Source organism: Collinsella aerofaciens, assembly GCF_039758965.1.
GTDB lineage: Bacteria > Actinomycetota > Coriobacteriia > Coriobacteriales > Coriobacteriaceae > Collinsella > Collinsella aerofaciens_BR.
This window is the reverse complement of the sequence record NZ_JBDMSL010000016.1, coordinates 1-57,671: the sequence shown is the minus strand read 5'-3', so window position 1 is coordinate 57,671 and position 57,671 is coordinate 1. Positions and strand designations below refer to the sequence as shown.

Below are 57,671 nucleotides of genomic sequence, written 5' to 3'. Positions count from 1 at the left end.
TTTAACCCCTCTAAGCTTAAAGAGAGAATAGGCGTGCAGTGACCGTCTCGGGTATACCCTGGCTGTTGCGTACCGTGGCGTACGTAAGAAATGAGTCCGACTTTCCCGCCGTAGCTGGATAATCGCCATACTCTAAAGCGCGGTCGGGCGACAGCAGCGAGCCATAGGTCTTGGCAGAGGTGTCGATCAGGAAATGCGACGCCTGTACCTTAACAAGGTATTTATTCTTCTTGCCAGCCGCACATGCGAGCGGCTCGCGGGACAGGAAGAGATACGGCCCTCCCTCATTACCGATATACGTGCCCATGTTGCCCAGGCTGCCCACGCCACTATAGGTCGCCTCGATAGAAAACACGAAGGTATCGCCCATGTATACGGCCTCGAAAGGCGAGACTGACGAGGGAAGAACTAGCTGGGCACGTTTGGTGTTGTTGCCGTCGGTCAGATCGATTGCCGTTATGCCGTAGTAGACGCCTTCGTCGTTGCGGACACGCGGCGAGATGGTCAAAATGCCGTCGCACGCGCGCGGGGCCGATGCAAAGCGGCCCGTCGATTTCCAAATTACCCCGGCCTTGGATTCATCAAGCGAGCGACGATAGCAAAACGAATCGCTACTCGTTTTATTGCCGCCTGCCGAAGGCATTTTATACCAGATGACCGATGACCCGAACGCCGTAAACAGGGGCGGATCATAGTCCTTGCCACCTCGATCGAGCTCAACCACGTCGCCAGAGAGCGAAGCGCCCGACAGATTTTGAGCGTAGAGCTTCCACGATGAATTGGCAAAGTTCATCTCAACCCACGCGAATACGCCGTCACCGGCACGGACATCGTAGAATGCATATCCCGTGCCCTCGATAGGATCCTCGATTAATGTGGTAAGCGAGCCATCGCCCAGGTTGAGCACACCGAGTGTGTTGGCGTGCAGTGCCGATGCGGGCGCCATCATCGCCGCGGCGTAATCGCCGTCGCAGTAGTACAGCAGCGTACCCAGAGGCAGCGTCCATGACGCCGCCGGCTCAAGATCGATGTCGACTGCCTCGTACTCATCCGTAATCGAGATGATTTTGGAATCATCCTTGATAACCTGCGGCTCGCCGGCGGCATCATCGCTGGTGCCCGTTTTTTTCGAGCATCCGGCAAGCACCGTGGCAGCGCCCGCGGCAGCCCCACCGAGTACAAAGCCGCGACGCGATATTCCGTTCTTGATGTGATCGGCGATACCCATTAGGCGATCTCGGTGCGAGCGGCCTCGATAGCGCGTGTAAGCTGGTCGGCGCAGGAGGTCTTTTTCATACCGCAGGTATTACCGGCGAGAACCTCGATTACGCGATCGGCAGGAGCGCCCTCGACCAGCTTGGAGATAGCCTTGAGATTGCCGTCGCAGCCGCCGGTAAACTCAACGCCCATCACCTTGTTGCCGTCATCGGAAAGATCAAGGTGAATATTGCGAGCACACACGCCCTGAGGCTTGTAATCAAACGAAATCATGCGATCCCCTCTCAGAATGTTATTCGAGACGACTATTATCCCCGTCTTTCCCTAAATGCAACGAGGCGCTTTGCCGGCAACACACATTACCAGCAAAGCGCCCTAAAAAGCTAACGTTATGCCCGAACCTACTCGAAGCTCAGCTGCTCCAGGCGATCGAAGACCGTGTCGATACGGGTGAGGAAGTCCCACGGATCAAAGATCTCGTCGAGTTTCTCCTGGCTGACGGTGCAGCGCGGATCGGCCTCGAGACGCTCCTTAAAGGTAGGGCCGGAGACACAATCCTGTACCTCGTGCCAGGTTGCCATGGCGTTCTCCTGCACAATGGCGTACGCGTCCTCGCGGGTGATGCCCGTGTCGACGAGGGCGAGCAGGACCTTGGAGGAGAAGATGAGGCCGCGTGTCTTGTTGAGGTTGGCCATCATGCGAGCGGGATACAGCTGCAGGCCGTCGATAACGCGGATGAGGCACTGGAACATGTGGTCGAGGGCGATGAAGCTGTCGGCCTGGGCGACGCGCTCGGCAGAGGAGTGCGAAATGTCACGCTCGTGCCACAGGGCGACGTTGTCGAAGGCAACCTGCGCGTTGGCCTTCACGACGCGCGACAGGCCGCAGACCTTCTCCATGGTGATGGGGTTGCGCTTGTGCGGCATGGCGGAGCTGCCCTTTTGACCCTTACGGAACGGTTCCTCGGCCTCGAGTGTATCGGTCTTCTGCAGATTGCGAACCTCGGTAGCGATGCGCTCACAGGTGGCCGCGGCGGTGGCGAGAACGCCGGCGAGGTAGGCGTGATGATCGCGGCTAATAACCTGCGTGGACAGCGGGTCGTGAACCAGGCCCAGGTGCTCGCAGACATATTCCTCGACAAACGGCTCGATGGAGCTGTACGTGCCGACAGCGCCCGAGATGGCACCAAAGGCAACGTTCTTGCGGGCATCCTCAAGACGGTCCAGATCGCGCTTGAGCTCCCAGGCCCAAGAGCCAAACTTCATGCCAAAGGTCATCGGCTCGGCATGGATGCCATGAGTGCGGCCGGCGCAGAGCGTGTTGCGCTCCTCGAAGGCGCGACGCTTGCAAATCTCGCCGAGCTTCTTGACGTCCTCGATGATCAGGTCGCAGGCCTGGGTGAGCTGGTAGCACAGGGCCGTGTCGCCCAGATCCGAGCTGGTCATGCCATAGTGAACCCAGCGGCTGGGCTTGGGGTCGCCCTCGGGAACATCGGCATCGATGTATTCCTTCATGTTGGTCAGGAAGGCAATGACGTCGTGGCGCGTGACTTCCTCGATCTCATCGACCTTCGCCTTCTCAAAGTTGGCATGGTCGCGGATCCACTGGGCCTCGTCTTTGGAAATACCGATCTTGCCGAGCTCCGCCTGGGCCTCGCAGGCCAGAACCTCGATTTCCTGCCAAATGGCGTACTTGTTCTCGAGGGAGAAGATGTGTCCCATCTCCGGGCGGGTATAGCGATCGATCATAGCGGCTCCTTTTTGGTTATTGGCACGTTGGTCGTAACCCAACCATTGTACCGTGCGCAGGTGCAAGTATGGGCAGCAGGCATTAACCTAACATTTTGGAATTGGAGCGAGCATGGGGACGTCCGCGCATTTGCTTCGCAAATACGCACCGGCTGCGGTCGGCAGACCCGGTCCGCGCACACGCACGGGCACAGCGGGTTGGACCCGACGTTCCCGAGGTCCCCCGTACTCGATGGAGCGGGCAACGGGACATCCGCGTATTTGCTTCGCAAATACGCACCGGCTTCAGGCGCCTGTCGGCGCCTTCGCCTGCTCGCTACAAACGCTTCGCGTTTGCTTAACGCTCGCACCCTGGCGGGTTCGAGTCCCGGCGCTTGGTAGTAAAAAGCACGGCAACGTAACGCTGCCGTGCTTGTGCTTTTTACTGGAGCGGGCAACGGGACTCGAACCCGCGAGTGTCAGCTTGGGAAGCTGATGCCTTACCACTTGGCGATGCCCGCTTGTGTGTTGGCTAGTATAACGCGGTTATCTTGTTCGATACAAGGGTGGTGATGCTTGTTTTAGCTGTGGAGATTCGTTTGAAAATCGCGTCAATTGTGGAGATGAGGACCTTTGTCTTTCTTTTCTTACCATCTTCTACCTGCACTTTTATCTGATTGTTGTATTTGAGCTCGATTTGTCAGAAATCGGGCAAGCTTTTGGTCAGGCTCCGGTACTTACCCGCATGAACCTCGGGGGTAGCCTCATCCTACGCGTCGCAACCTCCCCATGCGGCGCACGAGGGATAAGGAGCAGCCATGTCCAACGCACCCACGCACTCTGTCCACAGCGCAATCGCAACAGGTCCGCTGCTCCTGCTCCTCTTCCTGCTTTTCGGCTGCCTGACACCGGGAGCCGCATTTGCCGTCGATGGCTACGATCAGCTCGGCTTCCGCACTATTAGCGATGATTGTGGGCCCTTCTTTATCGGCAAGTATGAAGCTCAAGACGCCTCAATTGCCTACTGCATGAACCAGGAGCGCCCCGGCCCCACCAAACCGGGCGGCCCATGGCTCAACTTTGATCAAGGCTGGGTGTGGCTCGACGACGAGTTCGCGGCAATCGTTTGTCACGGATATCCCACCACCACGTCGTTTGGCGGTTACCATCTTTCACCCGATCGCGCCCGCGCCGCCACCCAGCTTGCCGTATGGATGCTCAACGGCACTACCCATGTCGACGGCACCTACTCCTACACGACCGCTCAGGGTAAAACCAAGAGCGGACACTTTACCGCCGACAATGAAGTCGTGGCGGCTGCGCGGTGGCTCCACGACAGCGCAAAATCAGGAAGCATCAAAGCCGCTCCGCACCGCGCGCGGCGCTATCTAGGAGCCGTATCGGGCGGCAGCAAACGTCAGGACATGCTCTATGTACTGCCGGCGGTCTCTGTTTCCTTCCAAAAGCAGTCTGCAAACGCTGCCATTACCAGCGGAAACAATACTTATCAGTTTGCCGGGGCAACATTCGATGTTTTTGAGAGCGCCAGCGACGCACGTGTTGGCACCATCCAGATGGACAGCAACGGTCGGGCGCAAGCAACACTTCTGCCCAACACAGCATACTACCTAGTTGAAACGAAGGCGCCGGCCGGCTATGTCCCCCGCCACGATCGCATCGCCTTTACCACGGGGAATGATGGTGGACAGGTCGCCATTGATGAACAGCCCGGCACCATCAACCTGCGTATCGTAAAACTCGATACCGCGACGAATGCCGGCCCCCAGGTAGGCTCTTCACTCGCAGGAGCAGAGTTCACGTGTGTGTCGCAATCAACCCCTGGATGGGCGCAAATCCTCACGACCGACGAAAGCGGTCAGGCCACCCTCGCCGATGTCCCCTTAGGAACCTTTACCATCTACGAATCAAAAGCCCCCGAGGGCTACCTGCCATCCAACGACAGCTGGACCTATACCGTTGGAGCCGACCAGCTCGGCGATTCAGGCGTGGTCGAGATCGAATCTCGCATTTCCGATATCTCCATTGCGTTTGACCTTGAGATTTCCAAATTCAAGGATTACGGCAATAGCGACCAATCCGGCCTGGAGCAACCGGCGGGTGGTGTTGTCTTTGAGGTTGTCAGCAACAGTTCTCAGCAGGTTGTTGGCACACTGACCACAAACATCTATGGCTTTGCCTCCACCAAAGATCAGCCCGAAGCATGGTTCGGCACAGGCAAGCGACCCGCCGGTGTCCACGGAGCTGTCCCATACGACCGTGCCGGCTACACGATTCGCGAGGTTCCGGAAACCGTCCCCGAGGGTTTTAAACGTGCAGGGGAATGGACCGTCGGGGCCAATCAGATTTCCAACGGCGCCGAGCTTCAATATATCGTGGACAACCACGCACTGTCGACGCATCTCCAGATTGTAAAACGCGATGCCCAAACAGGCGCTTCTGTTCCACTAGCCGGATTCACCTTCCAACTCCTAGACAGCAATCACGAACCTGTCTCACAAACTTGCTGGTATCCAGCACATAACGTAATGGACACCTTTACGACTGACGCGACCGGGACCGTCACACTGCCCGAATCGCTCGTGCCGGGCACCTATTATGTACGCGAAACCTCGGCCAAAGAGCCCTATCTTGTCGGCGAAGAGATCGAGGTAAACATACCCGCCGACATGAACCTAACGCCCGTTGCAGTCGCCTCGTATTATGACCACGCCGCGACCGGAAACATCAGGATCGTTAAAACCGATGCCATAGACGGCAGCAGCCTCGCGGGCGCCGTCTTTGAGATCCGCGCCTCGGGTGATATCGTGCGCCCCGACGGTAGCATTGCCGCGCTCGACGGTGAGACTGTCACGACCGTCACGACGGATGAAACTGGAGAAGCACGCGCGGACAACCTCCCACTGGGATCTGGCACCGCACGCTACGAGGTTGTCGAGACTCAAGCGCCGGCAGGCTTCTTGCTCGATCAGACAACCCATATTGTTGCCCTTACTTATGCCGACCAGAAAACACCCGTTGTAGAAGCACGGCTTAACGTATCCGACGATTACACCAAGGTTGATATCTCCAAGGTCGATGCAAGCGGTGAGCAAGAAGTGGAAGGCGCACAGCTCACCTTATATGGTCCCGATAAAACCGAAATAGACTCCTGGACCTCATCCGACAAGCCGCATCGCGTCGAACATCTTGCACCCGGCACCTACTCGTTGCGCGAAATGATGTCTCCGCGGACCTATGACCTTGCCGAGGAGATAACGTTTGAAATAAAGGATACGGGAGAAGTCCAAACCGTCGCGATGAAGGATGCGCCCATCGAGATCAAGGGGCAGGTCGACAAGCGTCAGGAACTTGTCCAACCTATCGAAAAGGGCCTGTTGGCTAACGGCGATGGTAAAAACCGCGCCACGACGCAAACCAATAGTGATGGGCTTTTCTCCTATACCATCGATGCTCGAAACGATTCCGCTACTTGGGTTGATGAGTTTACGATTACCGATGATCTTGAGTGCGCCAAAGACGGCACAGCGAGATTCATCTCAATCGAAACCCCCGTCGCCATCGGCGACCTCAACGGTCTGTGCAACGTATGGTATCGCACGACGCCGTTGGACTCGACAGACGTCGATGAGCCGGCAAACGCGACACTTGACGATGGGCACGAAAATCCTTGGCTTGAGTCCGACGAAGTAAAAGAGAGCCTTGGTGAGGACTGTCGCCTCGTCGATTACGACGGCTGGCGCCTCTGGAAGGCGGATGTCTCGACCACGGAATCCACCACACTCGAGGCGGAAGAGCTCGACCTTGCATCCAATACCGTCGTAACGGGCATTCGAATTGAATACGGTGCGGTAGCCGCCGACTTTACGACTCGAAGCGATGCGGATTCTTGGACCCGCGATGATCTCAAAGATGAACACGACGACCTTGACGATGCCAAAGCAATCCTTGGCACAGACGCTCGGGGCGCAGTCGTACATATGCAGGCAACGTCGGCTTATACGCCCCAAACCGCACTCACCAACAGCGCGCGCGTCGATCTTTGCCGCAACGGTGGCGGCGATAAACTTGAGTCACATGACGAGGACAGCGTCATTCAACGCTGTACCCTACCGCAGGACCTACCGGCAACAGGATCAGTTCCCATCGCCGCTTGCATCACCGCGCTCCTGACCTCGGGTGCCGCAGCCCTATGGTTCGCTCGCCTTAGGTCGATCCCAAAGAAGCGCTAGCGCGATGAAAAAGCGGGCGAGCCAGTCCCCTGGCTCACCCGCTTTCAATCATGTAAATCGCCGTATCTACTCTGCAGACGAAGATCCACCATCAACGATTGCCTGCTCGGACTCAGGAATCCCATCGGCACCCGTACTCTGTTCTTGCTCCACCTCTTCGCTGATTGCGGAGGCGGGGGTCGAGCCCTTCGCACCCACGATGTAGGCGGCCCCAAATCCTAACGCAATGGCAATCAAGGTCAAAATCACGTAGACAGGCCAATGGCGCTTAATATACGAAAACACGTTGACTCCTTAGAGCTCCGCCTACGAACGGCGGATAACCTCGGTAACGACCTCGGATACCGTGGCAATGTTCGTCGGGTTGACATTGTGGGGCAGGTCGTCCTCGGTACGAGCGCAAGCCAGACGTGTGCCGTCCACACCGGCGATGGTGAGGGCTCGGCGGCTCGCCTCGAGCGCGGCGTAGGCATCGGTCTTGGCATAGGGCATCTCGAGCGCGCCACAATCGACATGGAACGACTTGCAGACCTTGCTGACCAGGTTCATGATGCGGCGATCGCCCTTGAGCAGCTGCTGTTCGCCCTCGACCGTCACAACCGAAAGCCTACCGGCGCCGACGGATTCAAGATTGATAAAGAATACGCCGCGGAGCTTATCGCGATGCGAAGCCAAGAAGGCCTTCATGCCGGCGCCATCACAATCCGAGGCGCCCGTTGCCACAAACCAGATATCGTGACCGAGCAGCTCATCATCGCCCATAGAGGCGACAGCCGAGAGCATATCTTCGGAAGAAGCGCCATCGGAAGACGTAGCGCCACCCTTCCAGCCATCGTTATCGTCCTCGAAGTTATCCCACGAACCGATACCGCGACCGGACTTCTTGGCATCGTAATCGTCTTCGACGCCCAGCCAGTCACTCATGCTGTCCTGCTCGTTTTTCTTTTTACGACCGAACAGGCCACCCAGGCCGCGCTTACGAGACTTGGGTGCCGCCGGGGCGGGAGCCGAAATGGTCTCGATCGGCTGCGCGCCCGACGCAACGGGCACAGGAGGCGCAACGGGTGCCGATGTGGGTTCGGGACCTTGGGCGGTAGCAAAGGGGTCGTTGACCTGGGCAGAGGGATCGGGAAGGTCGAACAGCGACGTGCGAGACGCAACGTTTGCCTGCTTCATAGACGGCAGCGACGGATCGGGGACCGAAGCCAGCGGAGACGAGGAAGGTGCAGGCGACGGTGCCGACGCCGGATCGGGAACATTCATCTGCGGACGCGGCGATGCCTGGGAGGAAATCTGGGCCATAAGGGAATCGACCGTTTCGTCCTGGGTGGGAGCGACATTGGCAACCGTGGCACCGGAACCACTCGGGGTCGGCATGGTGAAAATCTGCGTGGAATAAGGCCTCGACTCATCTGTCTCGGGAGTCTCGGAAACCGCAGGCACTTCCTCCTGCTCGGCCTCGGTCGAATCACCTTGATCGGCTGCCACGTATTGCTCTTCGTCAGAGTTGGCCTCGACGGGCTCGTCCTCGGTGGCATCTTGGATTTCGGCAGCATCAATAGGCTCGTCATCGTCCACCGCGTCGCCCTGCTCATCGGAAACAGGAAGGGGCTCGGCAATCGCGGTGCCTTGCTTTTCAAACGTTATCGTGGAATCGAACTTCGCGGCATCAAACGACATGGTGCTATCGACGTGCTGCTGAGCCTCGAAAGACGTCGTCGCCTCAACAACATCCGCGGACGTCGGTTGCTGGGCCTCGAAAGACGTTGTAGCTTCGGCGGCGTCGACGGGCACGGACTGCATAGCCTCGTTCTGCTCGAACTCTTGCGCCGCGAGCTCACGTGCCGCCTCGGCTGCCTGCCGCTGAGCGATAGCCTCCTGCTCGGCAGCCTCGCGTGCGGCAGCGCGCTTCTCCTCGAAATCGTCGACAAATTTCTTGCCCTTTGCAAGTGCACCCTTAAAGAAGTTGGAAGCGCTGGCGCCAATCGACGAGAACGCGGATGCAATATCGGCATGGGGCGTTGCCGCGGGAATCTCGGCCGAGAAATCAGTATCGCTCTCGTAAGACACGCGCCTCGGCTGTTCAACGTAATCGTCGTCAGACTCGTCCGCAACGTCTTGCGCCGGCGCGGCGGGAGCCAAAATGTCCAGTCCTGCCGCAGGATCGATCGCGGACACCGCCTCGGACTCGGCAACGGCAGCGGTAACCGCGGCAGACTCATCATCCACGGTGACAACGGGGGCAGGCTCGGGCTCAAACGTCGGCTCCTCGCCCTCCTCGTAATCGAGCGTGCAGGACTCGGGAAGCATTCCGAGCGCACGGATGGCATCCGAACCAAAGCGGATGTTGCCGGCGGCGTTGCGATAGAGCTTGGGCTCGGCCGCGGCAGGCTCCTCCGCCGACTCGGCAGCGGAAACCTCGTCATTGAACTCTTCAGCCTGGACAGCCTGATTCTGATCCTCGGGCACGATGGCGCCAATCAGCGTCTCGTCGGCAGACGCACCCTCAAAGCCCTCGATCTGCTCGTCGAAAGCCTCACCCTGTTCGGGCTCGGTCTGAGTGTCGGGAGCAATCGGCTGACCGAACTCGTCCTCGGCGTAGGTAGGCTCTTCGTACTCGATGGTGTTGCCGTAGTCGTTTTGCTGCTGGGCCGCGGCATACTCCGCCGCTGCACGCGCCATTTCCTCGGCACGACGCTTTTGCTCCCCAAAATAGGTATCGAACGGAACATCGTCGGGAAACTCGTTTTCGCCCTGGAAGGGAGCAACGTTATCCATAACGCCGAGCATAGCGGCGACAGAAGACTTGTTGCACACCGCGCCGGACGTATAGGGAAGAATGTGGCGGTTAGAGATGATGTTTGCCGCGTTGGCAAGCGCAACGAGGGAAGCGAGGATCGCGACAATCCACAGCAGAACCTTAAGCGCGCCGGGGAGCGGCAGGATGCGCAGGATGGCAACGGCAGCGGGGGCAACCGTGGCAACGGGCAACAGCTTGGCGATGAGCGCACGATACGAAGCATAGGGCTCGCGGGCGAGCAGCTCAGCACGGGGAGAGTCGTAGTGTGCGACAACGACCACCGGGCGGTTGCGCGGAGACGCGAGCGGGCCCGAGGCCTTGTGGTAGGCGATGACATTTTGGCTCACGCCCGTCTTGCCCAGGCGCGAAACCACGGGATGCCCTGTGCGCTCGAGCACGTAGAGCACGGCACCGACAATGGCCAGCAAGGTGCCGACCAAGCCGATACCGCCGCCGATGCCCATCAGCAGGGCGCCGGCAAACGCAAGAATACCGGTAACGGCAAATGCCAACCTACTGGGCGCCGGGGCATTGAACTCCTGAACCTCGGGGTCAAAGCCGTGGTTGCGGAAGATCTGAGCGATATCCTCGGCAGCCAAGCGCTCTTCTTCGCTGCATGCCGGCGTAATGCCGGTGTTCTGCAGCAGGTGGTTAATATAGTTCTGGGTGTTCGCCATGTGCGCTCCACATCCATAATCCGACAAATAGGCCCAATGCATGCACATTAGAACCGTATATAGTCGAAAGTATACCCCGAGCGAGCGCAAACGACCGAATTCGGGCCATCTTAACGCCCCGAGCGGACAAGGATATAGCCTAATCTCCATATCGGACTAAAATCATGGCAGCAAACCACCTTCTCATGCGAGGACTCTATGACGGCAAGCGACACGACCGAGACAATTAAAAAGGGAAATTCGGAGCCCAGTTTCGATAAAACGGCTCAGCGCATCCTCAATCTTTTCTTTGTGCTCAATAGCTCCCCCGAACCGCTGACGACCGAGCAGATCGTCTTGGATTCTGACCTGGGATATGGCTCGCGCAATATCGACTCGGATAAGCGCAAGTTTCGACGCGATCGTGACAAGCTGCTCGAACGCGGCATCTTAATCAAGGAGGTTCGCCCCACCGGCGCGCAGGAGACCGAGGAAAGCTCGTGGACAATCGACCGCGAGCACACGTTTGCGGCAGGCGGCCTCATTACCGCAGACGACGCCGATATCCTGCTCAACGCCATCGACCAGACACTAGCGGCCGGCTCATCCACTTTTGCCGCACCGCTTGCCGATATTCGCTCCAAGATTGCCTATCTCACCGGCAGGACGACGGTAGACGAGGCGCCGATCAGCCGCTCTCCCACCGTCGATGCGGTTTGGAGCGCCTTTGCCGAGCGTTGTGCGCTGCGATTTTTATATCAGAACGGACGCGGCGAGCAGAAAGAGCGTACCGTCCGCGTCTACGGCATGTTCGAGCGCGAGGGCGTGGCGTATTTCTGCGGCCTCGACAATGCCACCGACGACATCAGGACATTCCGCTGTGACCGTATCGTTCGCGCTTGGCGTCCTTCGAAGGCCTACGCCATCCCTGCGGACTTCAATCTCAACGACTATCTGTTCTTTGAATTCGATTTTGCCGACCGACCGCCCGTTGCAGCTACGTTCTCGTTCGCCCCTCAGACGCAGATCGATATGATCAACGGCCTCACGCGTGGGCGAGGTGAGCTCGCACACACCGATGCAGGATGGACCTGGACCGTTGACGTGCGCGACCTTGAAGCCGCCGCCTCATTTTGCATGGCCCACGCCATGGACGGCATGAGGCCCATGGCCCCCAAATCGCTCAAGCAGGCGTGGAACCACCTCATCGAAAGGACGGTGCACGAGTATGCCCGTGCGTAAACTCACCAGCGAGCAGAGACTCTCGCGCGCCATCGACATCATGGAGGCCCTCTACGCCGCCGGCGAGAGCGGCATGACACGAACCGAGATTTGCAGTCGCTTTGGCATCACGGGGGTGTCGCTCGACGAGATTCTCGAGATCGTCTCGACGCTCGCGGACCGAGAATCGGGCGCGCGTATCATCTGCGAATGCCGCGGCGAGCGTGTGGTCCTCACCGGTGACGCCGGGCGTGTGCTACCGCTGCGCCTGAGTGCCGCCGAGGGCGCTGTGCTCAACCATGAACTTGAATCGTTGGGGATCGAGCCGCAGACGGCAGCTCGGATTCGACATGCCCTTCTACCCGAAGAGCTCGGCTATAACCAGCGCGTCCTTGACACCGTCAACCACGGGTCGCACTGGCAGCAGCTGAGCTGCGCCATTCAGGACGGCGTTCGCTGCCGCATCTCGTATCGCTCGATGGACGATGCACGGCCACGCGAGCGTCTGGTCGACCCCTTGCGCATTACGGCAAACGGCGACCAAACATACCTGATTGCCTGGGACATCGCGGTCAATGAGCAGCGCACCTATCGCATGGATAAAATCGAGGGACTCGCCTTGACGGAAGACTCCGTCGTGCCTCACGCACCGGACGTCGCATCCCTCCACGATTCCCTTGCCCGGACGCAGCGTAGTGCAAAGCTCTTGATGCCATTCGATATGGCGGAGCATCTGGACTGGGCCGGCATCACCCTAATCGAGCGCAGCGGAGCAGACATGGCAACGGTAACTGTGCATTACGGCTCCGAGCGTTGGCTACTGAGCCAGATAATTGCAGCGGGCGGAGCCATCCACATCTTGGATGACCCCGCCCTGTCAAAGCGTCTGTGCGATATGGCAAAAACCCTCGTCTGTCCGCTTTAGCGCCGCCGCTCGTGGCGTGCGCGCCACAGTTGCAGATAGTGCCCGATCTGCGCCGATTCGATGCGCTGGTAGGAGCTCGTGGGCAGCGACGTTAAGAACTTCTTTCCGTAGCCCTTCGTCACCAGGCGCGGGTCGGCCAGAATCAGCACGCCGCAATCGGTCGACGAGCGGATAAGGCGGCCGGCCGCCTGCTTGACCTCGAGCACCGCCTCGGGCAGCGAATAGCGCGCCCAAGCGCGGTCTTCGCGCAGGTTGCGCTCGCACGAGAGCGGGTCCGTAGGGCTCGAGAACGGCAGTTTGGGAATGATGACGCAGCGCAGCGTCTCGCCGCTGGCGTCGAATCCCTCCCAAAAGGCCTTAAGAGCAAAAAGCGACGAGGTCGGCTCGTTGATAAACCGGTCGCGCAGGCGACGAGGAGATGAGTTGCGCTGCTGGCAGTTGAGCTCCAGACCCGCACGGGCCAGCTTGGGCTCAACGCGGGCGTACAGGTCTTCCATGTCGCGCCGATTGGTAAACAGTGTGAGCACCGATCCGCCCATGGCAAGATGGGCGTCGACCAGCACGCGCTCGAGCGCCGTAAGATAGCTTTCACGATCGCGCGGATCGGGTATATCGCCCGCAACGACTACAGCCATGTTCGAATCAAAGTCGTAGCTCGAGTCCAAGTGCAGCGATGAGGATGTCGAAGCACCGATGCGATCGAGGCCGACCGCGTGGTTAAAGTGTTCAAAGCTTTTGGACACCGTCATGGTCGCCGAGGCAAAGATAGCCGTGTGAACCTCGGGCAGCCACTCGGTTGCCAAGGCCTCGCCAATGTCGATGCGCTCTGCGGTCATTGACTCTCCGCCGGCACGCAACCTGCGATTGACCTGCAGCGAATACACGTAGTGTTCATCGGTGCCGTCGATGATGAGTTTGAGGTTCTCGGCCAGCTCGTGCAGGCGGCGCGAGATATCACCCAGGTCGACAACAACCTCGGGCTTGTCGGCGGCGACGGCTTGCACCAGCGCGTCGACGCTCTTGTCAGCTTGTTCCAATGCGTCGATGGCAGCGTAGGCCGACTGTAAGAAATCATTCCAGTCGTCAGATTCGCGCAACTCGGGGCCAATCCATAGATTGGCATTGTCATAACCCCCACGGGCACGGCGGCCGAGCTCGCGAACGCCATCGAACACGTCGGCGATTGCCATGCTCGCGCGCGCAACCGTCGACGTCGCCTTGGCAGTAAGGCCCAGATAGAGCGTAGAGCCCTCGGAGGTTGCCAAATCACGGGAAACCTGGCTTAGCGCGCCGGTGCTCGAGCCACCCAGGCGCTCAAACAGAACGCGTGATTCGTCCGCCGACACCACGCGCGCCCACTGACGGCGCGCCTCGCGCTCGATGGAATGGGCCTCGTCGATTACCCAATGACGAATCGGAGGCAAAATCCTGCCCTCGGCCGCAACATTGCGGAACAGCAGGGAATGGTTGGTAACCACCACGTCGGCATGCGCCGCACGACGGCGAGCGCCGTGGACCAAGCATTTTTCAGGGAAAAACGGGCAGAGGCGACGAGCACACTCGCGCGAGGCCGTCGTAAAGTCGGGGCGGTTGACGCTGCGCCACCGAATGCCGAGCGAGTCGAGGTCGCCATCGGCTGATTGGCAGACGTACGCCATAATGACCGCGACCGCCGTGAGCGTGTCCGCCGGATCGCACTTGGTGGTAATCTCGACCTGGCCGCGGCTCATGCGCTCAAGCTTGCGCAGGCACGGATAGTGGTCATAGCCCTTGAGAGCGCAAAATGACAGGCCACCGTCCAGTTGCTCGGCAAGTTTTGGCAGCTCATGGTACATGAGCTGGTCGGCAAGATTGTTCGATTTGGTCGCAATACCAACCGTGATGTTGTTACGGCGTGCTGCCTCGGCAAAAGGCACCAGATAGGCCATCGATTTGCCGACGCCCGTGCCCGCCTCAATTACACGATGAGTGCCCGTGACCAGCGCATCGCGGACCTCGAGCGCCATCGCGATCTGCTCATCACGCGGCTCGTAGGTGGGATACATGCGATTGACCAGGCCACCTGGCGCATAGTCTGCCTCAATCTCCTCACGACTCGGCATCTTGAGTACCGGCAGTTCGTCGGCGTCCACCCGATCGTCGGCGCGATCGGCCTTGAGAACGTCAGCACGAGCGGCGCTGAGAGAGAAGATAGAACCAGGGTTCTGCCCCGCCAAGAATGAGAAGATTGGACGATAGGACCAAGGCACGTCCGGATGCATGTCGGCTAGGCGCGCCATGAGGCCCTGGGGCAAGTCGGTGAGTGCCACGAGCAACACGCGCCATACGCCACACAGGGCGTCGACGTCGGCATTGGCACGGTGTGATACCGAGTCACAGCCAAACAGATCGGCCATAAAAGACAGCTTGTGCGAGGCCAGGCGCGGAAGCGCGATGCGCGACAGCGCCAGCGAATCGATCCAAATATCGCTCACGTTGACGCCGCCTTTGACCGACTCGATAAACGAGCGGTCGAACGTGGCGTTATGTGCGATTACCGGGCAACCACCGACAAAATCGGCGAGAGCGGCGACGGCCTCAACGGCCGACGGGGCATCTGCCACATCGGCATTTGTAATGCTCGTGAGCTCGGTAATCTCGGCGGGAATCAGCTGCTTGGGATGCACGAAGGTATCGAAGCGGTCGACGATCTCGCGGCCCGAAAGACGGGCCGCCGAGATCTCGATCAGCTCGTTGTCCTGCACCGAAAGACCTGTGGTCTCGGTATCGAGGACAATTACATCTTCCTCGATAAGGCCGAAGGACTGCGTTTTGGCGCGTTCGGCAAGCGTGGCATAGGAGTCGATGACAAACTGCGGAGTTCCTGACGAAACCGCGTCCTCGATTAGCATGCAATGCCCGCTCGACGAAGGCCCATACGGATCAGGCTGTCACAGACCTGCGGGAACGTCATGTCGTCGGTGTGGCGAATCTCATCCGGATACAGCGACGTATCGGTCATGCCGGGAATGGTATTGGTCTCGAGGATGACGGGGCCGTCCTCACTCACAATAAAGTCGCTGCGCGAGATACCCAGGCAACCGAGGGCCTTGTGAGCAGCGCAGGCAAGCTCCTGAGCGCGAATGTAATTCTCGGGTGAAATCTGCGCCGGAATGCGATGGATGTCCGTAGGGTCGACATACTTCACGTCCAGATCGTAGAACTCGCAGTCCTTGGGCTTACGAATCTCGACAATCGGCAGAGCGCGCACGTCGTCCTCGCCGTACACGCCGACGGTGATCTCGGTACCCTCGATGCACTTCTCGACCAGCACTTTGTCGCCGTACTCAAACGCCTTGGCGATTGCCGCGGGCAGCTCGGAGGGCTCATGGACCAGGGAAATGCCATAGCTGGAACCGTTGACGGCCGGCTTCACAAAGCAGCGCTCGCCACAAACCTCGACGATATGATCGATATCGACTTCATCGCCCACCTCGAGCGCGAGGCCGGGGGCAATGGGGATGCCCGCCTTGGCGTACAAGAGCTTAGAGACCTCCTTGTCGGCACCGCAGGCGCTGGCAAGCACGCCCGAGGCCGTGTAGGGGACACCCAGGGTCTCCATGGCGCCCTGCATGGCACCATCCTCGCCGCCGGCACCGTGCATGGCGATAAACGCCACGTCAAAGCCGCCGGTCGCCATGGTTACCATAAAATCATCGGCAGCCGTGTCGAGCAGCTCCACCGAAGTGTAGCCGGCCTCCTTCAAGGCCACCACGACGTTCTTTCCCGAATTGAGCGAGATCTCGCGCTCGGCGGAATGACCGCCCGCCAAGACCGCTACGTGCATGTTCTCTAGGCTTTTACCCGGCATGGGCAGACTCCTCCTCTATAATTTCTGCAGCTGATACCATATTGTAGCGATACCCTCTACGTTTCCCCAAAATCGAAAGGCTTCCATGAATCCCAGGACTAAATCTCAGGACATTCGCGACTTGAGCCAAAACGATATTCGCGAGCTCGTGGCAGAACTCGGCCAGCCCGCTTTCCGCGCCAAGCAACTCATCGAATGGGTTTTTGAGAAGAACGTTTGTTCGTTTGATGATATGACTAACCTTCCCAAGGCCTTCCGAGAGCAGCTTAAAGAGGCCTTTGCCTTCGATACGCCGACTGAACTCACCAAGCAGGTTTCCAAAGATGGCTCTCGCAAGTATCTGCTCGAGTACCACGACGGCATTTCCGTTGAGACTGTCGGTATGCCCCGTCGTAACAAGCTTTCCGTCTGCGTTTCCACCCAGGCAGGCTGTGGCATGGGTTGTGCATTTTGCGCCACTGGCCTTAACGGCCTCAAGCGCTCGCTGACAGCCCAGGAGATCGTCGACCAGGTGTTGCACGTCTCGAATGATTTTGGCGAGCGTGCTACAAGCGTCGTTTTCATGGGCCAGGGCGAGCCCTTTGCTAACTACGACGAGGTTCTCAAGGCTCTGCGCATCCTTAACGATCCTGACGGTATCGGTATTGGAGCCCGTCACCTTACTGTCTCTACCAGCGGTGTTATTCCCGGTATTCGCAAGTTTGCCGACATTCCCGAGCAGTTTACGCTCGCTGTGTCGCTGCACTCCGCTATCCAGTCCACGCGCAACAAGCTTATGCCTGGCGTCAAGAAGTACACGCTTCTGCGCCTTCATGAGGCGCTGCAGCTCTACACCGAAAAGACGGGCCGCCGCCCAACTTATGAGTACGCCATGATCGAGGGCGTCAATGACACAAACCCCGAGATGCAGGCGCTCTGCGACTTCTGTGAGGGAACGCTGTGCCACGTTAACCTGATTCAGCTTAACGACATTGAGGGCAGCCCGCTCAAGCCGTCTCCGATTCATAAGGTTGAAGATCTTCAGCGCCGCCTTGAGTCTCGTGGCATCGAGACCACGATCCGTAATTCGCGCGGCAATGATATTGATGCTGCCTGCGGTCAGCTGAAGCAACGTTTCAAGGTCCAGAAGAACGCATAGGGGAGTCTGTGCCCCATAACGTTTCATGTGAAACATCCGACAGCCCTGGTTGCAAATAATGCAACCAGGGCTGTTTCATTTTCTTTTATACTATTGGATCGATTTACGAAATCTTAGTTTTATAGCCAAAATAAGGGGTCCTTGTCTTATGAATCAGACTAGGACCCCTTCAAAACAGGCAAGTAATTGTTAGGTACCTAATAACCAACATTTTCCCACTGATGGTTAACCCAGTCTTGGTTAATCTTGGGATTCTTAGTCACCTGAGCAGTGCGCATAGCGACATCTTCGGTCATCACATCCATTTTCTTCTTAGATGTATCGACGATATCCTGAGCTCCACGCAGAAGTCGACCGCGCAGTTCATCATCTGTCGCAAGCTTATAGCCTGCAAAAGCACCAGCAGCGACAGTGGTTGCCAACGCAATGGCCGCGAGAACCTTATTCTTCATCCTGATCCTCCTGCCCGAATTGAATCATTTCACCAAGGATACGGGAGAGCTCCTCTTCGTCTTTGAACTCGATTTCAATCTTGTTCTTGCCACGCGAGCTCTTCACGCGCACATTCGTGTTAAATACTTGACGAAGGACTCGAGCGGCCTTTTTGAATGACTGAGGTGTTGCTGGCCTCGGCGTCTTAGGTGTTTCTCCGGCAGAAAATAACGGAGCAAGATTTTCTGTCGCTCTGACGGAAAGGCCTTCTGCAACAACCTTCTCAGCAAGTCGAATCCTCGCATCTTCATATGGAACTGCAAGAATCGCTCTTGCATGGCCTGCAGTAAGCTTGCCCTCGAAAATCATCTGCTGTACGACTTCCGGAAGATCAAGCAAACGAAGTGAATTTGTAATTGCGGAACGAGACTTACTGACAGCCTTTGATAACGCCTCTTGCGTCATGCCGCTGGCATCAATGAGCTGACGATAACCCTTCGCCTCTTCGACGGGATTCAAATCAGAACGCTGAAGATTCTCGATAAGAGCAAGAGCGAGCATTTCCTCATCATTAACTTCTTTAATGATGACTGGCAGTTCCTCAAGACCAGCAAGCTTTGACGCCTGGTAACGACGCTCACCCGCAATAATCTCATAGCCATTTCCATGCTTGCGAACCAACAGCGGCTGCAAAACGCCATGTTCTTGTATTGACTCACTTAACTCGCGAAGTTCAGTTTCGTTAAAGTGAATTCGCGGCTGATTAGGGTTGGGAACAATATCCTCAATAGGCAGTTTTGTTTCAGATGCAGCATTTGAAGCCGATGCAGCCGAACCACCGGTCTCATACTCGGCCTCTGAGACCAAAGCATTGAGTCCACGTCCCAATCCGCCACGTTTCTTTGCACTAGGCACGCTTGATCACCTCTTTTGCCAGGTTCATATACGCTTTTGCACCCTTATTTTGAGGTGCATAGGTAATTACCGGCTCTCCAAAAGACGGAGCCTCAGATATTTTTACAGTACGGGGAATTAGGGTCTTAAAAGCCTTATCACCAAAGTACGACTGCACTTCCTCAACAACCTGATTCGATAGTGAAGTACGCGAGTCATACATGGTCATAAGCACACCATAGGTGTCTAAGCCCTTGTTCAGACGTGATTTGACCATCTTCATTGACTCAAGCAGCTTCGTAACGCCCTCGAGTGCGTAATACTCGCACTGGATCGGAATCAAAACGCTATCTGCTGCGGTCAAAGCATTGATGGTAAGCAGACCGAGCGAAGGAGGACAGTCAATGAATATAAAATCGAACTCATCCTGAATTGGCTCAAGCAGATCTTTGAGGCGGGTTTCACGAGCAATTGCGCTTACGAGCTCAATTTCGGCACCTGCAAGCTGAATTGTCGCCGGAATAACGAATACCTTTTTGCAATTTGTATCAAGAACAAGTGATTCTGCCGGCACATCATTCAGCAATGCATCATAGATACATTGATCAAGGTCTTCTTTTTCAATTCCAAATCCACTGGTGCTGTTTCCCTGCGGATCAAAATCGACAATCAGTGTCTTGCGTCCCTGTTCGCCCAGTGCTGCTGCAAGGTTTACAGCTGTCGTTGACTTACCAACGCCGCCTTTTTGATTGATAATTGCAATAATACGCGTGTCTTTTGCGCTCTTCGAACGCTTAACGTCGCGAAATCCCACGGTCCCTCCTGATGTGTATTAAAGCTGTCAAACGGAGGATGTTTCACGTGAAACATTCCGATTCGATATCAACCGCCATGTTTCACGTGAAACACGGCAAGTTGTTAGTATCCATTATGTTTCACGTGAAACATCTAGGCAAGCGGATTCTTCTTTGCCATGCCATTTGCACGAGGCAATGAGACGGATGCTGGATAACTCTTCTTAAGAACAATAAACTCCCTGTGGCCTAAGCCCTCAGGCAAATCAATTGCGTCATTCAGAAGCAAAGTGAAGCCACAGATCTTAGCTGCTGACATGCCAGAAGTAAGCTCCTCATCCGATGGATTGCCCTTCGTGATAACAAATAGCCCTCCGTCCTTGAGGTACGGAGCTGCATACTCAACAAGAATCGGTAGAGGGGCCAGTGCGCGGGCGGTTACGACAGAGAACTGCTTCTTATGGCTTCGAGCATATTCTTCAAGGCGATCATGGACTGCATGACCATATTTCAATCCGAGAGCATGAACAAAAGAATTGACAGCATCAACCTTTTTGCCAACAGAGTCAATATAAGTAGCTTTACGATGCGTGGTTATCGTTAATGGAACACCAGGGAAGCCTGCGCCTGTTCCCATATCGAGCAAAGCTCCATCAGGAGCCTTATTGACATAAGGAAGCAAAACAAGTGAGTCGAGGATATGAAGTACCGCAGCATCTTCAACGTTAAGAATACGAGTGAGATTGGTTGTCTTATTTGTTTCCAGAACCAAATCCAAATGCTGGATACATTTCCTCAGCTCAGCATCAGTTACGCTCAAGGAATACTCTTTGCAATAGGAAGTTAGACGGCTGAGCATCTCGTCAGTCTGCTGATCAGTAAGTACAAACAACAGAAGCTCCTTTCTGACAAAAATCAGTGTATCGAGAACTTTTGACAAAAAAAGGGGACGTGGAAACCACGCCCCCTTAGCATAAGCTCGAGTAGATTATCGAGCAACAATCACCACATGGCGATCAGGGTCAGAACCCTCAGAATGGGTATCGACAGCATCATTGCCACGAAGTGCGATATGAACCAGTCGGCGCTCATAGGCATTCATGGGCGGAAGCGAAACACTCTTATGGGTACGGATGGCACGCTCGGCGGCCGACTGGGCCATTGAGGCAACCTTGTCCTGACGACGGCTCTTGTAGCCCTCAACGTCAACCACAACCGGATACCTAAAACCGAGCTTGCGGCTTACCAGCAAAGAGAACATGACCTGAAGAGCATCAAGGGTACGACCATGACGGCCAATGAGAACAGCAAGATCAGGAGCGGTAACATCCAAAATCAGCTCGCCCTCGTCGCCCTCGTACTCATCAATAGGAGAGTTGGCGGCATCGAAGTGCGAAAGGATGGAACGCAGAATGGAAATCGCAACATCGGCAATGGTGTCGAGCTCCTCATCGGTCAGCTCTTCACCGGCCTTGTAGCGCTGTGCAATCTCGGGATAATCGCCCGCAATCTGCGGGGCAACCTCCTCAAGCATATCCTCGATGATCTCTTCAGACATAACGTACTCCAAAAGTTAGGTACCTAAATAAGATTGATATCCCGACTACTTCTTCTTATGCGGACGCGGCTTCTTCTCGCGACGGGTAACCTCGACCTGCAGCGGAGCGTTCTTGAGGCGCTCCTCCTCATCGGCCTTGGCCTTGTCGATAACCTTCTGCGTCACGAAGATCTGCTGGATAACCTGCCAGGCAGAAGACACATCGTAGTACAGCAGAACGCCGACGGGCAGGCTCCAGCCCATCCAAAGCATCATGACGGTCATGACGACAGCCATCATGCGCATGCTCTGGGCCTGCTGACCAGTCTGATTGCGGGACATATACAGCTGCGGAATCAGGGTCAAGACAGCAAACAGGATCAGGCAGATCAGCGCAGGCAGCGCAACCATAAAGCCATCGGCAAAGGAAGCGCTCGGCGTGGTGGTCAGATCGGGCAGGATGTTAAAGAACGAGAACGTGCCCTCGTTAAAGTACTGCGGCAGGTTGCGCAGAAGCGTGAACAGGGCGATAAGGATGGGCATCTGAATCAGAAGCGGCAGGCAGCCGGCCAGCGGATTGAACTTGTTCTCGCTGTAGAACTTCTGCATCTCCTCGGCCTGACGCTGGGGGTCGTCGGCATAGCGCTCCTGGATCTCGAGCATCTTGGGCTGCAGCACCTGCATGCGAGCCGTCGACTTGGTCGACTTGAGCATGAGCGGCGTCAGCAGCAGACGGATGATGACCACCAGGATGATGATGGACAGGCCCCAGTCGACCGCAAAGGTCTGGATGAGCTTGAGCAGCTCGAAAAGGATGTTAACAATCCAATCCCACATGTAAGTTTTCCTCCGATAGCGAGTGCCCGCTAGGGCACAGGGTCATAACCGCCGACGTGCAGGGGATTGCAGCGAGCGATGCGCCTCACGGCAAGCCAGCAGCCTCTCAAAACACCGTGCTTCTCAATCGCCTGGACGGCGTATTGCGAGCACGTTGGGTAATAAATGCAGGCGTCAGGCAATAAGGGCGAAATAACCTGTTGATATATGCGAATAGGAGCGATGGCAACACGTCGCAAAACGTGATTGCTCATCGCTCCTCCCCGGCAACGCCGGCGCGCTTCATAAGCGAACGCAACGCCTTGTCCATCTCCTGCGGCGAGGAAACCCTCGTCTTGGGAGTTGCAAACAAGATGATGTCATAACCCGCAACGGGAAATCCGCAGCTGCGGGCGGTCTCGCGCATCACACGCTTAGATCGGTTGCGCACGACGGCACAACCGAGTCGCTTAGCACCAACGAAGGCGACCCTTCCGGAGTCGCCTTCGCCAACCGATTCACATATGGTCATTCGAATCAGAGGGTGATTGAAACGACGCCCCTGACTGAACACATGCTCGAAATCTTGCCGAGACTTAATAGTCTTCATGCGAGATGTGTGTATCGCTGCTAGACAGTGAGACGCTTGCGGCCCTTGGCACGACGACGGGCGAGCACGGCACGACCACCCTTAGTGGCCATACGGGCACGGAAGCCATGGGTCTTGGCACGCTTACGCTTATTAGGCTGATACGTACGCTTCATCTTAAGTTCCTCCTGCTGCATTTCGAGTGTCCGCGGGGACGCGGACGCAGATATAGACACGTGAGCTTGAAGATTGTAGGGAAATCAATGTTCAAATGTCAAGAAATCAAAGGTAAAAGGTTGCGCAGTTCACACGGTTCCCCCATAAGCGCAACCGAAATTTGCGCCTCATGGCAACCTTTCACGATATTTCATCGAGTTTTCAACAGGTCATGTTGGCAATGTTGAGAACTTTTCGCCCGTTTTCCAAAGTTTTCAGCAAGTTTTGAAAAGTTGTCGAAAGATGAGAAACGTTGCACGGTGAGCTACTATTTGTTCGAAACCTTTTGAAAGATTGCGAGCGGCATGTCTGACGACTTTTACACCATGGTCGATTCCGGAGACCCGGCACCCGACAACGAGCACATCACCGGCGTGCGCGAAGAGCGTGCGGAAGGCGAGCAGGCGACCATGCAGGCGCCAAAAGCCATGTACGCCGCGCGCATCGCCGTCTATGACGACATGCTGTCGACACCGCGGGTGATCGTCATTGATCCGCAAGATGTCCGCACGTATTTGGAAGAGACGACCAACACCGTCTACCAGTGCATGAAAGAACAAGGTGGCCATATCTCGCTCATGGTCATCCGCGAGATTGTCGAAAACTTTATCCACGCACACTTTGCCGAGCCCATCATCTCGATTCTGGACGGCGGAGACACCATCCGCTTTGCTGACCAAGGACCCGGCATCGACGACAAGGAACGTGCTTTCGACTTTGGCGTTACCAGCGCAAACAGCAAGATGAAGCGCTATATCCGTGGAACCGGAGCAGGGTTTCCCATGGTGCAGGAGTATTTGGAAAACGCCGGCGGTGCCGTATCCATCGAGGACAACATGGGCAACGGCACCGTGGTTACGGTAAGCCTGAACCCTAAACGCGTGCAGGAAATCGAGCGTGCCGGCGGACGCGGCGCTGCCGTGCGGCCCGAGACGGAGCAGCCCACATATCCCCTGCCGGGAGCTTTTGCGCAGCAGCCCGTGGCAACGCAGCAGATGCAGCCCCCCGTGGGACAGATGCAGCAGCCCGGAATGCTTCCCACACAAGAACCCCAGGCGGCATCTATGTCGATGCCGCCAAACATGCCAGAGGCCATGCCGCTGGCTGATCAGGATGCAGCAGCAATGCAGCAGGCGACGGGGGCGCCGGGTGGCCAGCAAATGGGCTATCAGCCGTACCAACAGGGATATCCATATCAGCAGATGCCGCCACTGGGGTATGGCCAGCAGTTCCCGCAGCAGTACCAGCAGGGATATCAGCAGCCGTACCAGCAGATGCCGCAGCAGCAGTACAACCCCTGGGCCCAGCAGACGCCTCCGCAGCCTTACCAACAGTGGCCTCAAAGTTTTCAACAGCAAATGCCGCCGACGCAGAGTTCTCAACAACCAGCAGCTCAAATGATGTATCCTAATGCAGTAAATCAGTATGCACAGCCACAACCGGACGTGTTCGTAAGCGATCGCGGCAACGCCGCGCTGGGCTATCTGGCGCAAAATCAAGCGTGCGGCGCAACCGATCTTGCGAGGGCGTTTGGAAACTCGGCCCCCACTTGGTCACGCACGCTCAATGACTTGGCGCAGGCCGGCTTGGTCATCAAGCATGGCCAGAAATACCATCTGACCGAACTCGGCGCCGCTCGCGTGCGAGCTCAGAGCTAAAGAACGGGAGAGACAGTGGACGAGGAAGCAAGCATCATCCTGGGGGATGCCATCGCCTTTTGCCAGCGCGACGGCCAAGATGCACGCCTCATCAACATGCTGGGGCAATCGCGCGCCATAAGCCTGACCGAAGATACGCTCACGATCGAGGCCCCCTCGCGCTTTGCCATCGCGCAGCTCAAAAAGCATCAGCCGACTATTGAGGCCTATCTGGAAGAAATCGCCTTTGCACCGATTGCTCTCGACATCGTGGCACCGCAAGGAGCCGCGACGGAATCCGCTGCCGCCACGGCGCCCGCCACGGCTCCCGCTGCTTCCCCGGCGGTGCCGGCCTCCGCAGGCGATGTGCCGACAATCGAGCACCAGCACAGCGATGTTTCCCGTGAAACAATGGCACCGTTGACGAGCGCGGCGGCGACGTCAACGAACGCACCCGTCACGCACATGCCCATCGCTCACGACGCAGCGGCGGGCGCGGATTCGGGCATTGCAATCAAGAACACGCTCTCGGCCGACGATTTTCGTCGCATGATGAACCAGATGAAGGGCGGAGCGCCGACTAAATCCACGCAAGCTGCGGCCCCCGCTTCACCCATGCCAGCACCGACCGTGCCGGCCGAGCAGAATACGGATGGAGCCCCGCTCGCCGCGAACTCAAAATTTACCTTTGAGAACTTTGTCTACGGCCCCGAGAACAGCCATGCCTATCGCTCGGCACTCAAGTTTGCCGCCCTCGCGGACGAGCGCGGCACATGCACATCCCTGTTCATCTATGGCAAATCGGGGCTGGGCAAGACCCATCTGCTGCTCGCCATCAAAAACGAGCTCGCCGAGAAGTCGCCCGAGATCAAGGTCAAGTATGCCAACTCCCAGGCATATCTGGACGACCTGATGACCGAGTTCGACCGTCAAAAGAAGAGCAACGCCCCCATCATGCAGGCGTACCACGGCGTGGACGTGCTCATCATCGATGACATCCAAAACATCATCGGCAAGCGCGCGAGTGTGGACTACTTTTTCCAGCTCATGGACGAGTTCATCCGCAACAACAAGAAGGTCGTCATCGCGGCAGACCGCGCCCCCAAGGACCTGAGCATGGACGAGCGTCTGACCAGCCGCTTCAACGCCGGAATGCTCTGCCTGGTCGCAGAGCCCAGCTACGAGATGAAATACAAGATCTTGCAGCGCTATTACGAGAACACCATCGTCGCCGCTCCCGAGGCGGGCGACGACTCACTGCTGGCGGCCTATGGGGGCGACGGCGGACACCTGACCGACGAGCACTTTAAACACATGGCCGAGGTCTCGGGCACCAACATCCGCGAACTCGAGAGCTTTTGCGAGCGCTGCGCCGGCGAGGCGGGCGACCGTGAGCGCGAGGGCGGGGAGCTCACCTTTGACGATATCGACGCCATCGCCAGCCAGTACTTCGACACATCGGCCAAAAAGATCAACGTCCAGACGGTTCAGTCCGTCATCGAAGAGCAGTACGGCGTGACGCACGAGGAGCTCATCGGCCCGCGTCGCAACGCCAATATCGCCAAAGCACGCCATATCGCTATCTACCTGGCCATCGAGATGTGCGAAATGACGACCACGGCGGTGGGCGCCGAATTTGGCAACCGCAACCACTCGACCGTCAGCACGAGCTACAAAAAGGTCCAGAAGATGATCCAGGAAGACCGCACCGTCACCGAAGACCTCAAGTCGCTGCGCGATAAAATTACACTGCGCTCGTAGGGAAATAGAGACACCTGTTGAAAACTTGTCGAAACCACGGGCATAAGGTGTCTAAAACCCAACCCGCGGTGATGAAAAGTTTTGCGCAGGTTTTGAACGTGGAAAACCACCCCTGTTGCACACAGGCTGCTGTCGATTCTCTTTCTGGGTCTGACCTGCGTCTTTGGGAGTAATCAACAGTTTCGTCAGTGCTATTACTATTATTAAGATATTTATATCTATAGAAAGGTATTAAAAGATGAAGTTCACCGTCAGCCAGAGCTCGCTTACACAAGCCATCGGCGTCGTTATGAAGGGTGTCGCTTCGGCATCCACCCTTCCCATCCTGTCGGGCGTGCTCGTCAAGGCCCAAGACGGCATCTTGGAATTCCAGACCTCTAACTACACCATCTCGATCCGTCATCGCATCGCGGCGCATGTCGAAGAAGAGGGCGAGATGGTTATCCCCTGTAAGATGCTCTCCAATATCACCAAGACCCTCCCCGATGCCCCGGTCACCTTTGAGCTGTCCGAGCGCCAGGTGCTGATTGGTTGCGAGAAGAGCTCTTTCCGCCTGAACACGCTTGATGCTAATGACTTCCCCGAGTTTCCGGCCTATGCCATCGAGAGCGCCGTGGAACTGCCGACCGATATCTTGTCCGAGATGGTCGGCCGCGTGTGGCGCGTCACCTCGACCGACAAGGCCCGCCCCATCCTGGGTGGCGTGCACATGAAGGTCGAGAACAACACCGTGCGCCTGGTGGCGACCGATTCCTTCCGTTTGGCCGTGTGCGATACGCAGGTCGAGACCTCGACCCTCGAAGGCTCCTTTGAGCTCAACGTTCCGGCTGACGCCTTTAACGACGCACTGAACATCATGGACAGCCAGGCGACCATCATGATCGGGGCTACCGACACCCAAGTCGTCTTCGAGGCCGGCAACACCACCTACGTGTCGCGCCGCATCGAGGGCGTGTACCCCAACTACAAGCAGCTCATCCCCGATTCGTGCGTGACGAGCGTCAAGATCGACGTCGCCGCCTTTAACGCCGCCCTCAAGCGCGTGGCCGTTATCGCGAGCGCCAACCCCGCCGTCAAGTTCGAGATCGATGTCGAGAACGGGCAGATGGGCCTGTCCTCCATCTCCAATGACCAGGACCTTGCGCAGGAGACGATCGATGTCGAGGCCGAGGGCGAGTCGGGTACCATCGCCTTCAACTACCACTACATCTTCGGCTGCCTCAATGCCCTGTCCAAGGAGAAGGAGATCACGCTGGAGCTCAAGAGCTACTCGCAGGCGGGCATCTTCAAGTCCTACGACAAGATCAACTACCTGTACCTGGTCATGCCGGTTCGCATCTAGCGCTGCGCCATGACCATGTTCGCCCGCGATCTTTCCGTCGCGCACTACCGCAGTTTCGAGAGCTATCGTCTTGCCCTGGACGAGGGCGTGACGATACTTGCGGGACCCAACGCGGCGGGAAAGACCAATCTCATAGAGGCGCTGCAGCTGCTGACGAGCGGCGCCTCGTTTAGGCATCCGACCGCAGCCGAGCTCGTCCATGATGGCGTGGGCTCGTGCAAGATCGAGCTGAGGCTCGAGGGCGACGGCCGCGTACTTGATATGGGATTGAGCGCGGAGGACGGTAAACGCTCGTTTAGCCGCAACGGCAAGAGATGCTCTGCCGCCGGTGTGCGCGGGGTTCTGCCGAGCGTGCTGTTTTGCCCCGACCATCTGGACATGGTTAAGCGAGGCGCCAGTGTGCGCCGCGCCGCCCTCGACGACTTTGGCATGCAACTGAGCGCACGCTATGCCGATCTTGCGAGCACCTATGGTCGCTGCGTGACCCAGCGTAACGCCTTGCTCAAGGAGGCCTGGTGCTGCCGCGAGATGCTCGGCGCGTGGAACGATTCGATTGCCCGCGCGGGCGCGGCTCTGCTCGTGCACCGGTTGGCCCTGCTCGACCGGCTGGCGGGCCATGTGCGTACTGCCTACGGGCAAGTGGCGTCCGGTGAAGCCGCCAACGTGTCCTATGCGTCCACGCTGGGGGATTTGCCCCAGGTCGATGATCGCGAAGAGCTGAAGGGCTGGGCGTACGAGCGCATGCTGGCTGCCCTTGATGAGCACGCCGACGAGGAAATTCGCCGCGGCGTGACGTTGGTGGGACCGCATCGCGACGAGATTGAGTTTGCTGTGGCGGGTCGCTCCGCCCGTTCATTTGCCAGCCAAGGTCAGCAGCGAACGTTGGTTCTGGCCTGGAAGGTGGCGGAGGTGGCCGTGGCTCGCGATGTCCTGGGCACCGCCCCACTGCTGCTTTTGGACGACGTGATGAGCGAACTCGACGGCGAACGCCGCGGTGCTTTCCTGCGGCTGATCGGCGATGATATCCAGACGGTCATAACCACGACCAACCTGGGGTACTTTACCGATGACCTGCTTGATCGAGCCAAGGTGGTGAGCATGGGTGAGACGTGCTAATTACGAGCGCGAGAGCGAAACGGTCGCCTTCAGTGGCTTTTTGAACGCAGAGCGCCAGCGCATCCTGGCGGCTGCGACCCCTGAGCGCCGTGCGCAGATGGAGGCCGCCGAGGAGTCGCGCGCGGTCTATCGCGCGTGGAACGCGGTGTGCTCGGGCACGCGCGAGGGGCGGCGTGTGACGGGCCTGCGCTACCTGCCCGAGTCCAATGAGCTGCTGGTATATCTCGACTCGCCCTCGTGGACGCAGGAAATGACGTTGTTGCGCGAGATCATCCGCGCGCGCATGGAGCGCGCCGGTGCGCATGTGGATGGCCTGGTGTTCAAAACCACCGCGCCCGGTCACACGCCGCCCGCCGCCAAGGAGCGCCTTCGCCCAGCGGCGACCGAGCGCCCGCCGGCCCCACACGCCGACCTCAGCGATGCCGAGCGCACCGAGATTGAGCGCCAAGTGGCGCCCATCGAAGACCAAAAACTGCGCGAGGCCCTCGAGAACGCCATGAGAGCCAGTGCCGAGTGGGCCAAGGGCGTGCAAAGCAAAAAAGAGCCTTAAATCGCATCTGGTGGCCTTGTAGAGCCAAATACCCTCGTTCCCGAGGGTATTTTTTTACGATAAACTAGTAAGGCTGTACACATTTTCTTGACTGAAGGAGGACGTGTGGCAAACGAAAACGATTACGATGGCGGCGAGATTAAGATTCTCGAAGGTCTCGAGGCCGTTCGTAAGCGCCCGGGCATGTATATCGGCTCGACGAGCGCCAGCGGTCTGCATCACCTGGTGTGGGAGATCGTTGACAACTCCGTCGACGAGGCCATGGCCGGTTTCTGCACCGAGATCCAGGTGACGGTCCACGCCGACAACTCCATCACGGTCGTCGACAACGGGCGCGGTATCCCCGTCGACGAGCACCCTGTTAAAAAGATCCCGACGCTCGAGGTCGTCATGACGATTTTGCACGCCGGCGGTAAGTTCGATAATTCGGCCTATAAGGTCTCGGGCGGCCTGCACGGCGTTGGCATCTCCGTCGTCAACGCACTGTCCAAGCGCGTGGTCGTTCAGGTTCGTCGCGACGGCAACACCTACGAGATGGAGTTCTCGCGCGGCAAGACCGTCAAGAAGATGGAGGTCGTGGGCACCTCGGATTCGACGGGCACCACCGTCACCTTCTGGCCCGACGACGAGATCTTCGAGACCTGCATTTACGATTTCGATACGCTGCACAACCGTCTGCAGGAGACGGCGTTCCTCAATAAGAACCTCAAAATCGTGCTGACTGACGAGCGCGAGTCTACTCCCCACGTGGAGGAGTTTTGCTACGAGGGCGGCATCATCGACTTCGTCAAGTTCCTTAACGAGGGCAAGGACGTCCCCGAGGCCTTTAAGGAGCCTATCTACATCGAGGGCAAATCGGACCCGGACGCACCTGTGGCCAAGATGGGCGAGGTTGAGGTTTCCCTGCAGTGGAATAGCGGCTACGGCGAGAACGTCATGTCGTTTGCCAACGACATCTACACCCCCGAGGGCGGCATGCACCTTGAGGGCTTCCGCACCGCGCTCACCCGCGTGATCAACGACTATGCGCGCAAGCAGAACCTGCTCAAGGAAAAAGACGCCAACCTGACCGGCGACGATGTGCGCGAGGGCCTTTCGGCCGTTATCTCGGTCAAGCTGCCCGATCCGCAGTTTGAGGGCCAGACCAAGGCCAAGCTCGGCAGCTCCTATATGCGCGCGCTGACGCTCAAGATCGTGACCGACGGCCTCGCCGATTACTTGGAGGAGCATCCCAAGCCCGCCCGCGAGATCGTCAAGAAGGCGCAACAGGCCTGCAAGGCGCGCAACGCCGCCCGCAAGGCGCGCGAAGCGACCCGTCGCAAGAGCCTGCTCGAGACGGCGTCCCTGCCCGGTAAGCTCGCTGACTGCTCGGTGCGCGATGCCGAGCTGACCGAGCTCTTCATCGTAGAGGGCGACTCGGCAGGCGGTTCGGCCAAGGACGGCCGTCGCCGAGACATCCAGGCGATTCTGCCCCTGCGCGGCAAGATTTTGAACGTCGAGCGCGTTGGTGACCATCGCGCGTTCTCGAGTGACACCATCCAGTCGCTGATTACCGCGATCGGCTGCGGCGTCACGACGAGTGCCGGCGACGGCGGCGATTTCGATATCACCAAGGCGCGCTACCACAAGATCATCATCATGACCGATGCAGACGTCGACGGCGCGCATATCCGCATCCTGCTGCTGACGTTCTTCTACAAGTACATGCGTCCGCTGATCGATGCCGGCTACGTCTATGTTGCCTGCCCGCCCATCTTTGGCATTAAGGTGCGCAACAAGATCCACTACGTGTATCCCAACGGCCGTCAGCCCGAAGACGAGATCCTGCGCGATACCATCCAGAGTCTGGGCCTGAACCCCGATGATAACGACGAGGACGGCAAGGCCAAGGACGGCAAGATCACCAAAAAGCGCAAGGGCTATACCGTCCAGCGCTACAAGGGCCTGGGCGAGATGGACCCCAAACAGCTTGCCTCGACGACGATGGATCCCAAGACCCGCATCCTGCAGCGTGTGTCGATCGAGGACGCCGTGGTGGCGGACCGCGCCGTGCGCGAGCTGATGGGTTCCGAGGTCGGCTATCGCCGCGAGTACATTGAAAAACACGCACATGATGCACGATTCCTTGATGCTTAAGAGGAGGTAACGTGGCAGACGATATCAACAACAACGAGGGTATGGGCGAGGCCGGCGATGCCGGTATGCCCGACGATCTGAAGCGCCTGCTTGCCCGTGCTGAGCAGGGCGAGGACGGCGACCCGGACGCCTATAACCCCGATGCCGATGATGATGAGGAAGAAGACGACGACGCCGAGCTCGAGGAGAGCTTTGGCGAAGTCGATCGCGGCGCCTCGGCCGGCGAGGATATCAACGGCGGCCAGCTCCAGATTTCGGAGTTCGGTCGCGAGATGAAGCAGTCGTTCATCGAGTATTCGATGTCGGTCATCACGGCGCGCGCCCTGCCGGACGTGCGCGACGGCTTAAAGCCGGTGCACCGCCGCATCCTGTACGCGATGAACGAGAGCGGCATCTACCCCAACCGACCGCACAAGAAGTCGGCTTGGACGGTCGGCGAAGTTATCGGTAAGTACCACCCGCACGGCGATTCCGCGGTCTACGAGGCCATGGTCCGCCTGGCGCAGTGGTTCTCCATGCGCACGCCGCTCATCGACGGTCACGGCAACTTCGGCAACATCGATGGCGACGGCGCGGCGGCCATGCGTTACACCGAGAGCCGCCTGGCCAAGCCCGCCATGGAACTGCTGCGTGACTTGCAGAAGGATACCGTCGACTGGCAGCCCAACTACGACGAATCGCTCGCCGAGCCCGTGGCACTGCCTGCGCGCTTCCCCAACCTGCTGGTCAACGGCAGCCAGGGCATCGCCGTCGGCATGGCCACCAACATCGCCCCGCATAACCTCACCGAGGCGATCGAGGCCACCTGCTACCTGATCGACAACCCCGACGCCACCGTCGACGAGCTCATGCAGATCATGCCCGGTCCGGACTTCCCCACCGGCGCCATCATCATGGGCAGCGCCGGCATTAAGCAGAGCTACGAGACCGGCCGCGGCTCCATTACCGTGCGTGCCAAGGCACATGTGGAGTCCACCAAGACCGGCCGCAGCCGCCTGGTCTTTACCGAGATTCCCTACATGGTCAACAAGGGCACCCTGCAGGAGAAGATCGCCCAACTCGTCAACGACAAGCGCATTGAGGGCATCTCGGATATGCGCGATGAGTCCAACCAGAAGGGCATCCGTCTGGTCATCGAGCTCAAGAAGGGCGTCATTCCGCAGGTCGTGCTCAACAACCTGTATAAGTACACCTCGCTGCAGACGACCTTTGGCGCCAACAACCTGGCACTCGTCAACGGCGTTCCCAAATGCCTGAGCCTGCGCGAGATGCTGCAGCACTACATCGACCACCAGGTCGACGTCGTCACCCGCCGCACCCGCTTCGACCTTAAGAAGGCCCAGGCCCGCGCGCATATCCTCGGGGGCTACCTGATGGCCCTTGACCATATCGACGAGGTCATCAGCATCATCCGCTCCTCGCAGACCGACTCCGAGGCCAGCAGCCGACTGATCGAACGCTTTGGCTTCACGCCCGAGCAGACCACGGCCATCCTCGAGATGAAGCTGCGCCGCCTGACCGGCCTGGAGCGCGACAAGATCCAAGAAGAGTTGGACGGCCTGCGCCGCGCCATCGCCTACTACGAGGACCTGCTGGCGCACGAGGAGAAGATTCTGGGCGTCATCAAGGAAGAGATGCGCGAGATCTCCAAGAAGTTTGGCGACAAGCGCCGTACCGAAATCAGCCAGGTTGAGAAGGACCTGGATGTCGAGGACCTCATCGCCGACGAGGATATGGTCGTGACCATCACCCACACCGGCTACGTTAAGCGTATCCCAGTGGCTGCCTACCGTGCCCAGAAGCGCGGTGGCAAGGGCGTGTCGGGCGTCAACCTCAAAGAGGACGACGTTATCGATGAGATGTTCATCGCGTCCACGCACGAGTACGTGCTGTTCTTCTCGAGCAAGGGCAAGGTCTATCGCCTGAAGGTGCACGAGCTGCCGGTGGGTACGCGCCAGGCGCGCGGTACCGCGATCGTCAACCTGCTGCCCTTCGAGGAAGGCGAGAAGATCGCGAGCGTCATCAGCTGCCGCGAGTTCCCGGCCGACGAGTACCTGATGTTTGCCACCAAGAGCGGCATGGTCAAAAAGACCGTGATGAGCGCATATGACCGCAGCCGTCGCGATGGCCTGATCGCTATCAACCTGCGTGACGACGACGCGCTGCTGAACGTGCGCCGCGTGCGCGAGGGCGACAAGATTATCCTGGCCACCACCGCGGGCAAGGCGATCATATTCTCCGAGGAGCAGGTGCGCGCCACCGGCCGCGATACCAGCGGCGTTCGCGGTATCGGTCTGAAGGACGGCGTGAGCGTTCTGGGCATGGAAGTCACTAACGGCAACGGCGATCTATTCGTCATCACCGAGCGCGGCTACGGCAAGCGCACGCCGGTCGCGGACTACCCGGAGCAGAATCGCGGCGGTCAGGGCGTCTACACCATTCAAATGACCGAGCGTAAGGGTAACCTCGCGGCCATGAAGACGGTGGGCCCGCAGCACGAGCTGTTCATCGTGACGGAGGGCGCGACGGTCATTCGCGTCAAGACCGACGAGATCAGCCAGACCGGCCGCGCCACCCAGGGCGTCAAGATGATGACCGTCGACGACAACGACCGCGTATGCGCTGTCGCCCGCATGACGGCAGCCAAGGAAAAGCCCGAAGGCGAAGCCACAGAAAACGGCTCTGCTTCCGAAGAAACCCCTGTCGATCTAGGCGACGGCAACGACATGCCAGAAGATCTCCTCGACGAGTAAGAGGCCCTGGCTGGTAGAAAATATCAGACCCCATATATCGGCGGTCGGCGCACTGCGCGCCGACCGCTTTTTTGAAAACCTTGGGACTCGTGTTCGCCCCGGTCGCACGGCGACATGTGAAGTCGATCGCGAGTTCCGCACGAGCCAGAGAGCACTTAATGTGCTCTCTGTGCGAGTCAGGACTGTCCGAGTAGGCGACTTCACATGCCGCCGTGCGACCGGGGCGAACACCCTTCAAAGATTTTCAAAAAAAGTTGTTGACGCGCGCGTAACGACTCGTCTAATATATCCCTTGCGCGATGGACCTGTAGCTCAGTTGGTTAGAGCGTCCGGCTGATAACCGGGAGGTCACAAGTTCGAATCTTGTCAGGTCCACCACTTTCTTTCGCAATAAACACCCCAGCGAGAGCCGAGTCGCCGCTGGGGTGTTTATTACTGTCTCCGTGGGGGTTTAGCTCAGCTGGGAGAGCGCGGGCTTTGCAAGCCTGAGGTCAGGGGTTCGATCCCCCTAACCTCCACCATGATGGACCTGTAGCTCAGTTGGTTAGAGCGTCCGGCTGATAACCGGGAGGTCACAAGTTCGAATCTTGTCAGGTCCACCATCAAAACTGTGAAGAGCCCTGGGGCATTGCCTCGGGGCTTTTTTCTTGTCTGCGATAAATCTCATTTTGGTTTTGTGTGCTGTGCGAAAGTTTGGGTAGTATAGCTATTCAATGCGGCGGACTGCCGCGTGTTAACCGCTACGTACCGGAGGTGTTCCATGGTTCGTGTCGACATAGAGACCATCGTCATGGCCGCCGGTCCCGTGCCATCGCTTATCGTGCTTCGCGAGCGCTGCAGCAAATCGGACTCGCCCGCGCCACTGCGTTCCCTTTCCATTCAGACTGGTTCGTTTGAAGCTGCTGCCATCAGCCGCGGCATCGATAGCGGTCGCGCCGAGCGCCCGATTACCCATGACCTGTTGCTCGATACTGTTGGTGCCCTGGGTGCCAAGCTCGAACGCATCGAAATCGTTCGCGCCGAGCCGCCCGTGTTTTACGCGACGGTTGTCGTGTTGGCCGATGGCAACGAGCATAAGATCGATGCGCGTCCGAGCGACGCCATCGCCCTCGCCGTACGCAGTAATGCCCCCATGTTCGTTGAAGACGACATCATGAATCGCCTGGGCACCGTTTCTGCCCATGCCGAGGAAGTCGACGACGAGCAAGAGTTCGAGAAGTTCGACGAGTTCGTCCATACGCTCTCCCCCGATGACTTCTAAATGCGGGGCGTCCAGGCTGCGGAGCGTTCGCTGATGGCTGGCGGTATGTCGGCTGAGGCGGCTGCGATCGCCCGCGAGGCCCAGATGCGCTCGGAGGCTTCTGAGGCGGCTCGCATTGCCTATGTGACGCAGGCCCGCACGCTTCGCGAGCGCCGCGGCTCGTTTATCAAGATGGTTGTCGTCTCCGTCCTTGTCGCGGCAATCTGCTCGCGCCTTCGTGGTACAGTTGGTGCGCTTGGGTTTTCGATCTCTACGGGCCTTGTGATCTGGGGTGTGGTCGATGCGGTAATGCTGACCAGTCAGATCAAGGTGCTCGACAAGCGCGCAGCGGACATGATGCGCGCCCGCGACGCTGCTGCCAGGATCGCCGCCGAGGCACAAGAACTGTAACGACGCCAGACTCGATGGGAAGGTCTAAAGATGGCACAGGATATGCAGGACGCCGGTAACGTCTCCGCCGAGCTCGACGCCATGGTGTGCGATCTGATCGGCGCGTTCTTGGATGACCTTGCCGCCGGCGAAAACCCTGGCGTAGTTGTGGCGATCGAGGACGCTGCTTCCAACCGATATCTGGCGGCGCTCGACGAGGACGGCGAAGAGGCGTGCCTGGAGGCGGCCACCAACTTTATCTCCGAACACAAGATGGGCCTTAAGGACGAGGGTCTGGGCCGTATCGCCCGCTATGCCATCGGCTATACCGGCTGCGTCGAGATTGACGGCGGCTACCACGATGCCCTGCTCGTGAGCTTCTTTGAGACGACGCTCGAGAGCGGCTTTTCGGCATATGTGCTGTATGAGGGCATGGGCGCCGGCGATGGTTTTATGTGGAGCGACCCTGAACCTGCAGGTGAGGAAACCCCTCTCATCTAAAATCGCTAAAATAAACGAGTTTTCGGTAAAAGGCTCAATATTCCCGCTGAGCGTTGTATCGCTGGGCGGGCCGCATACGCGTGCCGTTTGTATATGGATAGAAGATAGGGGAACTACATGCGCGTAGACAATCTGAGGAACATCGCCATCATCGCTCACGTCGACCACGGCAAGACGACGATGGTCGACAAGCTCCTGCGTGCCACGGACGCCTTCCGTGCCAACCAGCAGGTCGAGGACCGCGTCCTGGATTCCAACGACCAGGAGCGCGAGCGCGGCATTACGATTCTCGCCAAGAACATCTCTATCGAGTACAAGGACGTCAAGATCAACGTCATCGACACTCCGGGCCACGCCGACTTTGGCGGCGAGGTCGAGCGCGTGCTGCGTATGGCCGACGGCGCCCTGCTGCTGGTCGACGCTTTTGAAGGCCCCATGCCCCAGACCCGCTTCGTACTGCGTCACGCTATCGACACCGGCCTTAAGATTATGATCGTCATCAACAAGATCGACCGTCCGGGCGCTAACCCCGAGAAGGCCTACAACGACTGCCTCGACCTTATGGCCGACCTGGGCGCCACCGACGACCAGCTTGAGTTCGCCATGGAGCACGTGGTCTACGCCAGCGCCATGAACGGCTTTGCCCGTCTTGACCCCAACGACGGCAACATGGACATGTATCCGCTGCTCGATATGATCATCGACGACATGCCCGCGCCCGAGGTTGACGAGAACGCCCCGCTGGCCATGCAGTGCGTGACCATCGACCACTCCAACTTCGTTGGCCGTATCGGCATCGGTCGCGTGTACTCCGGCACCATCCACCAGGGCGACCAGATCCAGGTTGTCAAGAATGACGGTTCCAGCGCCACCGCTACCGTCAAGCAGCTCTTTACCTTCGACTACCTGGGCCGCACCGAGTGCCAGGAAGTCGGCGCCGGTGACATCGCCGCCGTCGTGGGCATCGATCGCACCGATATCGGCGATGTCTACACCGACCCCGAGAACCCCGTTGAACTCGAGCCCATCGAGATCGACCCGCCGACCCTGTCCATCGTCTTTGAGGCTTCGACCTCTCCGCTCGTCGGCCGTGACGGCGACATCGTGGGTGCCCGTCAGCTCAAGGAGCGCCTGTTCAACGAGGCCGAGAACAACGTGACCATGAAGATCGAGGAGCTCGAGGACAAGAGCGGCGTCGAGGTCTCTGGCCGCGGCATCCTGCACCTGTCCGTCCTGATGGAGTCCATGCGCCGCGAGGGCTTTGAGTTCCAGGTCGGCCGTCCCCGCGTTCTGTTTAAGAAGGACGAGAACGGCAACAAGATGGAGCCTGTCGAGCAGGCCGTCGTCGAGTGCCCGGACGAGTACTCGGGCAAGGTCGTTGAGGTCTTCGGTACCTCCGGCGGCATCATGACGAGCATGGACACCTCGGGCATCGTGACGCACCTCGAGTTCAAAATCCCGACGCGCGGCATCATGGGTCTTAAGAACCGCATCATGAACGTCACCCACGGCGAGGGCGTGTTCTACCACACCTTCCTGGAGTATGGTCCCTATGCCGGCGAGATCGGCAACCGTCAGAACGGCGCCATGATTTCTATGACCACCGAGAAGGCCGTCGCCTACGCTCTGGGCACGCTGCAGGAGCGCGGCCAGCTGTTCGTTGAGCCGGGCACCGAGTGCTATGAGGGTATGATCGTGGGCGAGCGCAGCAAGGCTGGCGACATGGTCGTCAACATCGCCCGTACCAAGAACCTGGGCAACCAGCGTTCCTCGACCTCCGATATCTCCGTCCAGCTGGTGCCGCCTCGCACCTTCTCGCTGGAGGAGGCGCTGGAGTATATCGCCGACGACGAGCTGGTCGAGATCACTCCCAAGAACATCCGCCTGCGCAAGCGTCTGCTCAACGCCACCGACCGCAAGAAGGCTGCCGTCCGCGCCGGCCAGGTCAACAAATAAGCGCTGGGGCTTATAACCGCCAATAAGAAAGGGCGTCGACCGCAATGGTCGGCGCCCTTTTTGGTGCACAGGGATTGAGTTGGTCTGCACCCCCGCAAAGGTGCCTGTCCCCTTTGTGGGGGATCGACGGCTAAGCAGTGGGGAGTCCTGGCGTGTTAGCCGGCTGCTGCGGTTTGAGGTGGGCGTTGCGCCAGATGATTTGGATGATGTAGCCGAGTGTAAAGACGAAGGCCACGCCGCTGATGAAGTCGCCTACGAGGGGGATTGCCGTAAGCGCGCCCGCGGCGATGCCGCCTACGGCCGCCATGGCGAAACGGTTCTGGCTGTGTCCGACCATGCGGGCGATCGCACACCCCGCAAAGGCACTCGACACCAACGCGATGCCGATAACGCCGCACAAGAGGGCTCCGGCAAGCGACAGACCAGCGATAGAGATAATCAGCAGTAGGACGGCGGGGACGATAGCAATCGTGCTCAGAAGACCGCTCACCCACAGGGGCATGGGGCGCTGGTGGAGCATGCCGGCGGCGCTGGCGGTCGCGCGCGGAAAGACGAGCTCGAGCAGCAGAGCGACAAAGCAGGTCGAGAGTGCCGCGGCGACGATACCGCCGATGACATCGTTAACGGTGGAAGTACCCTCGTTCTCGGTGCGGTCGATCTTGAGCGCGCCGACCTCGGCTTCCGCGGCGCGCTCGGGGTCCTCGGAGACGTGAGCGTTCACGGTGCCGGTGATGTGGGCGTTCTTGCCCAAGATGAGCTTGTCGGCCCAAACCTCGACATCGCCCTCGACGGTGCCATCGATGGTCACCGTGTCGCCCGCAAGCGCTGCCGACTTGGTAGAGCCGCGCAGGGCAACCGTCTCGCCTATCGCGTAGAAGCAGTTGGCGGTGCTGTCGGAATTGAGTACGACGTGCTGACCGACGACCGTGACGCTGCCATCAACCGTAGTCTTGGCAATGTCGATGGTGCGCGCCGCCAAGCGGACGGCGCCGTCCACCGTGCAGTCGCGGATGGAGAGGCTCTCGCCTGCTGCAATTATGTCGCGGCCGATGGACGCATCGTCCAAGTTGAGGGCCTGACCTGCCCAGTACAGGTCACCTTCGATGCCGGACGGATTGGCATCATCGTCGGTCGTAAGTACGTTTCCTGCGGTGTCCGTGCCGGCGAACGACGCCGTGGGAAGTGCAGTAATCGCCAGTGCGATGAGCGCGAATGCCATAAGCAGGCAGCGACGCATTTTGTGTGACGGCGCCGCCGCGGTTTGATTGAGAGCCATGGTTGATCCTTTTGTTAGGTGTTCGGCATATACCTAACAGGGTACCCAACGCGTGGGCGCTCTAAAAGAACCTCTCGGTTGCATTTCGAAGGGTCGTGCCGTGCTGTCTACTTTTTACGGTGCAAGAAGCGTGCGATGTCTTCTTCGGTGGGGCTTTTGATGTCAAAGCGCAGCGAGAGCCAGCGCAGACCCATGGTCACGACAACGCATACGACCAGCGCGGCGACATTGCTCATGATGCCGCTCATAACGAGACACACATAGCTTGTCGATCCGGCGATGGCGGCGATGGCATAAAAGTTAGTACGTTGGAAAATGCCCGGAACCACGCCCATAAAGCCGTCGCGCAACATGCCGCCGCCCACCGCGGTGAAAAAGCCCATCATGATGCACACCGCCGGCGCAAAGCCGTAGACCAGTGCCTTGTCCGCGCCGGTTGCGGCATAGATGCCGACCGAGATGATGTCGAGCAGGGGAATGAGTTTTTCGGGCTTGTCGACGATTGCCGGGAAGATGTAGATGATGGCCGCGGTGGCGATGGAGAGCGGGAGCGCCATCGGTTGGTTGAGGATGTAGACGTTGCCCACCTGCAGCGTCATATCGCGCAAAAGACCGCCGCCCAGTCCACAGACCACGGCGAGCGCGACGGCGCCCACCAGGTCGAGTTTGTGCTCGCGCGCAACCAGCACACCCGAGATCGATGCAGCGACAACGGCGAACATCTCGAGCCAAAAGGGGATAGCGACCATGGCATCAGAGGCATGTGGGGTAACGGTCATAGCGGCGACGACGGGCAAGATGGGGTCCTTTGGGTTGCGGGTTTAGACAATGCCCGTACATAGTACATGTTCGGCGCCGATTGCGATCCTATTGCTCGGCAAACGGTCGGGACTGGATGCGGGCGTAGGCATCAAACGTGTACATCAGCCTCCAAAGATGTCAAAAAATGTCGGTTTTGGAGGGTGATGTACATGTTTTGGTTGGGGCGTGCTGGGATGACGCTACTCGGAAGGCGCGTCTTCGCCCTGCGCGCTCTTCCAGTTGCGGATAAGTGCCTTGCGCAGTTCGTTCTGCTTTCGCTGGTACTCGGCGTCCGTGCAGCGGGGCATACCGAGTGCTTCGCGAATGCTGTTAATGGCGCGATGAAAGGCAAGTTGACTTGCGAACTGTGCCGAGGTGAGCGCAACGATTCGATATCCCATTTGGGCGAGCACGGCCACTCGCTCCGCGTCCGCTCCCTTGCGCTCGGTCTCATCGTGAAAGCCGCCCTTATATTCGATGCCGAGTTCTCTGCGCTGATAAGTAACAAGAGCGTCGATTTTGAGCGTTCGGGCTTTTGCGCAATGCCAGAGACGCTGAGGGATTTCGAGCGGTTTGTTGAGTTCGATACCTCGGATACCAACGCCGCCTTCGCTTGTTGGGAGCGAGAGGGCGATGGAAGATGCGGTCTCCATGGGCGAGGCTGAGTGGTCGTAGATGTGTCTGAGCGCGAGTCTGGCGCGTGTGGCGCCGGGTTTGCCAGGGTGCCGATCGAGTAGCTCGACAATTTCGTCCTTGGAGGTGGTGGTTGGTTGCTCAGTGTAAGGGTCAGAGGGATTGAGCCCCATGCGATAGTCGCCGCAAACTTCGTAACCATACTCGAGGTATTCGATCCTATCCATCCACTCGGCAGCGAGCACGACGGTGAAGGCTTCGTCGGTGATAAAGATGCCGGGCGTAAGCTCGTCAATATGGTCGTAGGGTAGGTTTTGGCCGAGAACGTGGCAAGTGACACCGTTGGTGCGAATTCGCTCGAAAGCAAATACTACGGAGATGTCGATAGTCTTGAGCATGGTGGACGGAATGCCGCAGTCGGTAAGTGCCTGCCGAATGCGCGCGATGCGTTGCTGGGTAGAGAGGCCCCGCACGCCTATCTGGTAGTCGCGTTGTGCGACGGCTTGAACCAGGTTTCGCGGTGCATGATGGACGAGCCACGCCGTTTTATGCGAAATGAGAACAGGAGTATCCATTTGGGGACCTCTCGCTTCGAGCTGAAACCAAACTCTTATGTCCGTTGAGGTGGGGAAATATACCGGATGCGAACAAATCGACTCATGCTTGGTGCGCGTCATACGCAAACATGTACATCACACTCCAAAAACGACATTTTTTGACATCTTTGGAGGGTGGTGTACATGTTTGGTCGGGACGTGCGGTCAAGGGGGATCCGATAACAAAAAAAGCCCCATTGCTGGGGCTTATACCATCTAATGGCGGAGGAGGAGGGATTCGAACCCTCGTGACCTTATACAGGCCAAACGGTTTTCGAGACCGCCGCATTCAACCACTCTGCCACCCCTCCGCGTGGGGTAAAAACAAAGCAGGCTCGAAGGCCTGCTTTGGAATTAACTGGCGGAGAGTCAGGGATTTGAACCCTGGAGACGCTTTTGACGCCTACACGATTTCCAATCGTGCTCCTTCGGCCACTCGGACAACTCTCCGTTAAATGCGAAAGTCAGTATACACGAGGAATCGCAAAGTGCAAACAGAAAAGTTGGCATTTTTTGATCAACAGCGTCTCGCGCTGTGCCTAAAACGCGCGACACATGCAGTCTGACCAGCAAAATCATGCTAAGCGAATTGCTCAAAAAAGGACTTTATAGACCACGAGCAAACGAATTTAAAATCTTTTTGGCGATCAATTGGACCACTGGTATGCATTTTGCGACCACAGCCTTGTGCCCGTTGACCTGTGGCTTGGCTCAGCTTGTCCCCACGGCACCGTATCTTGTCCACAGATCCGTCAAGCTTTTGGTCGGCATTTGGTTGGAATGCGCATGAAACGTCGTGCGAGTATGGGCATATGTGGAGGTCATGAGGTTGTAGCTGCATATTCTTGCAGCCTGGGAGGTTGAAAGATATTATTACCAAGTCTTTTCCTGCTTCAGGCGCACCTTCACGACCTGAAGCCACATTTGCCCAGAGGAGGTGACAATATGAAGGCTTATGAACTGCTGTTCTTTGTTGACCCGTCGCTCGACCCCGAGACTCGTCTCGCTGTTATGAAGCGTATCGATACCACGATCGCTGAGGGCGCTGGCAAGGTCGACTCCGTTGACGAGTGGGGCAAGCGCAAGCTCGCCTACGAGATCAACGACCTCACCGATGGTGACTACACCCTCATCAACTTCCACGCAGATCCTACCCAGATCGCCGAGCTTGATCGCGTCCTGCGCATCACCGACGCTGTGGTCCGCCACATGATCGTCCGTCGCGACGACCAGGAGTAAGACTGTCGTTTTGGACTGGGCTTGTGCCCCAAGAGGAGAGTAGTGAGTTATGAGCATCAATCGAGTGAACATCACCGGTAACCTCACCCGCGATCCCGAGCTGCGCGCCACCGCCGGCGGAACCCAGGTTCTGTCCTTTGGCGTCGCCGTGAACGATCGTCGCCGCAACGCGCAGACTGGCGAGTGGGAGGACTATCCCAACTTTGTCGACTGCACCATGTTCGGCACCCGCGCCGAGGCCGTGAGCCGTTTCCTGGCAAAGGGAAACAAGGTCGCGATCGAGGGCAAGCTGCGCTACAGCTCTTGGGAGCGCGACGGCCAGCGCCGGAGCAAGCTTGAGGTCATCGTCGATGAGATCGAGTTTATGAGCTCCCGTGGTGGCCAGGGTGGCTACGATCAGGGCGGTTACGCCCCCGCAGCTCCCGCGCCCGCAGCACGTCCTGCCGCACCGGTGGCTACGCCGCCCGCGGTCGACGTCTACGATGAGGACATCCCGTTCTAAGGGTTGTTCACCTATTTTTGAGTGAGAGGCGGCTTCGGTTCGCCGAAGTTGCCAAATGAAAGGTATTTTGACATGGCTAATGATTTTTCTGCACGTCAGCCGCGTCGTAAGTACTGCCAGTTCTGCAAGGAGAACACTGAGTTCATTGACTATAAGGACACTCAGCTTCTCCGTAAGTACATGACCGACCGTGGCAAGATCAAGCCCCGTCGCGTCACTGGCGCTTGCACGCAGCATCAGCATGACATCGCCAACGCCATCAAGCGCGCCCGCGAGATGGCTCTCCTGCCGTACACCGTCCCCGTGGTTTCCTCTCGTGGCAACCGCGACCGCGGCTAAGAAGGGAGACGCATCATGAAGGTTATTCTTCTCGATGAGATCAAGGGCAAGGGCGGCGAGGGTGACGTCGTAGAGGTCGCTCAGGGTTACGCTGAGAACTTCCTGTTCCCCAAGAAGCTCGCTGTTGCCGCCACCAAGGGCAACCTCAAGCAGCTTGACGAGCGTCGCAACAACATCGCCAAGCGCGAGGCCGTCCGTCTGGCTACCGCCAACGAGACCAAGGCTGCCTTCGAGGGCAAGACGGTCACCGTTGACGTCAAGGTCGGCGACGAGGGCATCCTCTTTGGCTCCGTTACCGCCGCTATGATCGCTGACGCCATCAAGGCTCAGCTCGGTATGGACATCGACCGCAAGCGCGTCGAGCTCGGTAAGCCCATCAAGGTTGCCGGTGCCCACACCGTTGCCATCTCGCTGTATCGCGAGATCAAGGCCGAGGTTGTCGTTCTCGTCGGCGTTACCGCCGAGGAGCTCGCTGCCGAGGCTGAGGTCGAGGAGGCCGCTGAGGTCGCCGAGGCCGAGACCGCCGAGGTCGAGACTGAGGCTGCTGCCGAGTAGCATTTGCTGCAACGCAACAATCTTGTTCTAAGAAGGGCGCTCTGGGAAACCAGGGCGCCCTTTTGTTTTTTGCGCTGAGTGAGTGTCATGGTGAACGTTGCGTCGAAGTCCTATATACAGGACCGTTCATCCGTTTGGTTCGGTGATGATTGGCCGTGCGCGGCGCGTTTTGGGACCGTGGCTGATACTATGGATGCTCGCAAGCGATATGAATGAGGATGCTCATGGCATATGACGATAGGGAGACCGGGCTGACGGTTGAGGACCGCGGCTCAAAGTTGGGTCTTCCCCAAAACCAAGATGCAGAGGCCAATGTACTGGCCGCTATGCTGCTATCGCCCGAGGTGGTCGAAGAGGCCCAGGTCGAGCTGCAGCCCGATGACTTCTACCGGCCCATTCATAAGACCATCTATACCGCGATGGTCGATATGTACAACAGCCGCATTCCCATCGACTCCATCTCGCTGATCGATTATCTGCGAAGCATCAACAAGCTCGATGCCGTGGGCGGCGAAGCGTATATTTTGGAGTTGATGGGTCAGACCCTGTCGCTCGTCAACTGGCAGCACCATGCCGCCATCGTTCGCCGCGATTCGATGCTGCGTGAGCTGATCGGCGCCACCAACGAGATCAACGCGCTGGCATATAACGCCCCCACCGACACCAAAGAGGTTGTCGAGCTGGCCGAGAGCAAGCTGCTCAAGGTCACGGCACGCGAGGTCAAGTCGAGCTACAAGACGCTGACCGAGTTTATGGTCGAGGCCTATAACGAGGCCGAGGAAGTGTGCCAGGCCGGTGGCCAGGCTGCGGGCGTGCCCACGGGCTTCCCGTCGCTCGACCGCATGCTCATGGGTTTTCGTGAAGGCCAGCTCATCATCATCGGTGCCCGTCCTGCTGTAGGTAAGACGTCGTTCGCTCTGAACCTGGCACTTAACGCTGCCGCTGCTGGTTATACCGTTGGCTTCTTCTCGCTGGAGATGTCGGGCAAGGAAATTGCCCAGCGTCTGATTTGCGCCTACGCCATGATCTCGATCAGTGACTTCCGCATGGGCCGCATTAGCCCCGAGCAGTGGGCCAATATCAACGAGGCCACGCAGACCTTGTCCAAGCTCGATATTCTGATTGACGATACGCCCGGCACCACAGTGACCGAGATTCGCGCCAAGAGCCGCCGCATGCTCCACAACAAGGAGAAGGCAATCATCATCCTGGACTACCTGCAGCTGGTGAGTCCTCCGCCGGGACGCCGCTCCGAGAGCCGTACCGTCGAGGTCTCGGAGATGTCGCGTGGTTTGAAGATCATGGCCAAGGAGCTCAAGATCCCGCTCATCGCGCTGTCGCAGCTCTCGCGTCAGGTCGAATCCCGTACCGGCAAGCGCCCGCAGCTTTCCGACCTTCGTGAATCGGGCTCCATCGAGCAGGACGCCGATATCGTTATGTTCTTGGACCGCTCCGCCGACGAGGCCGAAGCCTCGCGCGACGATCGACCCGACGAGGGCGTTACGCGTATCGTCGTGGCCAAGAACCGTTCGGGCCCGATCGGCGACGTCGATCTGATGTTCCTGCCGGCATCCACCAAGTTCTATGAGCTTGATGGGGCACATGCCGAGGAGTAGGACAGGCGCCCGTTGCACGGGTATACTGGGAATGTTTTGTGCTTCTGCGTGCCGGCGTGGCGCGTAGACAGTCCATGAATGTAAGGAGTAAACATGCCGTCAACCGTTTTGGTCGGTGCCCAGTGGGGCGATGAGGGCAAGGGTAAGATTTGCGACCTGGTCGCCGGCGACTTCGATGCCGTCGTGCGCTACTCGGGCGGCAACAACGCCGGTCACACCATCGTCGTCAACGGCAAGAAGTACGGCCTGCACCAGGTGCCCTCCGGCATCATGTATTCCGACCACGTGTCGGTGATCGGTAACGGCTGCGTCGTCAACCCCAAGGTTGTCCTTGAGGAGATCGACATGTTCGAGGCCGACGGCATCACCACCAAGAACCTCAAGATTAGCGGCAACGCGCATGTCATCATGCCGTACCACATCGATTTGGATGGCGCCTTTGAGCAGAAGCTCGGCAAGAAGAACATCGGTACCACCAAGCGCGGCATCGGTCCGTGTTATCAGGACAAGATGGCTCGCATCGGCCTGCGCATGCAGGACATGCTGGACGAGGCGCTGTTCCGCGACAAGCTGGAGACCGCTCTCGCCCGCGTGAACCCCGAGCTCGAGCTCATCTACAACCTGCCCACCTACACCGTGGGCCAGATTTGCGACGAGTACCTGCCGATGGCCGAGCGCCTGCGTCCCTACATCACCGAGACGAGTCTGCTGCTCAACAACATGATCGACGAGGGCAAGGACCTGCTGTTTGAGGGCGCCCAGGCGACGCTGCTCGACATCGACCACGGCACCTATCCGTACGTGACGTCTTCCAACTGCACCGCCGGCGGCGCCATTACCGGTTCCGGCGTCGGCATGAAGAACGTCGACCGCGTGCTGGGCGTCATGAAGGCCTATATCACCCGCGTCGGTTCGGGCCCCATGCCCACCGAGCTTTCCTATGAGTCCGAGGCCGGTCACACGCTGACCGAGGAGGGCTATGAGTACGGCGTGACCACCGGTCGCCGTCGTCGCTGCGGCTGGTTTGACGGCCCTATCGCCAACTATGCCTCGCGCGTCAACGGCCTCACCGACATCGCCGTGACCAAGCTCGACGTGCTTTCGGCCTTCGACACCATCAAGGTGTGCGTGGCCTACGACGTCGATGGCGAGCGTTACACGAGCGTGCCCGAACACCAGGTGCGCTTTGAGCATGCCAAGCCCATCTACGAGGAGCTCCCTGGCTGGAAGTGCGATATCACCGGTTGCCGCAGCTTTGACGAGCTGCCGCAGGAGGCTCAGGATTACGTGGCGTTTATCGAGGATCTGGCACACACCCGCGTGACGTTCATTGGCGTTGGCGCCGGTCGCGAGCAGATCATCAACCGATTCTGGAAGTAATCGGGACTATTTGGTTATTGCGATATACCCCTTTGCAGCCCGGACGGGCGGCCGAGGGGTATATTTGCTTGCAAAGGGCTCGCGCGGAGCGGGCCGTTCATCCATAGAGGAGGCACCCTTGAAGGCGGACACTCAAACCATCGACATCCTGTTGTTGGGCAGCGGCGGCCGTGAGCATGCTTTGGCAGCTAAGCTCGCAGCATCACCGCGCGCCGGCAAGCTCTACATTGCGCCGGGTAACGGCGGCACCGCGAGCTGCGGCGAGAACGTTGTTCTCGACGACTGCGATCCTGCGGCCGTGGCGGCGTTTGCGCAGAGCCACGGATGCGGACTCGTGGTAATTGGCCCCGAGGCTCCGCTTGTGGCGGGCGTGGCCGACGCCGTGCGCGCGGCGGGTATTCCCTGCTTTGGCCCGGGTGCCGAGGGTGCCCAGATGGAGGGCTCTAAGCTGTTCTCCAAGCAGCTCATGGAGCGCGCCGGTATTCCGACGGCGGCCTATGGCTCGTTTACCGACGAGGCTTCGGCTCTTGCCTATGTGCGTGAGCAGGGCGCTCCGCTGGTCGTCAAGGCCGACGGCCTTGCCGCGGGCAAGGGCGTTATCGTGGCAACCGAGCTTGTGCAGGCCGAGGAGGCTGTGCGTGAGTGCTTTGGCGGCACCTTTGGCGATGCCGGCAGCACCGTGGTTATCGAGGAGATGCTCGTTGGTCCCGAGTGCTCGCTGCTGGCCTTTACCGACGGCAAGACCGTGCGCCCCATGGCTACCTCGCAGGACCACAAGCGCGCGCTCGAGGGCGATAAGGGCCCCAACACCGGCGGCATGGGCGTCTACAGCCCAGTGCCCATCGTGACCGATGAGGAGCACGCCACGATGGTGAAGGTCATGGAGCAGACCGTGGCCGAGCTCGCTGCCGAGGGCATCGACTACCGCGGCTGCCTGTATGGCGGCTTTATGCTCACCCCCGCCGGCCCCAAGGTACTGGAGTTCAACGCCCGCTTTGGTGATCCCGAGACGCAGGTCGTGCTGCCGCGCCTTAAGAACGACCTGGTCGAGGTCATGCTGGCTTGTGCCAACTGCGAGCTCGACCAGATTGAACTCGACTGGCGTGACGAGTGGGCCGTGGCCGTTGTCCTGACGAGTGCGGGTTATCCCGGCAGCTACGAGAAAGGCAAGGTCATTACCGGTATCGCCGATGCCGAGGCCATGGAGAACGTGACCGTGTACCACGCGGGCACTGCCGTGGTGGACGGCCAGCTCGTGACCAATGGTGGCCGCGTGCTTGCCGTGACCGCTCTGGGCGACACGTTCGAGAACGCTCGCAACCTTGCCTACGAGGCCTGCGAGAAGATTGATTTTGAGGGCAAGACCCTGCGTCACGATATCGGCCTGCGCGCGCTGCGCGGCCGCGACGCCTGGGATGCCTAAAATCCGAGAGGAATGAGACGGATGGACGAGAAGAACGAAGAGCTCGTGGACGCGCAGATCGTCGAAGAGGACAGCCGCATGTATGGGCACGCCGAGGGCGAGCCTGGTGGCGAGGTCGCTGACGAGCCGGCGCTGGTGCTGGGCGACGACGACCCGCACGATGCCGAGCTGCACGAGAAGATTCTTTCGGAGGAGTGCGCCTGGAAGGGCAAGATCCTCGACGTCCACCGTCTTGAGGTTGAGCTGCCCAACGGTCGCCGCAGCGCCCGCGATATCGTTCGCCATCCGGGTGCGGCGGCTGTTGTGGCACTGACCGAGAGCGGCAAGATCGTACTGGTGCGTCAGTACCGCACCGCCATCGACCGCGTGACGGTCGAGATTCCCGCCGGCAAGCTCGATCCAGGTGAGGACCCGCTCGATTGCGCCAAGCGCGAGCTGCATGAGGAGACGGGCTTTAGGGCTGGTCGCATTCGCTTTTTGACGTCGATTGTCACGTCCTGTGGTTTTTGCGATGAGATCATCCACATCTACTTGGCTACCAAGCTCGAGTTTGATGCGCCCAACCCCGATGATGACGAGTTTGTCAACGTGGACCTGGTGCCGCTGCACGAGCTGATTGACGCCGTGCTCGACGGCAAGATCGAAGACGCCAAGACCGTCGTAGGCGCCTTGGCCTGCGACAGCATCGCTCACCGCCTTGGGGGCACGGAGCTCTAGGTTACGCGGTTTTACCAAACCGCGTAACGAGTCGACGCTGCAAACGCCCCTAAGCGGCAATCTGCCTTTCAATCGTCGCTCGCGTACCGAAGTACGCGTCGCTCCTCTTTCAAGGCACCTTGCTCGCTTAGGGACGTTTTCGCTGACGTTGCTAGAACATCGGCGTTATGTTTGTTGGGACGCTTTGTTTTCAGCCCGACCGGCTTAACCGGATTTATCACGCTATTTATTTCTCTTCGAGGACTGCATGTTTAAGAGGTTTCTTTCGTATTACGAGCCCCAGATGGGGCTTTTTGTTGCTGATACTGTTTGCGCTCTGGTGCTTGCTGCCATTGACCTTGCGTTTCCTATTATTCTGCGCAATTTGACCGGTGGGCTGTTTACCCAGGGCCAGGCTGCCATTATGCAGGCGCTCGGTATGATCGCGGTGGGGCTGGTGCTGATGTATGCCGTTCGCTGCGCCTGCCGCTACTTTGTGAGCTACTGGGGCCACGTGATGGGTGCGCGCATGGAGTCCAAGATGCGCGAGGACCTGTTTGACCAGTACGAGCGCTTTAGCTTTGCGTACTTCGACCGCAACAGTTCGGGCGACATGATGAGCCGCGTGGTCAACGACCTGTTCGATATCTGCGAGGCGGCGCATCACGTACCCGAGTGGATCATCATCTGCGGCATCGAGATTATCGGCTCGTTTGTGATCCTCTTTACCATCGCCCCGGTGCTGGCGCTTGCCATGGCCGTGGTGACGGCGGCGTTTGCGGTCATCATGTTTTGGCAAAACATGCGTATGCGCGAGGTCTTTAGCGACAACCGCAAAAAGATCAGCGGCATCAATGCGCAGCTGCAGGATTCTCTGGCGGGCATGCGCGTGGTCAAGAGCTTTGCCAACGAGGAGACCGAGCGTGCCAAGTTCCGCGCCTCCAACAATCACTACCTTTTGTCCAAGGAGAACATGTATCACGCCATGGGCGTCTATACCGCGACGTATGGCCTGCTCTCTGGTGTGCTCTATGTGATCGTGGTGCTGCTGGGCGGCTGGCTGGTCGCCCAGGGACAGCTGCAGGCGGTCGATATGGCGACCTTTGCACTCTATATTTCGCTGTTCTGCACGCCGCTCGAGACACTCGTCAATTCGGCCGAAACGTATCAGAAGGCTATCGCCGGCTTTAAACGTATGGACGAGGTGCTCTCGACGGCGCCGGATATCCAGGACAAGCCGGGCGCTACGGATCTGCAGGTGACTGCCGGCGCCGTGGAGTATCACGACGTGTGCTTTAACTACGAGGATGTTGAGCTGGGCGAGGGCTATGCCGACGAGCGTCCCGTTATCGACCATATGGACCTGTCCATCAAGCCCGGGCAGACCATCGCTTTGGTTGGCCCTTCGGGCGGCGGCAAGTCCACGACCTGTTCGCTGCTGCCGCGCTTTTATGACGTGGCTACCGGATCCATTAGCATCGACGGTCAGGACGTGCGCGATGTGACGCAGCAGAGCCTGCGCCGCGCCATCGGCCTGGTGCAGCAGGATGTCTATCTGTTTGACGGCACGATTGGCGAGAACATCGCCTACGGCAAGCCGGGCGCTACGGCAGAAGAGATCGCCGAGGCGGCCCGTCGCGCCAACATCGATGCCTTTATCGAGTCGCTTCCGCAGGGCTACGACACCGTGGTGGGCGAGCGCGGCAGCCGTCTTTCGGGCGGACAGAAGCAGCGCGTTGCCATCGCGCGCGTGTTTCTCAAGAACCCCAAGATCCTGATTTTGGACGAGGCGACGAGTGCTTTGGATAACGAGAGCGAGGAGGCGGTGCAGGCGTCGCTCGAAGAGCTGGCACGCGGCCGCACCACGATTATCATCGCCCACCGCCTTTCTACCATTAAGCATGCCGATGAGATTGCGACCGTTGAGCATGGTCGCGTTGTGGAGCGTGGCACGCACGAGGAGCTTCTCGCCCGTGGCGGCACCTATGCCCGTTACTATCGAATGCAGTTCGAAGGTGCGCGTGCGCACGAGCTCGACTGATTGATATGACAGGAAGTTTATGGCTGACAAGAACCCTTTGACTCCGGAAGAAGTGACGGAGTTATTCTCCGAAATCGATGCATCCGGCGTCTTGGATCCGACGCTTGCCAAAAAGCGAACTGAGCGCATGCGTGAGAAGGAGGCCGCGGCCAAGCGCGGTGACAGAGCGGCGCTAGCGCAGCTGCGCAGCGAGGACCGCGCGAGCCAGGCAAAACATATCGACCCGCTGTCCGAGGACGATCCTTCGGGCTCGCAGGTGAGCCATACCATTACGAAGACCGCGATGGCCGTGGTCTTCGGTATTTTGGTGCTGATCGTGGGCATGCAGATCGGCTACGGCGTGATGCGCCGTCTGAATACCGCCAACCTGTCCGAGAGCGTTTCGGTCGATACCGTTTCGACCGCGCTCAAGGGTGGACTTGAATGGGGCAACGGCTTTACGCAGTTCCCGCTCGACTTTACCGTCGATGAAGCCGATGAACGCACGGGCACGGTCGAGGTGACGGTGTTGGACACATCGTCTGCCAACGAGCTCGAGCTGCTGTCCAACGGGCAGATTCAGGCCGCGGCGCTTGCGACCAACGCGTTGCTCAACGATAAGATCGACCGCGTGGTGTATAACGTTCACGCCTATATCGACGAGGATAGCAACATTCAGCACGATTCCTTCTTTGGCATGTTCCCCGCGCGGGGCCACCAGAGCGCCATTTTGACGTTCGTGTGGACCAAGAGCTCATCCAACGCCACGAGTATCGACTGGAAGATGCGCATCGTGAGTATGGATGACACCATCGCCGAGCGCATTCAGAAGCAGGTGAACTCGGTGTCGTCGTTGATTGAGGATCCGGTGGTGAGCCAGACCAAGATTGACGAGGAAAAGGCCGAGCGTGACCTGGAGCATCGTCTGCATGGCCGCGAGATTTTCCGCGGCGGCAAGCCCGATCGCACACCGTCCGAACTGCTGGAACAGGACAAGAAAAAGTAAGACGCCATCATCCCGCGTGAGCCATAAGCCCCGCGGGATGATTTTTTAATCCCCGTCCCAGAGAAATCATTATGCATAGAAAGTCATAATTATCATTTCGTAAACATTTCGATGAAATTAACGCCATGAGGCATGCTTGCGGTTACAATACCGCGAGGCCTAACTACACACCTTTAAGCCGGTCCTGTGAGACCGGGAAGGAGAATTATGGCGAACAACCATACCGCGGGCGCTGCCGCCCGCACCTTCGCGCCCAGCGAGCTTTGCCAGCGTATGCTGGCCAAAACCAGCAAGGGCACCTGCGGTCCCTGCATCCTGTATCTTGAGGATGGGACCATTTTTTATGGACGTGCATGCGGCGCCGAGGGCACCGCGACCGGCGAAGTCTGCTTCAACACCTCACTCGAGGGCTACTTTGAGGTCATGACCGACCCGAGTTATGCCGGCCAAATCGTAACCATGACCTATCCGCAGATCGGCAACTACGGTATCGACGAGACCGACGTCCAGTCGGCCTTCCCCGGCGACGCCGTGCGCCCTGCGAGCGCTCCGGCTATGCGCAGCATGATCGTTCGCGACATGTGCACCACGCCTTCTAACTGGCGCTCGGCCGTCAGCGTGCCGGAGTATCTGCGCGCCCACGGCATCGTCGCTATCGAGGGCGTCGACACCCGCGCTCTGGTGCGCCATCTGCGCGACAATGGTTCCAAGATGGGCATTATCTCGACCGAGATCTTCGACGTCGACGAGCTTGTCGAGCGTCTGGCCGCAGCGCCCACGCTGGTAGGCGAGAACCTGGTCAAGACCGTAAGTTGCCCCGCGCCTCATGAGTTTGTGGCTGCCGACCTGCCTGCCACGCATGACTTTGCGCTTTCGGCTGCCGCTCCTGCCCGTCACAAAGTGGTCGCCTACGACTGCGGTGTGAAGCGCGGCATTCTGGAGGGGCTGGTCCGCGCCGGCTGCGACCTTACCGTCGTGCCGTGGGACACGCCCGCGAGTGAGGTGCTCGACATGAATCCCGACGGCGTCTTTTTGTCCAATGGCCCCGGCGACCCCGACGCCGTGGTGGAGACCTACGAGCAGGTGCAGCAGCTGATCGGCAAGGTGCCGGTCTTTGGTATTTGTCTTGGTCACCAGATGATCAGCCTGGCCTGCGGCGCCCAGATGGAAAAGCTTAAGTTCGGTCACCGCGGTGGCAACCAGCCGGTTATGAACCTGGTAAGCCGCCGTGTGGAGATCACCGCGCAAAACCATGGCTTTGGCCTGCTGTTCCCCAGCTTGGGCAAGCTTGTCCCCGAGCTTTCCGGCGGCGAGACCGAGCATGCGGCCGATGGAGATCTGCGCGTCTGGGTGCGCCGCGGAATCGCGCCGGTCGTGATGAACGAGCGCTTTGGCCGCATTCGCCTAACACATGTGAACCTCAACGACGGCACCGCCGAGGGCATCCAGCTGCTCGACGCCCCGTGCTTCTCGGTCCAGTATCACCCCGAGGCCTCGCCTGGCCCCACCGATGCCCACTATCTCTTTACCGCCTTTACGCGACTCATGGACGGCGAGGAGAACTACCTGGACATCGACACCGCGAAGGACCGCCTGGCTGGCTGGAACTTTGCCGAGACCGCCGCGACTGAGACCGAGGAGAACTAACATGCCTAAACGTACTGACATCAAGCGCATCCTCGTCATCGGCTCGGGCCCCATCGTTATCGGCCAGGCCTGCGAGTTTGACTACTCCGGCGCCCAGGCCTGCAAGGTGCTCAAGGAGGATGGCTTTGAGGTCATCCTGGTCAACTCCAACCCGGCGACCATCATGACCGACCCGGGTCTTGCCGACCGCACCTATGTCGAGCCCATCACCGCCGAATTTATCGAGCGCGTAATCAAGAAAGAGCGCCCGGACGCGCTGCTGCCCACGCTGGGCGGCCAGACCGGTCTGAACGCCGCCGTCGAGCTGGCAAAGGACGGTACGCTCGACAAGTACGGCGTCGAAATGATCGGCTGCGACCTGGCCGCTATCGAGCGCGGCGAGGACCGCAAGCTCTTTAACGAGGCCATGGCCGAGATTGGCCTGGAGGTCGCGCGCTCGGGCTATGCCTACAGCGTGGCCGACGCCGAGGCCATCGCCGAGCGCGTGGGTTATCCCTGCGTACTGCGCCCGAGCTTTACCCTCGGCGGCGCCGGCGGCGGCATCGCTCACACCCACGAGGAGCTCGTCTCCATCGTGAGCCAGGGCTTGGAGCTCTCGCCTGCCCACGAGGTGCTGGTCGAGGAGTCCATCGAGGGCTGGAAAGAGTATGAGATGGAGGTCATGCGTGATCACGCCGGCAACGGCATCATCGTGTGCTCCATCGAGAACCTCGACCCCATGGGCGTGCATACCGGCGACTCCATCACCGTGGCGCCGGCGCAGACGCTCTCCGACCTTGAGTATCAGCGCATGCGCGTGGCCTCGCTCGCCATTCTGGAGAAGATCGGCGTCGAGACCGGTGGCTCCAACGTGCAGTTTGCCGTGAACCCCAACACCGGCCGCCTGATCGTCATCGAGATGAACCCGCGCGTGAGCCGCTCGTCCGCCCTCGCTTCCAAGGCCACGGGTTTCCCCATCGCCAAGGCCGCCGCGCGCCTGGCTGTGGGCTACACGCTCGACGAGATCGTCAACGACATCACCAAGGCTACGCCCGCCTGCTTTGAGCCCACAATCGACTACTGTGTGGTCAAGGTGCCGCGCTTTGCCTTCGAGAAGTTCAAGGGTACCGACCCCACACTCACCACGCGCATGAAGGCCGTGGGCGAGATCATGGCGATCGGTCGCACCTTTGAGGAGGCCTTTGGCAAGGCTATGCGCTCGCTGGAGGATGGCCACCAGGGCATTTGCGCCGGTGGCAAGGAAGGTGCCGACAAACTGAGCGACGATGAGCTCGCTCAAGCCGTGGCAACGCCGACCGAGCACCGCATCTTCTTTGTGGTCGAGGCCCTGCGCCGTGGCTGGGACATCGCTCGCATCCATGCCATCTGCGGTATCGATCCGTGGTACCTCAACCGTATCAACGATATGGTGCAGGTCCAGGAGAGCATCCGCGACCTGCGTGTGGAGGATATCGACGCCGACGCGATGCGCCTGCTCAAGCAGTACGGCACGAGCGATGCCGAGATCGCTGCGCTGACCGGCTCGGACGAGCGCTTTGTGCGCGCCTATCGCAAGGGTCTGGGCGTGGTTCCCAGCATGAAGACGGTCGATACCTGCGCTGCGGAGTTCTCGAGCGCCACGGAGTACCACTACAAGACGTACGAGAACATCTACCGCACGAGCCCGGATGCCAAGAAGTGCGTGGCTCCCGACGAGACCACGCCGGCGGACAAGCCCAAGGCGATGATCCTGGGCGCCGGCCCCAACCGCATTGGCCAGGGTATCGAGTTCGATTACTGCTGCGTGCACGCGAGCTATGCGCTGGCGGCCCGCGGCTTCGAGACCATCATGGTCAACTGCAATCCCGAGACCGTTTCGACCGACTACGACACGTCCGACCGTCTGTACTTTGAGCCGCTCACCTACGAGGACGTCATGGATGTCATCGATGTTGAGCGACCCGACGGCGTCGTGGTGACGCTCGGCGGCCAGACTCCGCTTAAGCTGGCGCGCATGCTCGAGGAGAGCGGCGTGAACATCATGGGCACCAAGCCCGATGCCATCGACTTTGCCGAGGACCGCGAGCGCTTTGCCGCCCTGCTCGACAAGCTGGGCATTATGTATCCGCCGGCGGGCCAGGCAACCTCGTTTGAGGAGGCCGAGGCCGTGGCCGCGCATATTGGCTACCCGCTGCTGGTGCGTCCGAGCTACGTGCTGGGCGGCCGCGGCATGATGATCGCCTACGATGCCGAGCATCTGCGCGATTACATGGCCGAGGCTGCGCGCATTAGCCCCGACTACCCGGTGTATCTGGACCGCTTCTTGGAGGGCGCGATCGAGTCCGATGTCGACGCCCTGTGCGATGGCGAAGAGGTCTACATCGGCGGCATTCTGGAGCATATCGAGGAGGCCGGTATTCACTCCGGCGACTCTGCGACCTGCATTCCGCCGTTCAGCTTTAGCGAGAGCCTGCAGGCAAAGCTTCGCGAGACTACGCGCCGCATCGCGATGGCGCTGGGCGTACGCGGCCTGGTCAACGTGCAGTACGCCATTAAGGGCGAGACCGTCTATGTGATCGAGGCCAACCCGCGTGCCAGCCGTACCGTGCCGTTTATCTCCAAGGCCACCGGCGTGCCGCTGGCCAAGTGCGCGGCGCGTATCATGGCAGGCGATTCCATCGCGAGCCTGGGCCTGCCGAGCGACGAGCGTCAGCTGGACTGGTTCTGCATGAAGGAAGCCGTTATGCCCTGGGGCCGTTTCCCGGGCGCCGACGTTATCCTGGGGCCCGAGATGAAGTCTACGGGCGAGGTCATGGGTATCGCCAAGAGCTATCCCGAGGCATATGCCAAGACGCAGCTGGCGATTGACTACAAGCTGCCCGACCCGAGCGCCGGCAAGGTGTTCATTAGCGTGTGCGACCGCGACAAGCGTCATATCCTTTCGGTCGCGCGTATCCTGCGTTACCTGGGCTTTGACATCTGCTCCACCGAGGGTACGGCGCGCGTGCTGCGCGGCGGCAACGTGACCTGCGAGGTTGTGGAGAAGATCAGCGGCCCGCACGACGGCGAGCGTCCCAACATCGGCGACCTCATCGCCGATGGCAAGATTGCGGTGATCATTAATACGCCATACGGCCCGGGCTCGCGTGGCGACGGTTATCTGCTGCGCACCGAGGCCGTGCGCCGCGGCGTGACCTGCGTGACCGCGATGTCTGCCGCCAACACGTACGTGAGTGCCATCGAGGCCGTGCGCGAGGACCAGCAGGGTCACGGCAGCGCCAACGACATGGGCATGGACGTCATCGCCCTGCAGGACCTCCCGCCCCGGCCTACGGTGACTCGGTTGCACCGCGTGCTGCCGAAGGGACTTTGCACGATGACTAGGACTGAATAAAAAATGAGCGTGGGCTCTGTCGTTCGAATGAACGACAGAGCCCACATTTTTATTTCAGCCAACGTACGTCACAGCAATCCCCGGTAGGTCGAAGGTGCTCTGCGGCGGCCCGGTGTTTTCATCT

General features: G+C 59.0%; 46 protein-coding genes and 6 tRNA genes. 30 read left to right on the top strand and 22 right to left on the bottom strand.

The annotated features are described in order from the left end of the window. Window positions 1–16: 16 nt before the first annotated feature. From ABHU32_RS06595 to ABHU32_RS06580, 4 genes are all read right to left on the bottom strand, one after another. Window positions 17–1,228, bottom strand: coding sequence for a hypothetical protein (locus tag ABHU32_RS06595; RefSeq protein ID WP_346979437.1), 1,212 nt, complete (start codon window positions 1,226–1,228; stop codon window positions 17–19). Then, the gene (locus tag ABHU32_RS06590; RefSeq protein ID WP_006236206.1) at window positions 1,228–1,491 is read right to left on the bottom strand and encodes a TIGR03905 family TSCPD domain-containing protein; all 264 of its coding nucleotides are present in this window, start codon (window positions 1,489–1,491) and stop codon (window positions 1,228–1,230) included. Before ABHU32_RS06590 ends, ABHU32_RS06595 begins: the two co-directional genes overlap by 1 nt. A 128-nt stretch (window positions 1,492–1,619) precedes the next feature. Continuing rightward, the gene (gene purB, locus ABHU32_RS06585) at window positions 1,620–2,966 is read right to left on the bottom strand and encodes an adenylosuccinate lyase (RefSeq protein WP_035136489.1); all 1,347 of its coding nucleotides are present in this window, start codon (window positions 2,964–2,966) and stop codon (window positions 1,620–1,622) included. A gap of 425 nt (window positions 2,967–3,391) precedes the next feature. Further along, window positions 3,392–3,466: transfer RNA gene (locus ABHU32_RS06580), tRNA-Gly, on the bottom strand. Window positions 3,467–3,763: 297 nt separating this feature from the next. Here ABHU32_RS06580 and ABHU32_RS06575 point away from each other — a divergent pair. Beyond that, window positions 3,764–7,195, top strand: a complete 3,432-nt coding sequence (locus ABHU32_RS06575) for a SpaA isopeptide-forming pilin-related protein (protein WP_346979436.1) — start codon at window positions 3,764–3,766, stop codon at window positions 7,193–7,195. A 66-nt stretch (window positions 7,196–7,261) separates the two neighbouring features. Here ABHU32_RS06575 and ABHU32_RS06570 read toward each other — a convergent pair whose 3' ends face one another. Next, the gene (locus ABHU32_RS06570; RefSeq protein WP_022094153.1) at window positions 7,262–7,480 is read right to left on the bottom strand and encodes a hypothetical protein; all 219 of its coding nucleotides are present in this window, start codon (window positions 7,478–7,480) and stop codon (window positions 7,262–7,264) included. 21 nt (window positions 7,481–7,501) lie between these two features. Further along, window positions 7,502–10,672: a hypothetical protein gene (locus ABHU32_RS06565; RefSeq protein WP_346979435.1), complete on the bottom strand. Its 3,171-nt coding sequence runs from the start codon at window positions 10,670–10,672 to the stop codon at window positions 7,502–7,504. 198 nt (window positions 10,673–10,870) lie between these two features. On the opposite strand from ABHU32_RS06565, the gene ABHU32_RS06560 reads away from it, so the two are divergent. After that, window positions 10,871–11,893 carry a helix-turn-helix transcriptional regulator gene (locus tag ABHU32_RS06560; protein WP_346979434.1) on the top strand — a complete coding sequence of 341 codons (1,023 nt, stop codon included), beginning with the start codon at window positions 10,871–10,873 and terminating at the stop codon, window positions 11,891–11,893. Next, the gene (locus ABHU32_RS06555; RefSeq protein WP_346979433.1) at window positions 11,880–12,797 is read left to right on the top strand and encodes a helix-turn-helix transcriptional regulator; all 918 of its coding nucleotides are present in this window, start codon (window positions 11,880–11,882) and stop codon (window positions 12,795–12,797) included. Before ABHU32_RS06560 ends, ABHU32_RS06555 begins: the two co-directional genes overlap by 14 nt. Here the strand turns inward: ABHU32_RS06555 and ABHU32_RS06550 are convergent. After that, on the bottom strand, window positions 12,794–15,688 hold the full coding sequence (locus ABHU32_RS06550; RefSeq protein WP_346979432.1) for a helicase C-terminal domain-containing protein: 2,895 nt from the start codon (window positions 15,686–15,688) through the stop codon (window positions 12,794–12,796). The two genes, ABHU32_RS06555 and ABHU32_RS06550, sit on opposite strands and share 4 nt — an antisense overlap. After that, window positions 15,682–16,647 carry a D-alanine--D-alanine ligase family protein gene (locus ABHU32_RS06545; RefSeq protein WP_346979431.1) on the bottom strand — a complete coding sequence of 322 codons (966 nt, stop codon included), beginning with the start codon at window positions 16,645–16,647 and terminating at the stop codon, window positions 15,682–15,684. Before ABHU32_RS06545 ends, ABHU32_RS06550 begins: the two co-directional genes overlap by 7 nt. Before the next feature lie 85 nt (window positions 16,648–16,732). Between ABHU32_RS06545 and rlmN the strand changes: the two genes are divergently transcribed. Next, complete coding sequence (gene rlmN, locus ABHU32_RS06540) at window positions 16,733–17,785, top strand: dual-specificity RNA methyltransferase RlmN (protein ID WP_055251319.1); 1,053 nt, start codon at window positions 16,733–16,735, stop codon at window positions 17,783–17,785. Window positions 17,786–17,982: 197 nt separating this feature from the next. On the opposite strand, the gene ABHU32_RS06535 is transcribed toward rlmN, so the two are convergent. The 9 genes from ABHU32_RS06535 to rpmH all read right to left on the bottom strand — a co-directional run bounded on the left by ABHU32_RS06535 (window position 17,983) and on the right by rpmH (window position 23,023). Further along, window positions 17,983–18,237: a hypothetical protein gene (locus ABHU32_RS06535; protein ID WP_346979430.1), complete on the bottom strand. Its 255-nt coding sequence runs from the start codon at window positions 18,235–18,237 to the stop codon at window positions 17,983–17,985. Beyond that, entirely contained in the window at window positions 18,227–19,132 is a 906-nt protein-coding gene (locus tag ABHU32_RS06530; RefSeq protein ID WP_346979429.1) for a ParB/RepB/Spo0J family partition protein, read from the bottom strand. The genes ABHU32_RS06535 and ABHU32_RS06530 overlap by 11 nt, the downstream gene beginning before the upstream one ends. Beyond that, complete coding sequence (locus tag ABHU32_RS06525) at window positions 19,125–19,925, bottom strand: ParA family protein (protein WP_118238235.1); 801 nt, start codon at window positions 19,923–19,925, stop codon at window positions 19,125–19,127. The genes ABHU32_RS06530 and ABHU32_RS06525 overlap by 8 nt, the downstream gene beginning before the upstream one ends. 134 nt (window positions 19,926–20,059) lie before the next feature. Beyond that, the gene (gene rsmG / locus ABHU32_RS06520; protein WP_346979428.1) at window positions 20,060–20,797 is read right to left on the bottom strand and encodes a 16S rRNA (guanine(527)-N(7))-methyltransferase RsmG; all 738 of its coding nucleotides are present in this window, start codon (window positions 20,795–20,797) and stop codon (window positions 20,060–20,062) included. A 96-nt stretch (window positions 20,798–20,893) separates the two neighbouring features. Then, the gene (locus ABHU32_RS06515) at window positions 20,894–21,463 is read right to left on the bottom strand and encodes a Jag family protein (RefSeq protein WP_117786710.1); all 570 of its coding nucleotides are present in this window, start codon (window positions 21,461–21,463) and stop codon (window positions 20,894–20,896) included. 45 nt (window positions 21,464–21,508) lie between these two features. Further along, window positions 21,509–22,279, bottom strand: coding sequence for a YidC/Oxa1 family membrane protein insertase (locus tag ABHU32_RS06510; RefSeq protein WP_117803443.1), 771 nt, complete (start codon window positions 22,277–22,279; stop codon window positions 21,509–21,511). A gap of 29 nt (window positions 22,280–22,308) precedes the next feature. Next, a complete protein-coding gene (gene yidD / locus ABHU32_RS06505; protein WP_082421942.1) occupies window positions 22,309–22,533 on the bottom strand; it encodes a membrane protein insertion efficiency factor YidD in 225 nt (74 codons plus the stop codon). Next, window positions 22,530–22,868, bottom strand: coding sequence for a ribonuclease P protein component (gene rnpA / locus ABHU32_RS06500; protein ID WP_148331767.1), 339 nt, complete (start codon window positions 22,866–22,868; stop codon window positions 22,530–22,532). Before rnpA ends, yidD begins: the two co-directional genes overlap by 4 nt. 20 nt (window positions 22,869–22,888) lie before the next feature. Further along, window positions 22,889–23,023: a 50S ribosomal protein L34 gene (gene rpmH / locus ABHU32_RS06495; protein WP_019127408.1), complete on the bottom strand. Its 135-nt coding sequence runs from the start codon at window positions 23,021–23,023 to the stop codon at window positions 22,889–22,891. A gap of 345 nt (window positions 23,024–23,368) precedes the next feature. Here rpmH and ABHU32_RS06490 point away from each other — a divergent pair, with 345 nt between their 5' ends. The 14 genes from ABHU32_RS06490 to typA all read left to right on the top strand — a co-directional run bounded on the left by ABHU32_RS06490 (window position 23,369) and on the right by typA (window position 38,445). Beyond that, entirely contained in the window at window positions 23,369–24,721 is a 1,353-nt protein-coding gene (locus ABHU32_RS06490; protein WP_346979427.1) for an ATP-binding protein, read from the top strand. Between the two features lie 15 nt (window positions 24,722–24,736). Next, a complete protein-coding gene (locus tag ABHU32_RS06485; protein WP_117848455.1) occupies window positions 24,737–26,461 on the top strand; it encodes a DnaA ATPase domain-containing protein in 1,725 nt (574 codons plus the stop codon). A gap of 238 nt (window positions 26,462–26,699) precedes the next feature. Beyond that, complete coding sequence (dnaN, locus tag ABHU32_RS06480) at window positions 26,700–27,803, top strand: DNA polymerase III subunit beta (RefSeq protein ID WP_346979426.1); 1,104 nt, start codon at window positions 26,700–26,702, stop codon at window positions 27,801–27,803. A 9-nt stretch (window positions 27,804–27,812) separates the two neighbouring features. After that, window positions 27,813–28,919 carry a DNA replication/repair protein RecF gene (gene recF, locus ABHU32_RS06475; RefSeq protein ID WP_346979425.1) on the top strand — a complete coding sequence of 369 codons (1,107 nt, stop codon included), beginning with the start codon at window positions 27,813–27,815 and terminating at the stop codon, window positions 28,917–28,919. Further along, window positions 28,906–29,469: a DciA family protein gene (locus tag ABHU32_RS06470; RefSeq protein WP_346979424.1), complete on the top strand. Its 564-nt coding sequence runs from the start codon at window positions 28,906–28,908 to the stop codon at window positions 29,467–29,469. Before recF ends, ABHU32_RS06470 begins: the two co-directional genes overlap by 14 nt. 105 nt (window positions 29,470–29,574) lie before the next feature. Next, entirely contained in the window at window positions 29,575–31,605 is a 2,031-nt protein-coding gene (gyrB, locus tag ABHU32_RS06465) for a DNA topoisomerase (ATP-hydrolyzing) subunit B (RefSeq protein ID WP_022094340.1), read from the top strand. A 41-nt stretch (window positions 31,606–31,646) separates the two neighbouring features. Next, the gene (gene gyrA, locus ABHU32_RS06460; RefSeq protein WP_346979441.1) at window positions 31,647–34,358 is read left to right on the top strand and encodes a DNA gyrase subunit A; all 2,712 of its coding nucleotides are present in this window, start codon (window positions 31,647–31,649) and stop codon (window positions 34,356–34,358) included. A gap of 301 nt (window positions 34,359–34,659) precedes the next feature. Then, window positions 34,660–34,736, top strand: a tRNA-Ile gene (locus tag ABHU32_RS06455). A gap of 67 nt (window positions 34,737–34,803) precedes the next feature. Further along, window positions 34,804–34,879 (top strand) — tRNA-Ala (locus tag ABHU32_RS06450). Between the two features lie 4 nt (window positions 34,880–34,883). Next, window positions 34,884–34,960: transfer RNA gene (locus ABHU32_RS06445), tRNA-Ile, on the top strand. Window positions 34,961–35,118: 158 nt separating this feature from the next. Continuing rightward, the gene (locus tag ABHU32_RS06440; protein WP_346979423.1) at window positions 35,119–35,619 is read left to right on the top strand and encodes a bifunctional nuclease family protein; all 501 of its coding nucleotides are present in this window, start codon (window positions 35,119–35,121) and stop codon (window positions 35,617–35,619) included. A gap of 33 nt (window positions 35,620–35,652) precedes the next feature. Beyond that, window positions 35,653–36,009, top strand: a complete 357-nt coding sequence (locus ABHU32_RS06435; protein ID WP_346979422.1) for a hypothetical protein — start codon at window positions 35,653–35,655, stop codon at window positions 36,007–36,009. Window positions 36,010–36,039: 30 nt separating this feature from the next. Beyond that, window positions 36,040–36,489, top strand: a complete 450-nt coding sequence (locus tag ABHU32_RS06430) for a hypothetical protein (RefSeq protein ID WP_089572580.1) — start codon at window positions 36,040–36,042, stop codon at window positions 36,487–36,489. A gap of 117 nt (window positions 36,490–36,606) precedes the next feature. Continuing rightward, entirely contained in the window at window positions 36,607–38,445 is a 1,839-nt protein-coding gene (gene typA, locus ABHU32_RS06425) for a translational GTPase TypA (protein ID WP_217749877.1), read from the top strand. A gap of 130 nt (window positions 38,446–38,575) precedes the next feature. Here typA and ABHU32_RS06420 read toward each other — a convergent pair whose 3' ends face one another. From ABHU32_RS06420 to ABHU32_RS06400, 5 genes are all read right to left on the bottom strand, one after another. Further along, window positions 38,576–39,721 carry a DUF8173 domain-containing protein gene (locus tag ABHU32_RS06420; RefSeq protein WP_346979421.1) on the bottom strand — a complete coding sequence of 382 codons (1,146 nt, stop codon included), beginning with the start codon at window positions 39,719–39,721 and terminating at the stop codon, window positions 38,576–38,578. Between the two features lie 107 nt (window positions 39,722–39,828). Beyond that, complete coding sequence (locus ABHU32_RS06415; RefSeq protein WP_271740347.1) at window positions 39,829–40,518, bottom strand: trimeric intracellular cation channel family protein; 690 nt, start codon at window positions 40,516–40,518, stop codon at window positions 39,829–39,831. A gap of 204 nt (window positions 40,519–40,722) precedes the next feature. Next, window positions 40,723–41,730: a hypothetical protein gene (locus tag ABHU32_RS06410; RefSeq protein ID WP_346979420.1), complete on the bottom strand. Its 1,008-nt coding sequence runs from the start codon at window positions 41,728–41,730 to the stop codon at window positions 40,723–40,725. A gap of 241 nt (window positions 41,731–41,971) precedes the next feature. Next, window positions 41,972–42,062 (bottom strand) — tRNA-Ser (locus ABHU32_RS06405). A 48-nt stretch (window positions 42,063–42,110) separates the two neighbouring features. Beyond that, window positions 42,111–42,201: transfer RNA gene (locus ABHU32_RS06400), tRNA-Ser, on the bottom strand. A gap of 495 nt (window positions 42,202–42,696) precedes the next feature. Between ABHU32_RS06400 and rpsF the strand changes: the two genes are divergently transcribed. The 12 genes from rpsF to carB all read left to right on the top strand — a co-directional run bounded on the left by rpsF (window position 42,697) and on the right by carB (window position 57,547). Continuing rightward, entirely contained in the window at window positions 42,697–42,990 is a 294-nt protein-coding gene (gene rpsF / locus ABHU32_RS06395; protein ID WP_006235831.1) for a 30S ribosomal protein S6, read from the top strand. Between the two features lie 49 nt (window positions 42,991–43,039). Further along, window positions 43,040–43,492, top strand: coding sequence for a single-stranded DNA-binding protein (locus tag ABHU32_RS06390; RefSeq protein ID WP_006235830.1), 453 nt, complete (start codon window positions 43,040–43,042; stop codon window positions 43,490–43,492). Between the two features lie 72 nt (window positions 43,493–43,564). Further along, on the top strand, window positions 43,565–43,831 hold the full coding sequence (rpsR, locus tag ABHU32_RS06385; RefSeq protein WP_006235829.1) for a 30S ribosomal protein S18: 267 nt from the start codon (window positions 43,565–43,567) through the stop codon (window positions 43,829–43,831). A 15-nt stretch (window positions 43,832–43,846) separates the two neighbouring features. Beyond that, the gene (gene rplI, locus ABHU32_RS06380) at window positions 43,847–44,386 is read left to right on the top strand and encodes a 50S ribosomal protein L9 (RefSeq protein ID WP_022094073.1); all 540 of its coding nucleotides are present in this window, start codon (window positions 43,847–43,849) and stop codon (window positions 44,384–44,386) included. Between the two features lie 218 nt (window positions 44,387–44,604). After that, the gene (gene dnaB / locus ABHU32_RS06375) at window positions 44,605–46,002 is read left to right on the top strand and encodes a replicative DNA helicase (protein WP_006235827.1); all 1,398 of its coding nucleotides are present in this window, start codon (window positions 44,605–44,607) and stop codon (window positions 46,000–46,002) included. 93 nt (window positions 46,003–46,095) lie between these two features. Continuing rightward, complete coding sequence (locus ABHU32_RS06370) at window positions 46,096–47,382, top strand: adenylosuccinate synthase (RefSeq protein WP_346979419.1); 1,287 nt, start codon at window positions 46,096–46,098, stop codon at window positions 47,380–47,382. A 118-nt stretch (window positions 47,383–47,500) separates the two neighbouring features. After that, window positions 47,501–48,805 carry a phosphoribosylamine--glycine ligase gene (purD, locus tag ABHU32_RS06365; protein ID WP_346979418.1) on the top strand — a complete coding sequence of 435 codons (1,305 nt, stop codon included), beginning with the start codon at window positions 47,501–47,503 and terminating at the stop codon, window positions 48,803–48,805. A 21-nt stretch (window positions 48,806–48,826) separates the two neighbouring features. Then, window positions 48,827–49,522 carry an NUDIX domain-containing protein gene (locus tag ABHU32_RS06360; RefSeq protein ID WP_227790603.1) on the top strand — a complete coding sequence of 232 codons (696 nt, stop codon included), beginning with the start codon at window positions 48,827–48,829 and terminating at the stop codon, window positions 49,520–49,522. A 247-nt stretch (window positions 49,523–49,769) separates the two neighbouring features. After that, window positions 49,770–51,542 carry an ABC transporter ATP-binding protein gene (locus tag ABHU32_RS06355; protein ID WP_346979417.1) on the top strand — a complete coding sequence of 591 codons (1,773 nt, stop codon included), beginning with the start codon at window positions 49,770–49,772 and terminating at the stop codon, window positions 51,540–51,542. Between the two features lie 19 nt (window positions 51,543–51,561). Then, on the top strand, window positions 51,562–52,527 hold the full coding sequence (locus ABHU32_RS06350) for a hypothetical protein (protein ID WP_346979416.1): 966 nt from the start codon (window positions 51,562–51,564) through the stop codon (window positions 52,525–52,527). A 207-nt stretch (window positions 52,528–52,734) separates the two neighbouring features. Next, window positions 52,735–54,174, top strand: coding sequence for a glutamine-hydrolyzing carbamoyl-phosphate synthase small subunit (carA, locus tag ABHU32_RS06345; RefSeq protein ID WP_346979415.1), 1,440 nt, complete (start codon window positions 52,735–52,737; stop codon window positions 54,172–54,174). 1 nt (window position 54,175) lies between these two features. Continuing rightward, a complete protein-coding gene (carB, locus tag ABHU32_RS06340; RefSeq protein ID WP_346979414.1) occupies window positions 54,176–57,547 on the top strand; it encodes a carbamoyl-phosphate synthase large subunit in 3,372 nt (1,123 codons plus the stop codon). Window positions 57,548–57,671: the final 124 nt, after the last annotated feature.

Bases quoted from the DNA above. Each gene is read 5' to 3' on its own strand.
- ABHU32_RS06370 (WP_346979419.1), top strand. From the start codon at position 46,096: ATGCCGTCAACCGTTTTGGTCGGTGCCCAGTGGGGCGATGAGGGCAAG.
- purB (WP_035136489.1), bottom strand. From the start codon at position 2,966: ATGATCGATCGCTATACCCGCCCGGAGATGGGACACATCTTCTCCCTC.
- ABHU32_RS06550 (WP_346979432.1), bottom strand. From the start codon at position 15,688: ATGCTAATCGAGGACGCGGTTTCGTCAGGAACTCCGCAGTTTGTCATC.
- ABHU32_RS06575 (WP_346979436.1), top strand. From the start codon at position 3,764: ATGTCCAACGCACCCACGCACTCTGTCCACAGCGCAATCGCAACAGGT.
- gyrA (WP_346979441.1), top strand. From the start codon at position 31,647: ATGGGCGAGGCCGGCGATGCCGGTATGCCCGACGATCTGAAGCGCCTG.
- ABHU32_RS06555 (WP_346979433.1), top strand. From the start codon at position 11,880: ATGCCCGTGCGTAAACTCACCAGCGAGCAGAGACTCTCGCGCGCCATC.
- rpmH (WP_019127408.1), bottom strand. From the start codon at position 23,023: ATGAAGCGTACGTATCAGCCTAATAAGCGTAAGCGTGCCAAGACCCAT.
- rlmN (WP_055251319.1), top strand. From the start codon at position 16,733: ATGAATCCCAGGACTAAATCTCAGGACATTCGCGACTTGAGCCAAAAC.
- recF (WP_346979425.1), top strand. From the start codon at position 27,813: ATGACCATGTTCGCCCGCGATCTTTCCGTCGCGCACTACCGCAGTTTC.
- carA (WP_346979415.1), top strand. From the start codon at position 52,735: ATGGCGAACAACCATACCGCGGGCGCTGCCGCCCGCACCTTCGCGCCC.
- yidD (WP_082421942.1), bottom strand. From the start codon at position 22,533: ATGAGCAATCACGTTTTGCGACGTGTTGCCATCGCTCCTATTCGCATA.
- rplI (WP_022094073.1), top strand. From the start codon at position 43,847: ATGAAGGTTATTCTTCTCGATGAGATCAAGGGCAAGGGCGGCGAGGGT.
- ABHU32_RS06565 (WP_346979435.1), bottom strand. From the start codon at position 10,672: ATGGCGAACACCCAGAACTATATTAACCACCTGCTGCAGAACACCGGC.
- ABHU32_RS06430 (WP_089572580.1), top strand. From the start codon at position 36,040: ATGGCACAGGATATGCAGGACGCCGGTAACGTCTCCGCCGAGCTCGAC.
- ABHU32_RS06410 (WP_346979420.1), bottom strand. From the start codon at position 41,730: ATGGATACTCCTGTTCTCATTTCGCATAAAACGGCGTGGCTCGTCCAT.
- dnaB (WP_006235827.1), top strand. From the start codon at position 44,605: ATGCTCATGGCATATGACGATAGGGAGACCGGGCTGACGGTTGAGGAC.
- dnaN (WP_346979426.1), top strand. From the start codon at position 26,700: ATGAAGTTCACCGTCAGCCAGAGCTCGCTTACACAAGCCATCGGCGTC.
- ABHU32_RS06490 (WP_346979427.1), top strand. From the start codon at position 23,369: ATGTCTGACGACTTTTACACCATGGTCGATTCCGGAGACCCGGCACCC.
- ABHU32_RS06355 (WP_346979417.1), top strand. From the start codon at position 49,770: ATGTTTAAGAGGTTTCTTTCGTATTACGAGCCCCAGATGGGGCTTTTT.
- ABHU32_RS06435 (WP_346979422.1), top strand. From the start codon at position 35,653: ATGGCTGGCGGTATGTCGGCTGAGGCGGCTGCGATCGCCCGCGAGGCC.
- carB (WP_346979414.1), top strand. From the start codon at position 54,176: ATGCCTAAACGTACTGACATCAAGCGCATCCTCGTCATCGGCTCGGGC.
- ABHU32_RS06545 (WP_346979431.1), bottom strand. From the start codon at position 16,647: ATGCCGGGTAAAAGCCTAGAGAACATGCACGTAGCGGTCTTGGCGGGC.
- ABHU32_RS06420 (WP_346979421.1), bottom strand. From the start codon at position 39,721: ATGGCTCTCAATCAAACCGCGGCGGCGCCGTCACACAAAATGCGTCGC.
- rpsF (WP_006235831.1), top strand. From the start codon at position 42,697: ATGAAGGCTTATGAACTGCTGTTCTTTGTTGACCCGTCGCTCGACCCC.
- rnpA (WP_148331767.1), bottom strand. From the start codon at position 22,868: ATGAAGACTATTAAGTCTCGGCAAGATTTCGAGCATGTGTTCAGTCAG.
- ABHU32_RS06515 (WP_117786710.1), bottom strand. From the start codon at position 21,463: ATGTCTGAAGAGATCATCGAGGATATGCTTGAGGAGGTTGCCCCGCAG.
- ABHU32_RS06350 (WP_346979416.1), top strand. From the start codon at position 51,562: ATGGCTGACAAGAACCCTTTGACTCCGGAAGAAGTGACGGAGTTATTC.
- ABHU32_RS06590 (WP_006236206.1), bottom strand. From the start codon at position 1,491: ATGATTTCGTTTGATTACAAGCCTCAGGGCGTGTGTGCTCGCAATATT.
- ABHU32_RS06560 (WP_346979434.1), top strand. From the start codon at position 10,871: ATGACGGCAAGCGACACGACCGAGACAATTAAAAAGGGAAATTCGGAG.
- ABHU32_RS06535 (WP_346979430.1), bottom strand. From the start codon at position 18,237: ATGAAGAATAAGGTTCTCGCGGCCATTGCGTTGGCAACCACTGTCGCT.
- ABHU32_RS06440 (WP_346979423.1), top strand. From the start codon at position 35,119: ATGGTTCGTGTCGACATAGAGACCATCGTCATGGCCGCCGGTCCCGTG.
- typA (WP_217749877.1), top strand. From the start codon at position 36,607: ATGCGCGTAGACAATCTGAGGAACATCGCCATCATCGCTCACGTCGAC.
- ABHU32_RS06390 (WP_006235830.1), top strand. From the start codon at position 43,040: ATGAGCATCAATCGAGTGAACATCACCGGTAACCTCACCCGCGATCCC.
- rpsR (WP_006235829.1), top strand. From the start codon at position 43,565: ATGGCTAATGATTTTTCTGCACGTCAGCCGCGTCGTAAGTACTGCCAG.
- ABHU32_RS06595 (WP_346979437.1), bottom strand. From the start codon at position 1,228: ATGGGTATCGCCGATCACATCAAGAACGGAATATCGCGTCGCGGCTTT.
- ABHU32_RS06360 (WP_227790603.1), top strand. From the start codon at position 48,827: ATGGACGAGAAGAACGAAGAGCTCGTGGACGCGCAGATCGTCGAAGAG.
- ABHU32_RS06510 (WP_117803443.1), bottom strand. From the start codon at position 22,279: ATGTGGGATTGGATTGTTAACATCCTTTTCGAGCTGCTCAAGCTCATC.